General features: G+C 63.7%; 41 protein-coding genes, 6 tRNA genes and 7 pseudogenes (1 of these 54 cut by a window edge). 41 read left to right on the top strand and 13 right to left on the bottom strand.

Annotated elements, in window-relative coordinates; genetic code table 11:
- Positions 1-393 precede the first annotated feature (393 nt).
- Positions 394-1,638 carry a P-loop NTPase family protein gene (locus tag AUC69_RS14060; RefSeq protein ID WP_141700815.1) on the top strand — a complete coding sequence of 415 codons (1,245 nt, stop codon included), beginning with the start codon at positions 394-396 and terminating at the stop codon, positions 1,636-1,638.
- A gap of 5 nt (positions 1,639-1,643) precedes the next feature.
- On the opposite strand, the gene AUC69_RS14055 is transcribed toward AUC69_RS14060, so the two are convergent.
- Both AUC69_RS14055 and AUC69_RS17565 read right to left on the bottom strand, forming a co-directional pair.
- A complete protein-coding gene (locus AUC69_RS14055) occupies positions 1,644-2,567 on the bottom strand; it encodes a GNAT family N-acetyltransferase (RefSeq protein WP_069442705.1) in 924 nt (307 codons plus the stop codon).
- 44 nt (positions 2,568-2,611) lie between these two features.
- Positions 2,612-2,866, bottom strand: a complete 255-nt coding sequence (locus AUC69_RS17565; protein WP_069442704.1) for a hypothetical protein — start codon at positions 2,864-2,866, stop codon at positions 2,612-2,614.
- A 190-nt stretch (positions 2,867-3,056) separates the two neighbouring features.
- Here AUC69_RS17565 and AUC69_RS14045 point away from each other — a divergent pair, with 190 nt between their 5' ends.
- Positions 3,057-4,118, top strand: coding sequence for a polysaccharide deacetylase family protein (locus tag AUC69_RS14045; protein ID WP_069442703.1), 1,062 nt, complete (start codon positions 3,057-3,059; stop codon positions 4,116-4,118).
- A gap of 17 nt (positions 4,119-4,135) precedes the next feature.
- Here the strand turns inward: AUC69_RS14045 and AUC69_RS14040 are convergent, their stop codons facing one another.
- A complete protein-coding gene (locus AUC69_RS14040) occupies positions 4,136-4,339 on the bottom strand; it encodes a DUF2842 domain-containing protein (RefSeq protein ID WP_069442702.1) in 204 nt (67 codons plus the stop codon).
- A gap of 94 nt (positions 4,340-4,433) precedes the next feature.
- Between AUC69_RS14040 and AUC69_RS19830 the strand changes: the two are divergent.
- Positions 4,434-5,405: pseudogene (locus AUC69_RS19830) on the top strand (COX15/CtaA family protein); the annotation flags it as partial.
- Positions 5,406-5,522: 117 nt separating this feature from the next.
- Here the strand turns inward: AUC69_RS19830 and AUC69_RS14025 are convergent.
- The 4 genes and pseudogenes from AUC69_RS14025 to AUC69_RS14010 all read right to left on the bottom strand — a co-directional run.
- Positions 5,523-6,799, bottom strand: a pseudogene (locus AUC69_RS14025) (O-acetylhomoserine aminocarboxypropyltransferase); the annotation flags it as partial.
- A gap of 75 nt (positions 6,800-6,874) precedes the next feature.
- Positions 6,875-7,285, bottom strand: coding sequence for a hypothetical protein (locus tag AUC69_RS14020; RefSeq protein ID WP_069442699.1), 411 nt, complete (start codon positions 7,283-7,285; stop codon positions 6,875-6,877).
- Entirely contained in the window at positions 7,282-7,818 is a 537-nt protein-coding gene (locus AUC69_RS14015; protein ID WP_069442698.1) for a CoA-binding protein, read from the bottom strand. The genes AUC69_RS14020 and AUC69_RS14015 overlap by 4 nt, the downstream gene beginning before the upstream one ends.
- A gap of 38 nt (positions 7,819-7,856) precedes the next feature.
- Positions 7,857-8,673: pseudogene (locus tag AUC69_RS14010) on the bottom strand (enoyl-CoA hydratase).
- A gap of 211 nt (positions 8,674-8,884) precedes the next feature.
- Between AUC69_RS14010 and rplM the strand changes: the two are divergent.
- The 3 genes from rplM to argC all read left to right on the top strand — a co-directional run bounded on the left by rplM (position 8,885) and on the right by argC (position 11,015).
- A complete protein-coding gene (rplM, locus tag AUC69_RS14005; protein ID WP_069442697.1) occupies positions 8,885-9,349 on the top strand; it encodes a 50S ribosomal protein L13 in 465 nt (154 codons plus the stop codon).
- A gap of 5 nt (positions 9,350-9,354) precedes the next feature.
- Positions 9,355-9,837 (top strand): 30S ribosomal protein S9, encoded by a 483-nt coding sequence (gene rpsI / locus AUC69_RS14000; RefSeq protein WP_069442696.1) that lies wholly within the window; start codon positions 9,355-9,357, stop codon positions 9,835-9,837.
- A gap of 128 nt (positions 9,838-9,965) precedes the next feature.
- Positions 9,966-11,015, top strand: a complete 1,050-nt coding sequence (gene argC / locus AUC69_RS13995; protein ID WP_069442695.1) for an N-acetyl-gamma-glutamyl-phosphate reductase — start codon at positions 9,966-9,968, stop codon at positions 11,013-11,015.
- Here the strand turns inward: argC and AUC69_RS13990 are convergent.
- Positions 11,016-12,670, bottom strand: a pseudogene (locus AUC69_RS13990) (PHA/PHB synthase family protein).
- A gap of 363 nt (positions 12,671-13,033) precedes the next feature.
- Between AUC69_RS13990 and AUC69_RS13985 the strand changes: the two are divergent.
- The 6 genes from AUC69_RS13985 (at position 13,034) to AUC69_RS13960 (ending at position 18,975) form a co-directional block, all read left to right on the top strand.
- Positions 13,034-13,240 carry a hypothetical protein gene (locus AUC69_RS13985; protein ID WP_069442694.1) on the top strand — a complete coding sequence of 69 codons (207 nt, stop codon included), beginning with the start codon at positions 13,034-13,036 and terminating at the stop codon, positions 13,238-13,240.
- Positions 13,241-13,352: 112 nt separating this feature from the next.
- Positions 13,353-14,585: an LL-diaminopimelate aminotransferase gene (locus AUC69_RS13980; RefSeq protein WP_069442693.1), complete on the top strand. Its 1,233-nt coding sequence runs from the start codon at positions 13,353-13,355 to the stop codon at positions 14,583-14,585.
- 9 nt (positions 14,586-14,594) lie between these two features.
- Positions 14,595-15,896, top strand: coding sequence for a homoserine dehydrogenase (locus AUC69_RS13975; protein WP_069442692.1), 1,302 nt, complete (start codon positions 14,595-14,597; stop codon positions 15,894-15,896).
- A gap of 61 nt (positions 15,897-15,957) precedes the next feature.
- Positions 15,958-16,947, top strand: a complete 990-nt coding sequence (glpX, locus tag AUC69_RS13970; protein ID WP_069442691.1) for a class II fructose-bisphosphatase — start codon at positions 15,958-15,960, stop codon at positions 16,945-16,947.
- Between the two features lie 112 nt (positions 16,948-17,059).
- Positions 17,060-18,844, top strand: a complete 1,785-nt coding sequence (gene recJ / locus AUC69_RS13965) for a single-stranded-DNA-specific exonuclease RecJ (RefSeq protein ID WP_069442712.1) — start codon at positions 17,060-17,062, stop codon at positions 18,842-18,844.
- A 56-nt stretch (positions 18,845-18,900) separates the two neighbouring features.
- Positions 18,901-18,975: transfer RNA gene (locus AUC69_RS13960), tRNA-Glu, on the top strand.
- Positions 18,976-19,019: 44 nt separating this feature from the next.
- On the opposite strand, the gene AUC69_RS13955 is transcribed toward AUC69_RS13960, so the two are convergent.
- A complete protein-coding gene (locus AUC69_RS13955; RefSeq protein WP_069442690.1) occupies positions 19,020-19,439 on the bottom strand; it encodes a VOC family protein in 420 nt (139 codons plus the stop codon).
- Between the two features lie 463 nt (positions 19,440-19,902).
- On the opposite strand from AUC69_RS13955, the pseudogene AUC69_RS13950 reads away from it, so the two are divergent.
- The 8 genes and pseudogenes from AUC69_RS13950 (at position 19,903) to AUC69_RS16625 (ending at position 23,735) form a co-directional block, all read left to right on the top strand.
- Positions 19,903-20,474: pseudogene (locus AUC69_RS13950) on the top strand (cold-shock protein).
- Between the two features lie 20 nt (positions 20,475-20,494).
- On the top strand, positions 20,495-20,956 hold the full coding sequence (locus AUC69_RS13945) for a DUF192 domain-containing protein (protein WP_244500272.1): 462 nt from the start codon (positions 20,495-20,497) through the stop codon (positions 20,954-20,956).
- 121 nt (positions 20,957-21,077) lie between these two features.
- A tRNA-Pro gene (locus AUC69_RS13940) sits at positions 21,078-21,154 on the top strand.
- A 32-nt stretch (positions 21,155-21,186) separates the two neighbouring features.
- Positions 21,187-21,492 (top strand): ETC complex I subunit, encoded by a 306-nt coding sequence (locus AUC69_RS13935; RefSeq protein ID WP_069442689.1) that lies wholly within the window; start codon positions 21,187-21,189, stop codon positions 21,490-21,492.
- Positions 21,493-21,530: 38 nt separating this feature from the next.
- Positions 21,531-21,606, top strand: a tRNA-Arg gene (locus AUC69_RS13930).
- 41 nt (positions 21,607-21,647) lie between these two features.
- Positions 21,648-22,541, top strand: a complete 894-nt coding sequence (locus AUC69_RS13925) for an SMP-30/gluconolactonase/LRE family protein (RefSeq protein ID WP_069442688.1) — start codon at positions 21,648-21,650, stop codon at positions 22,539-22,541.
- A 143-nt stretch (positions 22,542-22,684) separates the two neighbouring features.
- Entirely contained in the window at positions 22,685-23,176 is a 492-nt protein-coding gene (locus tag AUC69_RS16630) for a hypothetical protein (RefSeq protein WP_158008127.1), read from the top strand.
- On the top strand, positions 23,082-23,735 hold the full coding sequence (locus AUC69_RS16625; protein WP_158008126.1) for a sodium:calcium antiporter: 654 nt from the start codon (positions 23,082-23,084) through the stop codon (positions 23,733-23,735). The genes AUC69_RS16630 and AUC69_RS16625 overlap by 95 nt, the downstream gene beginning before the upstream one ends.
- 4 nt (positions 23,736-23,739) lie before the next feature.
- Here the strand turns inward: AUC69_RS16625 and AUC69_RS13915 are convergent, their stop codons facing one another.
- The 4 genes from AUC69_RS13915 to AUC69_RS13900 are packed head-to-tail and all read right to left on the bottom strand — an operon-like array spanning position 23,740 to position 27,680.
- Positions 23,740-24,528, bottom strand: coding sequence for an SDR family NAD(P)-dependent oxidoreductase (locus AUC69_RS13915; protein ID WP_069442687.1), 789 nt, complete (start codon positions 24,526-24,528; stop codon positions 23,740-23,742).
- A 27-nt stretch (positions 24,529-24,555) separates the two neighbouring features.
- Positions 24,556-25,728 (bottom strand): cystathionine beta-lyase, encoded by a 1,173-nt coding sequence (gene metC / locus AUC69_RS13910; protein ID WP_069442686.1) that lies wholly within the window; start codon positions 25,726-25,728, stop codon positions 24,556-24,558.
- A 39-nt stretch (positions 25,729-25,767) separates the two neighbouring features.
- Positions 25,768-26,619: a 3-mercaptopyruvate sulfurtransferase gene (sseA, locus tag AUC69_RS13905; protein WP_069442710.1), complete on the bottom strand. Its 852-nt coding sequence runs from the start codon at positions 26,617-26,619 to the stop codon at positions 25,768-25,770.
- A 26-nt stretch (positions 26,620-26,645) separates the two neighbouring features.
- The gene (locus tag AUC69_RS13900; RefSeq protein ID WP_069442685.1) at positions 26,646-27,680 is read right to left on the bottom strand and encodes a cysteine synthase A; all 1,035 of its coding nucleotides are present in this window, start codon (positions 27,678-27,680) and stop codon (positions 26,646-26,648) included.
- Positions 27,681-27,926: 246 nt separating this feature from the next.
- Here AUC69_RS13900 and AUC69_RS13895 point away from each other — a divergent pair.
- The 21 genes and pseudogenes from AUC69_RS13895 to nuoG all read left to right on the top strand — a co-directional run.
- A tRNA-Leu gene (locus AUC69_RS13895) sits at positions 27,927-28,011 on the top strand.
- An 86-nt stretch (positions 28,012-28,097) separates the two neighbouring features.
- On the top strand, positions 28,098-29,402 hold the full coding sequence (tig, locus tag AUC69_RS13890; protein WP_069442684.1) for a trigger factor: 1,305 nt from the start codon (positions 28,098-28,100) through the stop codon (positions 29,400-29,402).
- Between the two features lie 15 nt (positions 29,403-29,417).
- Positions 29,418-29,543 (top strand): hypothetical protein, encoded by a 126-nt coding sequence (locus AUC69_RS19450; protein WP_342018608.1) that lies wholly within the window; start codon positions 29,418-29,420, stop codon positions 29,541-29,543.
- A gap of 133 nt (positions 29,544-29,676) precedes the next feature.
- Positions 29,677-30,356 (top strand): annotated as a pseudogene (locus AUC69_RS13885) (ATP-dependent Clp protease proteolytic subunit).
- Positions 30,357-30,626: 270 nt separating this feature from the next.
- Positions 30,627-31,892: an ATP-dependent Clp protease ATP-binding subunit ClpX gene (gene clpX / locus AUC69_RS13880; protein WP_069442682.1), complete on the top strand. Its 1,266-nt coding sequence runs from the start codon at positions 30,627-30,629 to the stop codon at positions 31,890-31,892.
- Positions 31,893-32,307: 415 nt separating this feature from the next.
- Positions 32,308-32,868, top strand: coding sequence for an LON peptidase substrate-binding domain-containing protein (locus AUC69_RS18760; RefSeq protein WP_244500271.1), 561 nt, complete (start codon positions 32,308-32,310; stop codon positions 32,866-32,868).
- Positions 32,838-33,407, top strand: a complete 570-nt coding sequence (locus AUC69_RS18755; protein ID WP_244500270.1) for an AAA family ATPase — start codon at positions 32,838-32,840, stop codon at positions 33,405-33,407. The genes AUC69_RS18760 and AUC69_RS18755 overlap by 31 nt, the downstream gene beginning before the upstream one ends.
- Positions 33,380-34,585 (top strand): annotated as a pseudogene (locus tag AUC69_RS18750) (S16 family serine protease). Before AUC69_RS18755 ends, AUC69_RS18750 begins: the two are co-directional and overlap by 28 nt.
- Positions 34,586-34,783: 198 nt before the next feature.
- Positions 34,784-35,059, top strand: a complete 276-nt coding sequence (locus AUC69_RS13870; protein ID WP_069442681.1) for an HU family DNA-binding protein — start codon at positions 34,784-34,786, stop codon at positions 35,057-35,059.
- Between the two features lie 122 nt (positions 35,060-35,181).
- Positions 35,182-35,257 (top strand) — tRNA-Val (locus AUC69_RS13865).
- 22 nt (positions 35,258-35,279) lie between these two features.
- Positions 35,280-35,996 carry a tetratricopeptide repeat protein gene (locus AUC69_RS13860; RefSeq protein WP_141700812.1) on the top strand — a complete coding sequence of 239 codons (717 nt, stop codon included), beginning with the start codon at positions 35,280-35,282 and terminating at the stop codon, positions 35,994-35,996.
- Positions 35,997-36,089: 93 nt separating this feature from the next.
- A tRNA-Asp gene (locus AUC69_RS13855) sits at positions 36,090-36,166 on the top strand.
- 38 nt (positions 36,167-36,204) lie between these two features.
- Positions 36,205-36,570 carry an NADH-quinone oxidoreductase subunit A gene (locus AUC69_RS13850; protein WP_069442679.1) on the top strand — a complete coding sequence of 122 codons (366 nt, stop codon included), beginning with the start codon at positions 36,205-36,207 and terminating at the stop codon, positions 36,568-36,570.
- Positions 36,561-37,121: a NuoB/complex I 20 kDa subunit family protein gene (locus tag AUC69_RS13845; RefSeq protein ID WP_069442678.1), complete on the top strand. Its 561-nt coding sequence runs from the start codon at positions 36,561-36,563 to the stop codon at positions 37,119-37,121. Before AUC69_RS13850 ends, AUC69_RS13845 begins: the two co-directional genes overlap by 10 nt.
- A 37-nt stretch (positions 37,122-37,158) precedes the next feature.
- Positions 37,159-37,773 (top strand): NADH-quinone oxidoreductase subunit C, encoded by a 615-nt coding sequence (locus AUC69_RS13840; RefSeq protein WP_069442677.1) that lies wholly within the window; start codon positions 37,159-37,161, stop codon positions 37,771-37,773.
- Positions 37,770-38,201, top strand: coding sequence for a thioesterase family protein (locus tag AUC69_RS13835; RefSeq protein ID WP_069442676.1), 432 nt, complete (start codon positions 37,770-37,772; stop codon positions 38,199-38,201). The genes AUC69_RS13840 and AUC69_RS13835 overlap by 4 nt, the downstream gene beginning before the upstream one ends.
- The gene (locus tag AUC69_RS13830) at positions 38,201-39,427 is read left to right on the top strand and encodes an NADH-quinone oxidoreductase subunit D (RefSeq protein ID WP_069442675.1); all 1,227 of its coding nucleotides are present in this window, start codon (positions 38,201-38,203) and stop codon (positions 39,425-39,427) included. The genes AUC69_RS13835 and AUC69_RS13830 overlap by 1 nt, the downstream gene beginning before the upstream one ends.
- 123 nt (positions 39,428-39,550) lie before the next feature.
- Positions 39,551-40,303, top strand: a complete 753-nt coding sequence (nuoE, locus tag AUC69_RS13825; RefSeq protein WP_069442674.1) for an NADH-quinone oxidoreductase subunit NuoE — start codon at positions 39,551-39,553, stop codon at positions 40,301-40,303.
- Complete coding sequence (gene nuoF / locus AUC69_RS13820) at positions 40,303-41,601, top strand: NADH-quinone oxidoreductase subunit NuoF (protein WP_069442673.1); 1,299 nt, start codon at positions 40,303-40,305, stop codon at positions 41,599-41,601. Before nuoE ends, nuoF begins: the two co-directional genes overlap by 1 nt.
- Before the next feature lie 9 nt (positions 41,602-41,610).
- The gene (locus tag AUC69_RS13815; RefSeq protein ID WP_141700811.1) at positions 41,611-42,090 is read left to right on the top strand and encodes a hypothetical protein; all 480 of its coding nucleotides are present in this window, start codon (positions 41,611-41,613) and stop codon (positions 42,088-42,090) included.
- Positions 42,083-42,716, top strand: the 5' end (the start) of a protein-coding gene (gene nuoG, locus AUC69_RS13810) for an NADH-quinone oxidoreductase subunit NuoG (protein WP_069442671.1). Its footprint extends 1,469 nt past the window's final position; the window shows 634 of its 2,103 coding nt (coding positions 1-634); it begins with the start codon at positions 42,083-42,085; its stop codon lies beyond the right edge, outside the window. Before AUC69_RS13815 ends, nuoG begins: the two co-directional genes overlap by 8 nt.

Here is a 42,716-nt window from a genome sequence, read left to right as displayed (position 1 = left end):
GCGCTCCTCGCACTCGCAACCATCCTCGCCCGCGAACTCATCTCCGGGACGCCCCACGCCCGAGCGCGGCAACCTCGTATGAAGCGCCGCCGCCCCGAGACGGTGGAACCGTCGACGGCAGAGCCGGCTGAGCCCGTTCTTCGGCCGACAGCACACTCGGTGGACCCTGCCACGAGACCCCCACGGGCCGCGCCCCGCCAACCGGCTCCAGCCGCGCCGGTTCCGGCCGAAAGAAAATTGCCGGTGGTGATTCCGGCGGCGGCTCAAGCCGAACGCCCCGCGCCTTTGCCAAAAGCAGAGCCGCGCGCTGAAGCCGTAGCGGCTCCAGCCGAAAACACCGCTCAGAGCAGGCTTCACAACAAGACTGACATCTCCGCCGACGATAGCGCCGCCGTGCCCACCCGGCCGACCGTGTGGCGCGCCAAGGAGCCGCCCAAGAGGCCGAGCTGGCTTCGAGTCAGCCCGACCAGGCGTCCCCGGACCGAGACCGAAGCGCCCACGGCTTCCGCAGAGACGGATCGTCAGGCGGCGCCGCTTCTTAAGGAGCCGCTCGCAGATGAGGGTGGCCCACCCGCCAGCACTGCCACGGATGAGGCACCCGAGGCCCTGCCCAAGACAGCAGCCGCGCCTAAGACAGCGCCAGCATCCAAGACAGCGAGTTCGCCGAAGCCGGAGTCCGTCCAAAAGACCGAGCAGGCCCCGGAGACCGTCGCCAAACCGGCCGCCACCGGGCTTCTCGACCGCCTACAGCGAGAGTTTGCCGATAACGGAGAAACCTCGGCCCCGGCCAAGAAGAAGCCACGCCGCGGCTCGGGTTTTCTCGACCGCTTCCGCCGAGCCGATGCCAAGACGGCGGGAGACGGCAGAGCAACCGCCACGTCAACGATAAGGGGTGCCGACATGGCCGCACTGAGCCCGAACGACCTTCGCCACTATCTGACGCAGCGGATTGCGTCACCCGGCATCGAGGAGGCGGCCGAGAGCCCCGCCGCACCGAAGACTGCCAGAAGCGATGCCGGGCCGGTGCTCACCTCGCTCGATGCGGTCCTCGACCGTGTGCTGGCCTCGGCCACGGGCGGTCTGCCGCGTGCGCTGCTTGTCGCCGGCGTCTCGCCGAATGCCGACGCCACCCAGGCAGCGATCGGACTGGCGCGTGCCCTTGTCGATCGTAACGAACAGGTGGTGCTGGTGGATCTGGCGAAAGGCGCCTCAGCCGTGTCGGGGCCTTTGGGCATGCCGCGGGTGCCGGGCTTCGCCGACCTCGCCGCCGGCCGCGCGAGCTTCGCCGATGTCATTCGCATCGACGAGGATACGCCCTTGCAGGTGATCCCCGCCGGCAATCCCACGGCAATGAGCGGGGCCACCGAGCCTGACCGTTTCATGCGTGTGTTCGAGGCGCTCACTCAAGCCTATGGCTGCGTCGTCCTGCATGGCGACCTGCGCGCGGTGCAGGCGCTGATGCCAGCCCTCAAATTCGAGCTGCCGGCGATGGTCGCCGTATTACCGCGCGGCGGCAGCGTCGAGGACGAAGACGAAGCTTTGCGCACCTTCCAGTCGCTGGGATGCCCGGTCGTCGCCTATGAAGGCAACGGCAAGCAGCGCCGCATGGGGCTGTTCAACCGGATCGCCGCCGTCTGACGCGACTAAGCCTCGCGGCGGAACAGGCGCTTGCGCGTCTCCTGCGCCATCGACCACAGCCGTTCATTGGATTTGATGGCGCCCTTGAGCCTGGCGGCGCCGGACGCCGGTAGCGTCACAAGCATCCCATGCGGCTTGAAGGCGATGAAGCTGTCGAACAGCGGCTGGACGACGTTGCACCATTCGTCCTTGTGACGGGCCTGGCCTACGCCCATGTCGAAGAAGGCGAGGCCGTCATGCGAGGCTTCTTCGATCTGATGCCGCAGGAGGAGCGCGCCGGGCGATTGACGCTGCGCATCGCCTTCGGTGAGTGAGGACAGCACAACACCCATCCGGTCATGGCAGACGGCGCCGCTGAATGTCGCCAGCACGTCCCCATCGAGCGATACGTAGCCGAGTTTCAGCCGGCTTGGACTGCTGTCCTCGAGCAGGGCGAGCTCCCGATAGAAGGCGCGCGCATGGACGTCGAAGATGTCGGTGACGCCCATGGCGGCAAATTGCTTCGCCTTCTGATCGAAGAACGTCTCGAGCAAGGAGAGTTTCTCCTCGCGGGTCTCGGCCCAACCGTAACGAAGCGTTCCGAGCTGTTGGAGTCTGCGTTCCTTTCGCTCCAGGGTGGCGCGCGATCGCCTGCTGAACCGGCTCTCATACAACGCCGTGAAGTCACCGAGCCGGATCGCATAGCCGCTATTGGGCGCCTGCTGATGCGACAGCTTGGCGAAAGGATTGGCCGTGCCGGACCATGTCACGGGCTGTGCCTCGAGGCATGCCGCGGCGGCGCCGGCTTGGCGGGCGGCCTCCCGCAAGATGAGCGAGATGTCACTCGCCGTCAGCCCTTGCGCGGCGTCCGGCGTGAATAGACCCATATTGTAGTTGGCGTGGTCTTGCCCGAGCCAATTCAGGACGGGGAGTCCGAACTTTCGCCCCATCTCGAACGCCCAAAGGAAGAGGGGCGAACCATCGGGGCCGGTGCCTACCACGATGACGGGCTCGCGGTGCTCGGGTCCAGCACATGCTGGGTCCAGGCATGCGCCCAGTCATAAGTCTGCGCCGCCGTGCAAGGTGTATGGGCCTGCATGGTCTCCCACAAGCCCTGAAGGCTCGGCAGGTCGCCCGTGATCCGAATGGAGATCGCGCCGAGGCTGGTGCTCACGGAGACCGGACCGGTTTGGACGATCTTGCGTCCCGCGATCTCGGTCTCAGGACGAAACAAGGCCGTGGAACTCATGCGTCGAAACCATCCTTCACCCGAGGCCATGCCGGCGCGTCACAGGGCGTCCCCATGCCGCACGGCAGCTTTGGCCAAATCCCACCCGGCAATCGTTTTGCAAGGAACCGGCGTCACTATGCGCGCTTGGCTCGAGGACCATGGCAGAGCCAGGTTAATGGTTGATGGTAAATCGATAAGGGAGAACGACGTGGCCAAGGTTAAGACCGCCATGATGAAGGCAGCGATGTCGGGCCTCTACCACACGGGCGCCCATCGTTTGCTGGCCCCTTATACGCAAGGGGTCGGGGTGATCTTCACCCTTCACCATGTGCGTCCCGCGCCGGCCGCGCCTAAGGAGTTTGCCCCCAATCGCATTTTGGAGGTGACGCCGGAATTTCTTTCGTCGGTGCTCGATCAGGTGGCGGACGCCGGGCTCGACGTGATCTCGCTCGATGACGCCGTGACGCGGCTGGAATCGGGCGACGAGAAGAGATTTGTCTGCTTCACCTTCGACGACGGCTATCGCGACAACCGCCAATACGCCTATCCGATTTTCAAACAGCGCGGGCTGCCCTTCACGCTCTACGTGCCGACCGACTATCCCGACGGGCACGGCGATCTATGGTGGCAAGCCCTGGAGGAGATCGTCTCGCGAGCCCAGGATGAGATCGTCCTCTGCCGCCAGGGCGAAACATGGCGGCTACCGGCGGCGACCGACGCCGAGAAGAACCGGGCCTTCGAGGAGGTCTATTGGTGGCTGCGCGGTTTGGACGACGTGGTCCAGCGTGAGGTCGTCCGCAAGCTGGCGGACGGATACGGCATCGACTTGAGCGCGGAGTGCCGCGATGAGGTGATGGGCTGGGACGAGATCAGGACCATGGCCGCCGACCCGCTCGTCACCATCGGCGCGCATACGAAGCATCATTACGCCATCGCCAAGCTACCCGAAGCGAAGGCGATGGAGGAGATGGTCGGCAGCGCCGACCGCATCGCCGAGGAGCTTGGCACGCGCCCGGTCCATTTCGCCTTCCCCTATGGCGATCCCGGCAGCGCCGGCCCGCGCGATTTCAAGCTCGCGGAAGAGGCCGGCTTCAAGACGGCGGTGACGACGCGCAAAGGGATGCTCTTCGCCGATCACCGGCAGCATCTGACGGCGCTGCCGCGGGTGTCTCTGAACGGCGACTATCAGTCGCTCACCTATACGGCGCTCTATCTGTCCGGCGCCCCGTTCGCCCTGTGGAACGGCTTCCAGCACGTGAACGCCGCCTGACCGCGATCTGATAGGGATCAGTCGGGCCGCTGCATCCACTTGATGAGGAGGCCGGCGGGCAGCACCCATAGCAGTCCGGCGACCAGGAAAAAGGTGAACTGTGCCCAGGCCGGCGCCACGGAAATACGGCCGGCGCCGATCGCGGATGCCAGCCAGACATAGAGGACGATGAAGACTAGCAGCACCACGGTGCCGATGAGCTTGCGGGATCGCGCGCGCATCTAGCGGACCCTCCCGCCTAGGACGTCATGCTGCGGCAACGGGGCAGGGCGGGCGCGATTGAGTTGCGGCCGCAAGGCCGCTATCAAGCGGCCCATGAGCGAAGTCGCGGCCCAGGGCATGAACACAGGCGCGCAGGCCTCCGCGATGCCGGCACGGCATGTCCGGGGCTTGCGCATCTGGCTTGGCGTCATCGCCGTCCTCATCGTCGCCATGGTCCTCGTGGGTGGCGCCACCCGGCTCACCGATTCAGGCCTGTCCATCACCGAGTGGCAACCGATCATCGGCGCCATCCCGCCGCTGACCGAGGCCCATTGGCAAGCGGCGTTCGAGGCTTACCAGAAGATCCCGGAATATACCGAGATCAATCGCGGCATGAGCTCGAGGCGTTTAAATCCATCTATTGGTGGGAATGGGCGCATCGCTTCCTCGGGCGCTTCATCGGCCTCGTCTTCCTGCTGCCGTTCATCGCCTTCTGGATCGCCGGTTACATCCCGCGCAAGCTCATGCCCCGGCTCCTTGGCCTATTCGTCCTCGGCGGCCTGCAAGGCGCTCGGCTGGTACATGGTGAAAAGCGGGCTCGTCGATCGCACCGATGTCAGCCAGTACCGGCTCGCCGCCCATTTCGGCGTGGCCGTCCTGATCTTCGGCTACACACTATGGCTTCTGTTCGGCCTCGGCGCTGAGCAGAAGCGCGCGCGATTCGGTGCCGCGTCACTCGTCGCCACCGCCGTGCTCGCTCTCGTCTATCTGCAATTGCTCGCGGGCGCCGTGGTGGCCGGGATCGACGGCGGTCTCGGTTTCAACACTTGGCCGCTGATCAATGGGGCCTTCATCCCGAGCGGGCTCGGCGAGGCCTCTCCCTGGTATCTCAACCTGTTCGAGAACCCGCTCACGGTGCAATTCGACCACCGCATGCTGGGCTACGCGGTCGTCGTAGCGACGATTGCCCAAGCGCTTTGGCTCGCGCTGAAGGGCGCGGGCCAAACGCTAATCGGTAGTTCTCTGATGCTGGCGGTCGCTGCGCTATTGCAAGCGACCCTCGGCGTCTGGACGCTGCTCCTGGCCGTGCCCATCGAGCTCGGTCTCGCCCATCAAGCCGGCGCCATCGCCGTCTTCGCCGCCGCGCTCTTCCATCTGTGGTGCGCGCGCCACGAGCCGCTCACGGTAACAAAGCCTCAGACGGCGGCCAGCGGCCTGATCGAGATCGCGATGATGTCGACATTTCTCCAGTCCGATCGAGAGGCGAACCACATCGGCGCCCGCGCCGGCGCGCTCGCGATGCTCGTCCGAAAGCTGCCGATGCGTGGTCGAGGCGGGATGGATGATCAAGCTGCGCGTGTCGCCGATATTGGCGAGATGGCTGAACAGCTTGACGTTGCTGACGAGCGCGATGCCGGCGTCGTAGCCGCCCTTGAGCCCGAAGGTGAACACACCGCCGGCGCCATCCGGGCAATAGCGCTTGGCAAGCCGGTTATACGGATTTTCGACGAGACCCGCATAATTCACCCAAGCGACCTTGTCGTGCGCCAACAGCCACGTCGCCACCTGAAATGCGTTGTCGCAATGACGCTGCATGCGCAACGGTAGCGTCTCGATGCCGGTGAGGATCAGGAAGGCATTGAACGGCGAGATGGCCGGGCCGAGATCGCGCAAGCCGAGCACGCGGCAAGCGATGGCGAAGGCGAAATTGCCGAACGTCTCGGCCAGCGTGATTCCGTGATAGCTCGGGCAGGGCGCCGACAGCGATGGGTAGTGCCCGCTTGCCATCCAGTCGAATGTGCCGCAATCGACGATGGCCCCGCCGATCGAGTTGCCGTGTCCGCCGAGGAACTTCGTCAGCGAATGCACGATGATGTCGGCGCCATGTTCCGCGGGGCGCGTGAGGTATGGCGTCGCCAGCGTGTTGTCGACGATAAGCGGGACGCCGGCCTCCTTGGCGACCGCCGAGATCGCCGCGATGTCGGTGATGATCCCGCCCGGATTGGCGATCGACTCCACGAAGATCGCGCGGGTCTTCGGCGTGACAGCCGCGCGGAACGACTCCGGGTCGGTGGTGTCGGCCCACTTCACCGTCCAACCGCATTTGGCGAAGCTTTGGCCGAACTGATTGATCGATCCGCCATAGAGCTGGCGGGCGCGATGAACTCATCGCCCGGGTCCAGCAGCGTGTGGAAGACAATCGCTTGCGCCGCGTGACCCGAGGCCACGGCCAGCGCCGCCGTGCCGCCTTCGAGCGCGGCGAGCCGCTCCTCCAGCACCGCCTGGGTCGGGTTCATGATGCGGGTATAGATGTTGCCGAAGGTCTCGAGGTTGAACAGCGCCGCCGCGTGGTCCACGTCGTCGAACACAAAAGACGTCGTCTGATAGATCGGCGTGACTCGCGCGCCGGTGGATGGGTCCGGCTGGGCCCCGGCATGAATGGCAAGCGTATTGAAACCGGGCTTACGCTCCTCGGACATCGGCTTCCTCCCTGGATCCCTTGATTGACGCGCGTCGACTATACCAGACCATGGCGCGGGCATTGCGCGTCGATGCTACTCGCTGTTGTTGATGGTGATGATCTCAAAGCGCGACGGGATGCCTCCGCCCGGATCGCCGAAATCCTCGAGCCAGATGTTATGGCTCCCGCCGCCGACCATGAGCCCCTGATAATTTTTGAAGATGTCCTCGGGGTCTTGGCCCAGAATCGCGGCCTTGAGCTCGGGACCGATGATCGTGTCGTAATGGCTCAAGAACCAATCCTTGGAGCGAATGACGTGCTTTGTCTTGCCGAAATAGCGTACCGGGAAATGCAAATGAGCGACGAACCAATCCTTGTCGTTGGTCCGGACCGCATCCTGGAGCGCAAGAACGATCGCCGTCGCGGGAGGCGGCGCGACCTCTTCGGCCAGGGCGAACGAAACGCCCATGAGCGCAAGGACGGCGGCAATCGCGATTTTTATCATGATCCGATCTCATCAGTGTCTGAGCGCAGCGCGCGCTGTTGTCCACCCTTGGCGCCGAGCAATGGCCGCTTACTCGACAGCACGCCGGAATTGACCCCGGCCCAGGAGATCTCTCCCGAAAGCCTGCCGTATTCGATCTTGGGGCAACGGTTCATCACCACTTTAAGGCCGGCCTGTTCGGCAAGCTGCGCGGCCTCGTCGTTGCGCACGCCGAGTTGCATCCACACCACCTTGGCGCCGATCCGGATCGCCTCGGCGGTGATGGGGAGCGCGGCTTGCGAATTGCGGAAGATGTCGACGATCTCGATAGGCTCGCCGATGTCGCTCAAGCTGGCGAAGACGCGCTGGTCGAGGATCGTCTTGCCCGCTTGTCCGGGATTGACCGGAACCACGCGGTAGCCTTTGCCCAGAAGATATTTCATGGCGAAGTAGCTCGGCCGCGATGCGTTGGGGCTCGCGCCCACCATGGCGATGACCCGGTTCTGCACGAGGATGTCGCGGATATAGGCGTCGCTATAGCTGTCGTGATTCATGGATGAGCAAGTGGGGAAGGGGGTGCGTCAGTGAAAGGTCAGCGCGGCCAGTTGGGCTCCCGCTTGTCCAGAAACGCGCCGATGCCTTCCTCGGCCTCGGCGTCCAGCATGTTCTCCACCATGACCTGGGCGGCGTAGCGGTAGGCGTCCTCAAGCGGCATGTCGAGCTGCTTGTAGAACGCTTCCTTCCCGATCTTGAGGGTGCGCGCCGGCTTGGCGGCGATCTTGCGGCCGAGCTCCACCGCCTCGTTGACGACGCGGTCCGCCTCGACCACCCGATTGACGAGGCCGAGCCGCTGCGCCTCCTCGGCGCCGACCATCTCGCCCAAGAGCAGCATCTCCATGGCGCCTTTGCGCGAGACATTGCGGCTGAGCGCCACCATCGGCGTCGAGCAGAACAGACCGATATTCACCCCGGGCGTGGCGAAGCGGGCATCGACCGCCGCCACGGCGAGATCGCAACTTGCCACGAGCTGGCAGCCGGCTGCCGTAGCGATGCCGTTCACCGCCGCGATCACCGGCTTCGGCGAACGCACGATGGCGAGCATCATGTCGGAGCAGGTGGTCATGGTTTCGGCGAAGAAGGCGCGGCCCCCGTCGCCGTCGTTGCGGCGCGCCGTGAGCTCCTTCAGGTCGTGGCCAGCGGAGAAGGCAGGGCCGGCGCCGGTGACCACGACCGCGCGGACGGCTCGTCCCCGCCTGCCTCGCTCAACGCCGCATGCAGCGCCGTCATGAGCGCCATGGAAAGGCTGTTGCGGGCCTCGGGGCGGTGAGGTCAAGGATCCTGACCGGCCCGCGATCCTCGCGGCTCACGAGGCGGCTCTCGGGTAAGGTTTGCGCTGAGGGGCTTGCCATGCGTCGGAATCCGTTGTCTCGAAGGCTGGATTACGCCTTTACAGCAAAACCATGAGGAAACGCGAGGAGTCCCGGCGATTTTCACGCCGGTAACAAAATACCACATACCTAAAGTACGGATTCGTATAAGACATTTGCATTCCGCTTGACCGCTTCTGAGCGAGTCGTTAGAAGCGCCGATCTTTGACACGACCTTGAGTAATCCCGACCCATGAAAACCTTTTCCGCCACGCCCAAGGACATCGACAAGTCCTGGATCCTCATCGACGCCAACGGCCTTGTGGTCGGCCGGCTCGCCGCCTTGATCGCAACGCGGCTGAGAGGCAAGCACAAGCCGAGCTTCACGCCCCATATGGATGACGGCGACAATATCATCGTCATCAACGCCCAGCAGATCGTGTTCAGCGGCAACAAGCGCGCTGACAAGGTCTACAACTGGCATACGGGCCATCCGGGCGGCATCAAGAGCCGGACCGCGGAGAAGATCCTCGACGGCAAGCACCCCGAGCGTGTGCTGCAGAAGGCGGTCGAGCGCATGGTTCCGCGCGGGCCCCTCGGACGCAAGCAGATGAAGAATTTGAAGATCTACGCCGGCGCGGAGCATCCGCATGAGGCGCAGAACCCGGTGAAGCTCGACGTCGCCGCCCTCAACCCCAAGAACGCAAGGAGCGCGTGACAGCCATGAGCGAGACGATGACGCTTGAAGATCTGGCGCCGCTCAAGGGCGATGCCGCCGAAGCCACCCCGGAGCGGGTCTACGAGAAGAAGGTCGATGCGCAAGGCCGCGCTTACGCCACCGGCAAGCGCAAGGACGCAGTCGCCCGCGTGTGGGTCAAGCAGGGCCCCGGCAAGATCACGGTCAACGGCAAGGATCACGTCGCCTATTTCGCGCGGCCGGTCTTGCGGATGATCCTGAAGCAGCCGCTGGTCACCGCCCAGCGCGAAGGTCAGTTCGACATCGTCTGCACCGTCAGCGGCGGCGGACTGTCCGGCCAGGCCGGCGCCGTGCGCCACGGCATCTCCAAGGCGCTCACGCGCTTCGAGCCGGAGCTCCGCGGCGTGCTGAAGAAGGCAGGCTTCCTGACCCGCGACGCCCGCACCGTCGAGCGCAAGAAGTACGGCAAGGCCAAGGCCCGAAAGAGCTTCCAGTTCTCCAAGCGCTAATCGTCAGCGCTTATCTGGGAAGGTTGCGGCAGAGGCTCTTGCGAGCCTGACTGCCGCGCCGTCTTTCGTATTGTGCCGAATTCCGCTAAGCCCGCATTGATCGCGGGGCTTCTTCGTTAGGTTCGACCATGGCCAGCAACACGCTCATCCGGGCCGCCGTGCTCGGCGCTTCCGGCTATACCGGCGCCGACCTGATCCGGCTCGCCGCCAGACATCCGTCGATCAAGATCGCCGCGTTGATCGCCAAGGGCCATGCGGGACAGCCGCTCGCCCAAGTCTTTCCGCATCTCGTGAGCCTCGATGTGCCCAAACTCGTCACCGCCGACGAGGTGGACTGGAGCGGCATCGACGTGGCCTTCTGCGGTCTGCCGCACGGCACCGCCCATGCGGAGATCAAGAAGTTGCCCGAGCGGGTGAAGGTGGTCGACATGTCGGCCGACTTCCGCTTGCGGGATCTCGGCACTTACGCGGAGTGGTATGGCGGCGAGCACAGCGCGCCGGAGCTTCACGAAAGCGCCGTCTATGGGCTGACCGAGCATTACCGCGATGCGATCGCGAAGGCGCGGATCGTGGCCTGTCCGGGCTGCTATCCCACCGCCGTGTTATTGGCCCTCCTGCCTCTGATGAAGAGCGGGCTCATCTCGAGCGAGGACATCATCATCGATGCCAAGTCGGGCGTGTCCGGCGCCGGGCGCACCCTCAAGCAGAACATCCTGTTCTCCGAGGCTGGCGAGGGCCTGTCCCCCTACGGCATCGGCAGCCATCGGCACGTGCCGGAGATCGAGCAAGAGCTCGGGGCCGTGGCGGAGATGCCGGTGAGGGTGAACTTCACGCCCCATTTGGTCCCCATGACCCGGGGTGAGCTGTGCACGTCTTATGTGCGGCTTGCCGGCAAGGCCGCTGCGGCCGACTTGCGGAAAGCGCTCGCCGACGCTTACGCCACGAGTCCCTTCGTGCGCGTGGTGGAGGAGGGCGTCATTCCGGCAACGCAGCATGTGCGGGGCTCGAACTATTGCCATATCGGCGTGTTCGCCGACCGGCTGCCGGGCCGGGCCATCGTCGTCTCGGCCATCGACAATCTGGTGAAGGGCTCGGCCGGTCAGGCCTTGCAGAACTTCAACCTGATGTACGGCCTCGACGAGACGACGGCGCTCGAGCAGCTTCCGCTCTTTCCGTAGCTACTTGCCGCTCCTCACGTAGGACCCGGGCGCGTCCTCGATCGGCTTGAGGGGGCCGGCCGACGGATCGCGGGCCGGGATCTTCTCGCCGGACTGCGCGGCCAACCACTTCGTCCAGTCAGGCCACCACGACCCCGCCGTCTCGGTGGCGCGCTTGGTCCATTCCTCGAGCGAGGTCGCCGCGCCGCCGTCGGCCCAATATTGATATTTCTTCTTGGCCGGCGGATTGACCACCCCGGCGATATGGCCCGAGCCCGCCATGACATGGCGCACGGGTCCGCCGAAGAGCTTGCTGCCGCGGAAGACCGACAGCGCCGGGGCGATGTGATCCTCGCGGGTGAAGAGCTCGTAGATCGGGATGGTCACCTTCGACAGGTCGAGCTTGACGCCGCCCAGCACCATCTCGCCCTTGCTCAAACGGTTCTCGTGATAGAACTCGCGCAAATAAAAGGCGTGATTGGCCGCAGGCAGCCGCGTGGAATCGGAGTTCCAGAACAGCAGGTCGAACGGGAAGGGCTTCTTGCCCAAGAGGTAGTTGTTGACCACGTAGGGCCAGATCAGGTCGCGCGGCCGCAGCATGTTGAACACCGTCGCCATGCGGGCGCCATCGAGATAGCCCTGCTCCGACATCATCTCCTCAAGCGACTTGAGCTGCGTGTCGTCGATGAAGATGAGCAGGTCGCCCGCCTCGCTGAAATCGACCTGTGCCGTGAGGAAGGTCGCCGAGGCGATCCTGTCATCCCCCTTGGCCGCCATGTAAGCGAGGGTGGAGCCGAGCAGCGTGCCGCCGACGCAATATCCGAGCACGTTGACGTGATGGATGCCGAGCTGGCGGTTGACCGCCTCGACAGCGGCGAGAATGCCCTCGTGCATGTAGTCCTCGAAGGTCTTCTCCGCGTGTTTGGCGTCCGGGTTGACCCAGGAGATCATGAACACGGTGAAGCCCTGATCGACCGCCCATTTGACGAACGACTTCTCGGGCTTGAGATCGAGGATGTAATATTTATTGATCCACGGCGGCGCGATGATGAGCGGGCGCTCATAGACCTGCTCGGTGGTCGGCGCATATTGGATCAGCTGGATGAGGTCGTTCTGGAACACGACCTTGCCGGGCGTGACGGCGAGATCGCGGCCGACCTCGAAGGCGGCGAGATCGGTCTGGCTGATGCGCAGCAGATCCTGCGACTGATCGAGATCGTGCGCCAGCTGGGTCATGCCTTGCACGAGATTCTCGGCATTGGTGGCGAGCGTCGTCCGCACCACCTCCGGATTGGTAAAGGCGAAGTTCGACGGCGACAGCGCCGCCAGCATCTGCTCCAGATAGAACATCGCCTTCTTATGGGTCTTCTCGTCGACCCTTCCGCATTGCGGGTCATGTCCTCGGCCCAGCGCGCGGTGATGAGATAGGCCTGCTTCCAGAAGTCGAAAAACTGCTTCTCCGACCAATCGGGATCCTTGAAGCGGTTGTCCCCGGGCTCGGGCTCCGCGACCGGCTCGACGTCCTCGCCGAAGAAGCGGCGGACGGACCGGCCCCACAGATCCGCATAGCTCTGAAACAGGTCGCCTTGGGCTGCCACCAGCTTGCCGGGATCGCCGACCCAGACCCGGGCGACCTCGCCCAGCGTCTTGGCGGCCTCGCCGACCTCGGACGTCATGCTGTAGGGGCCGTTTCCATTCGTCGTGCTGCGCTCGGCCAGCGTCGAGAAGACCTTCGCTCCCTGGTCGAACAGGCGGACCATGTTGCGGGCAAACTCGTCGAATTGGGTGACTGGGCAGCCGTCGGCAGCGGTTTCCCCGGCGCTCGTATTCCGCTCCTGCATGAATTTGTCCTTATTTTACCCCCACTTGACCACGCTCTTGCCAGCTTGCGGAGGGACTAAGCTACGCCTTGCGGCTTCCGCGCGGTCAACCATTGTGCTATGCAATATAAGCGTCAGGCGATGTCAATCGCCAGGGGAAAGTCCACAAGAGCCAACATCTTACCGATGTTCTTGCGATCAACATGTTGCGTCGTGGCGATGCTGCCTGCCTTATGGCTCGGCGGCTGCGCCGATACGATGACCGCCGGACAGCCGATGAAGCGGTTCACCGATCTGGTGCGCAGCTACGACCGGACCCTGACGACGGCGGAGAAAAAGGCGGCGATCGACGAGCTCCAGCAGGAGAAGGAGCGCCAGCAGAAGCAGCTGGAGCAGGGCGACGGCGATCCGCCAAAAACGAACTAAATCAACGCTGACGGGCGCGGGGCCTCCTGCGATCCGCTTGCCCGGCGGCCCCTTTTCGTGGTTCAACAGCAGACTCCCAGTTCAATGGGCCGATCGGTGGGGATAACCAGCCGTGCACGACGATTTTCATAGGATTAAGCGGCTGCCGCCGTATGTCTTCGAGCAGGTCAACAAGCTCAAGGCCGGTGCGCGCGCGCGCGGGGACGACATCATCGATTTCGGCATGGGCAATCCCGACATGCCGACGCCCCAGCATATCGTCGACAAGCTGGTGGAAACCGTGCGCAACCCGCGCACCAACCGCTACTCCGCCTCTAAGGGCATCGGCGGCTTGCGCCGGGCACAAGCGGCCTATTACGACCGCCGCTTCGGGGTGAAGCTCAATCCCGAGACGCAAGTGGTCGCCACCCTCGGCTCGAAAGAGGGTTTCGCCAACGTGGCCCAAGCCATCACCGCGCCCGGCGACGTGATCCTCGTGCCCAATCCGACTATCCCGATCCATGAGTTCGGCTTCATCATGTCGGGCGGCGTGATCCGCCATCTGCCGGCGAGCACCGACTCCCAATTCATGGTGTCGCTTGACAAGGCGGTGCGCCATTCGGTGCCGAAGCCTTCGGTGCTGGTCCTGAACTACCCGGCCAATCCGACCGCCGTCGTCGCCAGCCGCGACTTCTATCGGGAGGTCGTCGCCTTCGCGAAGCGGAACGACCTCATTGTGCTGTCCGACCTCGCCTATGCGGAAATCTATTTCGAGGGCGAGCCGCCGCCGTCCATTCTCGAGATTCCGGGCGCCATGGACATCGCCGTCGAGTTCACGTCCTTGTCCAAGACCTATTCCATGCCGGGATGGCGCATGGGTTTCGCCGTGGGCAACGAGCGGCTGATCCAAGCCCTCACCAGGGTAAAATCCTATCTCGACTACGGCGCCTTCACGCCCATCCAGGTCGCCGCCACCGCGGCCCTGAACGGCCCGCAAGATTGCATCGACGAAATCCGCGGCGTCTATCGCCGCCGCCGCGATTGCATGGTCGATGCGCTGTCCCGCGCCGGCTGGCCCATCCCGTCGCCGCCCGCGACCATGTTCGCCTGGGCGCCGATCCCCGACATGTTCGCTCATCTCGGCTCGCTCGAATTCTCGAAGCTGCTGCTGGAGAGGGCCGGTGTCGCGGTGTCCCCCGGCGTCGGCTTCGGTGAGTACGGCGAGGGCCACGTCCGCATCGCGCTTGTGGAGAACGAGCAGCGCATCCGCCAGGCCGCGCGCAATATCCGTAAATTCCTCTCCGACTCGGCAAACGCGCTGCATAACGTCATTCCCATTGCCTCCAAGGCGAACCGGACGTTCTGAATTTTTCCGATGGCTGATGGATTGAAGCTTGGACTGGCCGGTATCGGCACTGTCGGCAGCGGCCTGCTGCGGCTCATAGAGGCGCGCCGCAATACGCTTGCCTCGCGCGCCGGCAGACCCGTCGAGGTGGTCGCCGTGTCCGCCCGCAACAAGCGTAAGAAGCGCGACGTTGATCTATCGCGTGTTCGCTTCGTCCAGACCCGGGTCAAGCTGGCCACCGATCCCGAGATCGACGTCTTTGTCGAGTTGATCGGCGGTGAGGCAGGCGTGGCCAAGGAGGCGGTCGAGGCCGCGCTCCGGGCCGGCAAGCATGTGGTCACCGCCAACAAGGCGCTGCTCGCTCATCACGGCGCGAGCTTGCCGGCGCTCGCCGAGAAGCATGGTGCGGCCCTCAACTTCGAGGCCGCGGTCGCCGGCGGCATTCCCGTGGTCAAGGTCATCCGCGAGGGCCTGCAAGGCAACGACATCTCGCGCGTCTACGGCATCCTCAACGGAACCTGCAATTACATCCTGACCCTGATGGAACAGGAAGGCAGAGGGTTCGCCGATGTGCTGAAGGAGGCGCAGGCGCAAGGCTATGCCGAAGCTGATCCGACATTCGATATCGGCGGTTTCGACACCGCCCATAAACTGGCACTGCTGACGAGCCTCGCTTTCGGCACGCGCACCAGCTTCGACGCCGTCTACGTGGAAGGCATCGAGACGATCACGCCCGCCGACATCGAGGCGGCGGACGATCTCGGCTACCGCATCAAGCTGCTCGGCGTAGCGCTGCGCACCGACAGCGGTATCGAGCAGCGCGTGCATCCGACCATGGTCCCGAAGGACACGGCGATCGCCGAGGTCGATGGCGTGTCGAATTGCGTGGCCATCGACGGCGATTTCGTCGGCGACGTCATGCTGATCGGCCCCGGCGCCGGCGGCGGCCCCACGGCATCGGCGGTGATGAGCGACATCATCGACATCGCCCGCGGTCACGTCTTGCCGGCGTTCGGCATCAAGGCGAAGGACCTGAAGCCTTACAAGAAGGCCCAGATGCGCGCCCATGAAGGCGGCTACTACATCCGTCTGTCCGTCCACGACCGGACCGGCGCCTTCGCCGCCATCGCCCAGCGCATGGCCGAGCAGAAGATCTCCATTGAGAGCATCGTCCAACGGCGGCCTCGCAGCAGCGTGGGCGATGCTCGCGCGGCTGTCGTCCTGGTGACCCATCAGACGACGGAAGCCGCCGTCCGCAAGGCGCTGGCGGCCATCGAGCGCGACGGCCATGTGGACGCCAAGCCCCAAATGATCCGCATCGAAAAACTGTGATACAGATTCGGTAAGAGAACGACGCGACGGCGTTCGCGCGATGAGCTGGGGAGGATCGAACGTGTCAGAGGCTACGGCCAGGACCGAGCTCGACCGCGCGCTCGCGTTGGATATCGTCCGCGTTACCGAAGCCACGGCCGTTGCCGCCGCCCGCTGGCGGGGGCGGGGTGACGAGGCCGCCGCCGACGAGGCCGCCGCGGCCGCCATGTATCGCGAGATCGCCCGCCTGCCCATCGAAGGCGTCGTGGTCGTCGGCGAAGGCGACGAGGACGAATCCCCGATCCTTTACAACGGTGAGACCATCGGCGCCGGATCGTCTGAAGGCGTGACGCTCGATCTCGCCGTCGACCCGGTGGAAGGCGCCACGCTCTGCGCCAAGGCTCTGCCCAATGCGTTGTCGGTGTTGGCTGTGGCCGAGCGTGGGAGCTTCTTGAAGGTGCCGGTGATCTACATGGAGAAGATCGCCATCGGCCCGGGCTATCCCGACAACCTCGTCGACCTCGACGCCACTCCGGCCGAGAACCTTGAGGCGCTCGCCAAGGCCAAGGGATGCCAGGTCAGCGAGCTCACCGTATGCATTCTCGACCGGCCGCGGCACGGCAAGCTGATCGAGGAGGTGCGCGCCGCGGGCGCGGCACTTCGCCTGATTAGCGACGGCGACATCGCCGGGGTGGTCCATGTGACGGAGCCGCGCGAGACCGGCATCGATATCTACATGGGGATCGGCGGGGCGCCGGAAGGGGTGCTTGCCGCCGCGACGCTTGCCTGCATCGGCGGTCAGATGCAAGGACGGCTAGTGGCGTTGAATCAGGAGCATCGGGCCCGCGCCCGTGCCGCCGGCATCGCCGATCTCGACCGAAAATACGCCATCACCGACATGGTCTCGGGTGATCTCAGCTTCGCCGCCACCGGCATCACCGACGGCTCGCTCTTGGAAGGCGTGCGCTTCACCAAGGACGCCGTCTTCACCCATTCGGTGGTGATGCGCGCCTCGACCCGGACCGTGCGGTGGATCAGGACGGAGCATCCCGACGTCGGCAAGTTCGACTGACGGGGCGCTCCAAGCGAATCAGTTACACTCGCTGTTCTCTCCTCAGAACGGAAGCGAGTTTGACGGCGTGACCGCGGCATTGAAATACGACGAGAAAGACGCCGCGCCGGCAATGCTTGGGGTGGAATGTTCCGCGCGCGGACGCCGCTGGATCGAGCGTCTCGATCCCGGGCGCACCCTTGCCGCCGCGGCCATTGCCCAGGCCCACGGCCTGCCGGAGCTGCTTGGCCGGGTGCTGGCCGCCCGCGGCGCCGATCTCCACACCATCGACCGCCATCTCGACCCGTCGCTGCGCACATTGCTGCCCGACCCGGCGCGCCTGCAAGACATGGAGCGTGCCGCCGCACGCTTCGCAACGCGATCCGCGCGGCGACCCGTTGCCGTATTCGGCGACTACGACGTGGACGGCGCCGCGTCCGTGGCCCTCATAGAGCGCTTCCTGCGGGCCCACGGGCAGCCTTGTGCCACCTACATCCCCGACCGCCTGAAAGAGGGCTACGGACCCACTCCAGGCGCGCTAACCGGCCTTGTGGAGGAAGGGGCGAGCCTGATCCTTACCGTCGATTGCGGCACGACCTCGGGCGCCGCCGTCGCCGCCGCCAATGCGGCCGGCGCGGACGTCATCATCCTCGACCACCATCAGGCCGACGAGCTGCTGCCCGAGGCCTTCGCCGTCATCAATCCCAACCGCCAGGACGACCTGTCGGGGCAAGGCCATCTGGCTGCCGCCGGCGTCGTGTTTCTATTTCTCGTGGCGACCGCCGCCGTGCTGCGCCTGGAGGGCACCTACCAAGGCGGCGCCGAGCCCGATCTTCTCGGTCTGCTGGACATGGTCGCGCTCGCGACGTCTGCGGTGGTGCCCCTTCACGGTATCAACCGGGCCTTCGTCACCCAGGGGCTCAAAGTGCTCAGGCTCCGGCACAATGCCGGCTTGCGGGCTCTCGCCGACGCCGCGCGTCTCGACGAAGCCCCGACACCCTACAGCCTCGGCTTCATCCTTGGGCCGCGCATCAATGCCGGCGGCAGGGTCGGCGCATCGGGGCTCGGCGCCAAACTGCTCGCTTGCGACGACGAGGTCGAAGCCCGGGCCATCGCCGCCAAGCTCGAGGCGCTCAATACCGAGCGCAAGGCCATTGAGGAGGTGATGCTGGAGGAGGCCTTCGCGCGCGCCGAAGCCGCCATCGAGGCCACGCCGGACCTGCCGCTGATCTTTCTTGGCGCCGAAGGTTGGCACAAGGGACTCATCGGCCTGGTCGCTGGCCGCATCGCCGACCGGTTTCATCGCCCCACCTTCGTCATGGCCTTCGAGGCGGACGGTACCGCGACCGGCTCGGCGCGCTCGCTGCCGTCCGTGGATCTCGGTGCCGCCGTCAGGGCGGCGGTGCAGGAGGGTGTGTTCCTCAAGGGCGGCGGACACGCCATGGCCGCCGGCTTCACCCTGGACCGGGCCAAGCACGACGCGGCGCGCAAGTTTCTGCAGGACCGTTTGGCGCAAGCGGTGGCAGACGCCACCGCGCCGCCGCGAGCCGCTTCGGACGGCGCGCTGTCGGCCCGCGGTGCGACGCTCGATCTGATCAATCTGCTCGACCGCGCCGGCCCCTATGGCTCACGGTACCCGCAGCCGCGCTTCGTCTTCCCGGCCCATCGCGTGACCCGTCTGCGCGCTATCGGCCAAGCCCAAGCCCATCTGCGTTGCACGCTCCTCAGCGCCGACGGCGGGCGCATCGAGGCGTGTGCCTTCCGGGTGGCGGGCACGCCGCTCGGCGACCTCTTCGCCAAAGGCGAGGGGACCACGCTGCACGTGGCCGGGCATTTGCGCCGCTCGGTCTGGCAGGGGCGCGAGAGCGTGGAGTTGATCATCGAGGATGCCGCGGACCCCGGCGGGGACGGCGCCTAACCGCGTTCTTGCGGGCGCGCGCAAAGCTTTCTATATGACGGGGCTCGGCCCGGTACGCCCCCTTCGTCTAATGGTTAGGACGCCAGGTTTTCAACCTGGAAACAGGGGTTCAATTCCCCTAGGGGGTACCAGTCGACCCGAGTGGCCATCGGCCCGCGTTTCGCGGGGCGCCCGGCTACCACTTTCCGGTATTCTCCATCGACGCCCAAGGCTCCTGCTTCGGCTTCGGCCCGCCCTTTTGTAAGAGCTCGATTGAGATGTTGTCCGGCGACCGGATGAAGGCCATGTAGCCATCCCGCGGCGGCCGGTTGATGGTGACGCCGCCCTTCATCAACTTCTCGCAGGTGGCGTAGATGTCCTCCACCTCGAAGGCGAGGTGGCCGAAATTGCGACCCTCGCCATAGACTTCCGGATCCCAGTTGTGTGTGAGTTCGACCTCGGTGTGATCGTCGCCCGGCGCGGCCAGATAGATGAGGGTGAAGCGGCCTTGCTCACTCTCTATGCGGCGGGTCTCTTTAAGACCGAGCTTGTTGCAATAGAAGTCGAGCGACTTGTCGACATCGGAAACGCGCACCATCGTGTGGAGGTACTTCATCGAAGGATCGTCTCCTCGTGCTGTGGTTCGAAACTGGCCCGGACCCTAAAGCGGAGCGCGCGCGTGTGGCAAGGGCTACGGGCAAGGCCGTTCCGCGCCATAAAAACGCAAAATAACGCGCCATTGTTGCACGGCGCACACAGCGTGGCGTAAGGGGCGCAGTGAACGAGAATTTACTCGCTGGCAGAAACGTTTGCGCCGTCGTCATCGAGATTCCGCATGGCGCGGCGGCGCCAACGGCGGCGCGTGTGAACCGCGAGAGTTTCGCTTGCTAATCAGCCGCTTGCGCGCGCGCTTACGCAAGCGTCGCGAACCTCGCCGCGGCTTGTGGAGAAGGGATTGCGCCCAGGAAAATTCCACTAGCCACGTTAGGGGGCAATGCTATGTTCGAAAGAGAGTGTTCCAGTCGATTCGTTAGTGGGGCGTCGTATCGGCTGATGGAAGTTAAGCGGGGGAATGCGGCATGGGGGCGAAAGAACCGCCACATCTAGAGGAACATACCCAACGCGACGAGGATGCCACAGTCGATGTGTTCGAGGTCTCAGGGTCGATCAAGTGGTTCGATGCGTCCAAGGGTTATGGCTTTATTGTACCAGACGAAGATCTTCCCGACGTTCTCCTGCATGTGACTTGTCTTCGGCGCGACGGTCATCAGACCGCCTACGAGGGCGCGCGAGTCGTCTGCGAGGTGCTGCGCCGGCCCAAGGGGCTGCAGGCGTTCCGTATCCTCGAGATGGACGACACCACCGCAATCCATCCCTCGCAGTTGCCGCAGCGGACCCACGTCATCGTGATCCCGGAAAGCGACTGGGAGCGGGCCATGGTGAAGTGGTTCAATCGTCTCCGCGGCTTCGGCTTCCTGCGCGCGGGCCCTCGACGCTCGACATCTTCGTGCACATGGAGACGCTCCGCCGTTGCGGCTTCACCGAGCTCAGGCCGGGACAGTCGCTGCTGGTCCGCTATGGCCGGGGCTCGAAGGGGCTCATGGCGGCCGAACTCAAGCCCGACGGTGCGAACGGGCCGGCCTCTCACTGACACCCCGCGCTTCAGCTTCCGTGACACGCATTGCCGGCGCTTGGCTGACGAGTCTCGCGCTGCTGATGCCGCCAACAGGCGGCATCGCCGCCGGCACGGACACGCTTGTGCTCGAGACCGCTAGCGGCGAGCACCGCTATGATGTGGAAGTGGCAACGACCGACAGCGAGCGCGCGCTGGGTCTCATGTTCCGCCGCTCGCTGCCGGAATCGGCCGGCATGCTCTTCATCTACGACCCACCGCAGCGTGTCGGAATGTGGATGCGCAACACCTTTATCCCGCTCGATATGGTTTTCATTTCCGGAGACGGCCGGGTCCATCGCATCCAGCCCAATACCGAGCCCTTCTCCACCGACCTGATCACTTCCGGCGGCGAGGTCGGCGGGGTCCTGGAGCTGAACGCCGGTCAGGCCGAAAAGATCGGGCTCAAGCGGGGCGACCGCGTGATCTACCCCGGTTTCGGCGATCGAGCGGCGCCCTAGACCCGATGACGCGGCTTTAACGCCTTGGCACTAGCCTGAGGCGGCCAGGGCAATTATGTATGTCTTCGCATGGCTGTTCCGGGTCTGCCCGAATGCCTCAGCCATTGGCCAACGATTGATTCGGGGCATGGCGCAGTCTGGTAGCGCACCTGCTTTGGGAGCAGGGGGTCGCAAGTTCGAATCTTGCTGCCCCGACCATTCGTGTTTCGGCCAAACGGAGAGGGAACGACATGGCGGCCCGGATCTACAAGCCCGCCCAGAATGTAATGCAGCAAGGCAAGGCCGCCTCGCGCGATTGGGTGCTGGAATATCTGCCCGACCAGCCGCGCGTGATTGAGCCCTTGATGGGCTGGACGAGTTCTGGCGACACGAGACGGCAGGTGCGCATGAGCTTCGCCACCAAAGAGGAAGCGATCGCCTTCGCCACCGACAATGGCATCGCCTTCCGCCTCGAGGAGCCGAATGCGACCAAGCTCCGGCCCAAATCCTATGCTGAGAACTTCAAGTTCGGCCGGCCCGACCGCTGGACGCACTGATAGTCATTGTTTCGGCCTATACTGCCGCCAAGAAGAGGGGTCCCGTAGCTCAAGGGATAGAGCATCTGCCTTCTAAGCAGAGGGTTGCAGGTTCGAATCCTGCCGGGATCGCCATCTCGCTCTAGGGAGCCAGCCCGTTTTCAGCAGGGGGACTTATGCGTCTGCTTCTCAGCCTTGTCCTGACCGTGATTCTTGCCGGCACAGCCGCCGCCGAGCCGAAGCTGCTTTGGGAGGCCAAGGGTTTGGCGCAACCGGAGTCCGTCGCCCATGACCCGGTCACCGACGTCTTTTACGTCAGCAACATCAACGGTGCCGTCATGCAGAAGGACGGCAACGGCTTCATCACGCGGATCAAGCCGGACGGCACCATCCTGGAGCGCAGTTGGGTCAAGGGGCTGAACGCACCGACGGGCCTCGCACTGCGCGACCGCACGCTCTACGTGGCCGACGTGGATGAGTTGGTGGAGATCAACGCCGCCTCAGGAAACGTTACCAAGCGTCACAAGGCGAAAGGCGCGATCTTTCTCAACGATGTCGCCATCGCCGAGGATGGCACCGTCTACGCCTCCGACACCCCCATGAACACGATCTGGCGCCTCAAAGACGGGACGTTCGAGCCCTGGCTCGCCAATGACGACTTGAACGGGCCCAATGGGCTGCTCGTGCAGGGAGACAAGCTCATCGTCGCCTCGTTCGGCAGAATGCCAGGCGAAGGACAAAAGCAGGAGCTTGCCGGACTGCTCGCCGTGAACCTGGAAGACCAGACAATCGAGCCGATGGGCAAGGGGGAGCCGGTGGGCAATCTCGATGGTCTCGAGCCGCTGGATGCCGGCGTCTACCTCGTCACCGATTGGGCCGGCGGCGCGCTCTATCGGATCGACTCCAAGGGCAAGGCGGATCTGTTGATCGACCTCAATCAGGGCAGCGCCGATCTGACCTTCTTCCCGCCGACGAAGACGGTCCTAATCCCGATGATGCTGGACAACACGCTCGCGGCCTACCGCTTGAGCGAACCACCACCCCAGACGCAGAAGAAGAAGGCTAAATAGAAGAGCCCAGTTGGCTGCGGCGCTCTACGTCATTGGCGAGAGGCTGACAGCCACCATATATGCCGGGGCTCAACCGGCTTCGCAGACCAACTCCAAAATAACCGTGGCGCTGCGTATCCACTGGATAGGACAGGATTGCTCATTTGATCTCGGCCCTCGCGCAACTGCCCATCGCCGTCAACCTCACCGTCTTCGTCCTGGCAGCGTCGGGCGTATGGTTCGCCGGTAGCCGTCTGGCCATTTATGCCGACGCCATCGCCGATCGGAAGCGTATCGGCCAGGCCTTCATGGGTCTCGTGTTTGTCGCGGCCGCAACGTCGCTACCCGAGATGGTGACGACGCTTTACGGCGCGCTCGCCGGCGAAGCCGAACTCGTGCTCGGCAACATGTTCGGCGGCATCACCATGCAGACGGCGATCCTCGCGCTGGCCGACCTGTCCTTCGCCGCCGTCGCCTTGACGTCCTATCCGCGCGGCCCGCCTCGCGCTCGAAGCGACCCTGCTCATAGCCCTCCTGGCCTTGCTCATCGGACTTCACGCGGTGGGCGAGTTCTCGCTGCCCTTCGGCGTCGGGCTCGGCACGCTGTTTCTCGGCATCGCCTATGTGGGCATCGTCTTCATGCTGCGGGAATATGACCGGAACGCGCCTTGGGTCCCCATCGAGGTGCCCGAGACGGAGGAGCCGTTGATCGGCGACGTGGTGCCGAGAGAGCTCGATCGGAAAGCCTTCCCATCCCTCGTCTGGGGCTTCGCCATGCTGAGCGGCGTAATCCTCATTTGCGCGTTGGGACTGACCGCAAGTGCCGCGGCCATCGCCGAGCAGACCGGGCTGGGCTCAAGCTTCATCGGCGTGACACTTCTGGCAAGCGCCACCTCGCTGCCGGAGGTGAGCACGACCTTCGCCGCCGTGCGGATCGGCGCCCACAGCATGGCGATCTCGAATATCTTCGGCAGCAATCTGCTGATGGTCGCGCTCGTGCTGCCGGCGGATCTCGCCTATAGCGGCGCCCCGATCCTCGGCGCCATCGATCAAGCGACCGCCTTCGCGCTCGTATCGGGCGTGCTCGTCACCTCGATCTATCTCGCCGGACTCTTGATCCGCTCACGCCGCACCATTTTCGGCATGGGCATCGACTCGGCACTCGTGCTCGTCGTCTACGCGATGACGCTCGCGGTGTTCTATCACTTCAGCTGAGATCTTAGAGGATGCTGCGGACCACGCCGCCGTCGACACGCAGCGACGCGCCGGTGATCGCCGAGGAGCCTTCGCCGCACAAGAACACCACAAGGTTGGCGACTTCCTCGGTCTCGGCAAAGCGGCCGATCAACGACGAGGGCCGCATGGTCTTGACGAAGTCCTTCTCGAACGTGGCCTGGTCGACGCCCTGATCGGCGGCGAGCTTCTCCACGAACTCGACGACGCCCTCGGAGCGGGTCGGACCGGGGAGCACGGCGTTGGCCGTCACGCCGGTGCCCGCCACGCTCTCGGCGATACCGCGGGACAAGGCGAGCTGCGCCGTCTTGGTCACGCCGTAATGGACCATCTCCTGCGGCGTCTGCACGCCGGACTCGCTCGAGATGAAGATGATGCGTCCCCACTTGCGCGCGACCATGTCCGGCAGAAGCGCCCGGCTGAGCCGCACCCCGCTCATGACATTGACATCGAAGATTTCCTGCCAATCCGCATCCGTGATCTCGACGAAAGGCACGGGGGTGAAGATGCCGACATTGTTGACGAGGATGTCGACCTTGCCGGCCTCTTCGGCGAGGGAGGCGGTGCCCTCGGCCGTGCCGAGATCGGCGGCGTTGCCGACGGCGCGCAGGCCGTCTTGGGCAAGAGCGTGAACCGCCTTGGCCACGCGCTCTTCGCTACGGCCGTTGACGATGACCTCCGCGCCTTCCCGCGCCAGACCCTCGGCGATGGCGAAGCCGATACCGCCCGTCGATCCAGTGACAAGCGCGCGCTTGCCGTCGAGCCTCAGATCCATGAATGCCTCGTTTGCGTGTCGTGAAAGCTAAGCGCTTCTGAGCCTGGCGAAGCCCGCATCGAGATCTGCCTTCAGATCCTCGACATCTTCCAGGCCGATGTGAAGACGCAAGCCCGGACCTTTCGCCTGCCAGTTTGTCGCGGATCTATAACTGCTTGGGTTAAAGGGCAAAATTAGGCTCTCATATCCTCCCCAGGAATAGCCCATGCCGAACAACTCGAGGCCGTCGAGCATCGCGGCAACGCCCTCGTGGCTGCACGGCCTCAAGACGATGGAGAACAGACCCGACGCGCCGGTGAAATCGCGCGCCCACAGCGCATGACCGGGATCGCCCGGCAGTGCCGGATGCAGCACGCGCTCAACCTCCGGCCGCGCCGCGAGCCATTCGGCCATGGCGAGTCCGGACTTGTGGTGGCGTTCGAGCCGGACGCTCAACGACCGCAGACCCCGCAAGCCGAGATAGACGTCTTCAGGCCCAGGGCACAGTCCTAGTTCGTCATGGCGCGCCGCGACAGCCTTCGACGTCGCTTGCCTCGTGGTGATGGCACCGAGCATGGCGTCCGCATGGCCGACGATATATTTGGTGGCGGCCTGGACCGCCACGTCGGCGCCGTGCTCGAACGGCTTGAAGTAGAGCGGCGTCGCCCAGGTGTTGTCCGTAATGACAACGGCGTCGCGCGCGTGCGCGGCTTCCGCAATAGCAGGAATATCCTGCACCTCCGACGTCTGCGACCCGGGAGACTCGGTAAACACGACCCGAGTCTTGTCGGTCATGAGCGTGGCGATCTTCCCGCCGATGAGGGGATCGTAATAGGTGGTGCTGACGCCGAGCCGCTTCAGCACGTTGTCGCAGAATCGCCGTGTCGGGCGATACACGCTATCGGACACGAGGATGTGGTCGCCGGCCGCGACGAAGGCGAGCAGCGCCACCGAGATCGCCGAAAGTCCCGACGGGGTGAGCAGGGTGGTATGGCCCCCTTCCAACTCGGCGAGCATGGACTGGAGCGCCTGGACGGTCGGTGTCCCAAGGCGGCCGTAACTGAAATCCTGCGCGTCGGCCTCGAGACAGGCCAAGGTGGGATAGAGCACCGTCGAGCCGCGATAGATCGGCGTGTTGACGAAGCCATGATAGCGCGCCGGATCACGCCCTGCGTGGACGAGGCGCGTATCTGGCTTCTGGGTCTTTGAGGATTTGCTCATGCGAGCCTTTGGCCGGGGCGAGGGGGCTCGCCCAAGGCTCTAGCTGGTCTCGATGGGAAGGCTCTCATTGGCGCCCCATTCCGCCCATGAGCCATCGTAGACCGACGTGCGGCGATGACCGGCCTCGGACAGCGCCAGCGCAAGCACGCAAGCGGTGATGCCTGAGCCGCAGCTCGTGACCACCGGCTTGTGTGGATCGACACCGGCTGCCTCGAAGACCTTGTTCAACTCGTCGGGTGACTTCAGCGTGCCGTCGGCATTGAGGAGCTGCCCAAAGGGCACGTTCTGTGATCCGGGAATGTGGCCGGCGCGCAAGCCCTGGCGGGGCTCGGGCGCGTTGCCGGCGAACCGCTCCGGCGAGCGCGCATCGACGATCGCCGCCGAGCGGTCTTGAATCAGTGCTTTCATGTCATCGAGGTCGCGCACGAGATCGAGATTGCGCCGTGCCGTGAAATGCCTCGTCGTGCGGGGCGCCGGCTCGCCGGTCATGAGCGGACGCCCTTCGGCCTTCCATTTTGGCAAGCCGCCATTCAGGACGCTGACATCGTCGGCGCCCATGACGCGAAACATCCACCACACCCGCGGAGCGCTGAACATGCCGTGGCGGTCATAGACCACGACCCGCTGCCCGTCGCCGATGCCCATTGCCCGCATGCGCGAGGAGAATTTCTCCGGCGGCGGGAGCATATGGGGCAGGGCGCTCTTGCTATCGACGATCTCGTCGATGTCGAAGAAGATCGCGCCGGGAATATGCTCGGCGAGATATTCCGCGCGCGCGTCCTTGCCTTCGCCCGGCATGTACCAGGTGGCGTCGATGATCACAAAATCAGGTGCGTCGAGCTCGCGCTCGAGCTCGTCGGTCTCAATCAGCCATGTCTTTGGCGTCGACAAAGTCACTTCTCCAATTCTTATCTAAGCTAGACGAACACGCTCGGCGCCGCAGCTTCGGCGTGGTCGAGCCATGCGGGCACGGGCAGCCCTTTTTCGCGCAAGAATTCCGGGTTGAACAGCCTGCTTTGATAGCGCGTGCCGTAATCGCAGAGCACCGTGACGATGGTATGGCCGGGTCCCAGCTCCTTGGCCAGACGGATCGCGCCTGCGACATTGATGCCGCTCGACCCGCCCAGGCAGAGACCTTCCTCGCTCAGGAGGTCGAAGACCACCGGCAGCGCCTCCGCGTCAGGGATCTGATAGGCCTCATCGATCTGAGCCCCTTCCAGATTGGCGGTGATACGGCCCTGGCCGATCCCTTCGGTGATCGAGCTGCCCTCGGCCTTCAGTTCGCCGTGCTTGTAGAAATTGTACAACGCCGCGCCCATGGGATCGGCGAGGCCGATGACAATGTCGGGGTTGTGCTCTTTCAGACCCATGGAGACGCCGGCCAGCGTGCCGCCGGTGCCGACCGCGCAAATGAAGCCGTCGACCTTGCCGTCGAGGTCGCGCCAAATCTCCTGCGCCGTCGTCTCGATATGGCCCTGGCGGTTCGCGACATTGTCGAACTGGTTGGCCCAGATCGCCCCGTTCGGTTCCGTGCGCGCCAATTCCTCCGCCAGCCGGCCGGAATATTTCACGTAGTTGTTGGCATTCTTATAGGGAACCGCGGGGACCTCGATCAGCTCGGCCCCGGCGAGACGCAGCATCTGCTTCTTCTCGTCGGATTGGGTCTCGGGGATCACGATGACCGTTTTCAGGCCGAGCGCGTTGCCGACCAACGTCAGGCCGATGCCGGTGTTGCCGGCCGTCCCTTCCACCACCGTACCCCCCGGATTGAGGCTTCCGGCGTTGAGCGCGTCGCGGATGATGAACAGCGCCGCGCGGTCCTTGACCGACTGGCCGGGGTTCATGAACTCGGCCTTGCCGAGGATCGTGCAGCCGGTCTCTTCGGACGCGCGTTTGAGCTTGATCAGCGGCGTGTTGCCGATCGTTTCGATGATGCCGTTACGGTAGGACAAGGGGGGAACCTTTGGAATCTCTTGTTGTTCGGCAGCCTACTGAGGGCCACCGGCCGCCGCAAGTCGCGGAAATTGCGAGAAACCCGGCGCCTGAGGCATGCCGTTCCATGGCTTCCGGCAAAGCGAGCATGGATTAGGGTTAGCCTTGCCAACATCGTCGCCTCGGGCTAGCAGCCGGAGAATCCGCTGTGTATATAGACCGGCGGACAAGGTGCCGGCGCGGCCACGCGCCGCCGGCCTAACTAAGCGGGCGTGGTGGAACTGGTAGACACGCCAGATTTAGGTTCTGGTGGCTTCGGCCGTGGGGGTTCAACTCCCTCCGCCCGCACCAACCAATTCTCGGGAACCAGCTTCGTTGGATGGTTCGATTGCGACAGGCGCGCCCATGGGCGCCGAACGGTGGTGGATTGAGACGGTATGAACGTCATTGAAACGAATGCAGACGGGTTGCGCCGCGAACTGAAGGTGGTGGTCGGCGCCGATGAGCTGGAGCAGATGCTCTCCTCGCGTCTCGACGACCTCAAGGGTAAGGCGAAGATCAAGGGGTTCCGGCCCGGTCATGTGCCGAAGGAGCATTTACGCAAGGTCTATGGCCGCTCGGTGATGGCCGAGGTCGTGCAGCAGGCCGTCGCCGAGACGAGCCGCGAGGCCTTGTCCCAACGGGAGGAACGTCCGGCCTTCCAGCCGAAGGTGGCGCTGCCCGAGGACGAGGCGAGAATCAATCAGATCTTCGAAGGCACCGGCGATCTGGCCTACACGCTTTCCTTCGAAGTGCTCCCCACTGTGGAGATCATGGATCTGTCCACGCTCTCGCTGGAGCGCCCGGTCACACCGGTGAGCGATGAAGACATCGCCACGTCGATCGACAGGATCCTCGCCACCAACCAGAACTATAAGCCGAAGGACGGCGCCGCCGAGAAGGGCGATCGGGTGACCATCGACTTCGTGGGCAAGCTCGACGGCGAGGCCTTCGAGGGCGGCACCGCCAAGGATGCGCCGATCACGCTCGGCTCCGGCGGCTTCATTCCCGGATTTGAGGATGGCTTGATCGGCGCCAAGACGGGCGAAGAGCGTGTTGTCGAGGCGACCTTCCCGGAGGACTATCCGGAAGCCAAGCTCGCCGGCAAGACCGTGCAGTTCGAGGTCACGGTCAAGGAAGTGGCCGGACCGGAGACACCGGCCCTCGACGACGAGTTCGCCAAGAGCCTCGGCGTGGAATCGGTCGAGCAGCTGCGCGACACCGTCCGGGCCCGGATGGAGCAGGACCGCGCCATGGCCTCGCGGCTCAAGGTGAAGCGCGCGTTGCTTGACGCCCTCAACGAAGGCCACACCTTCGAACTGCCGCCCACCCTCGTCGACAATGAGTTCCAGGCGATCTGGGGCCAAGTGATGAAGGACCTCGAGCATCACAAGAAGACCTTCGAGGACGAAGGCACGACCGAGGAGAAGGCGCGCGAGGAATATCGCGACATCGCCGCGCGGCGTGTTCGCCTCGGACTGCTGCTGTCGGAGATCGGCTCACGCAACGAGATCAACGTGACCGACGAGGAGGTGAACCGGGCGCTACTGGAGCGCATCAGGCAGTTCCCGGGCCAGGAGCGGGAGGTCTACGACTTCTACCGCAACAACCCCGAGATGCTGGCGGAACTCAGGGCGCCGGTCTTCGAAGACAAGGTGGTGGATTACGTCCTCGAGCTGGCCAAGTCGCCGACAAACCGGTGAGCGTGGAGGAGCTCTATGCCGACGAGGGCGACGGCCCCGCCCAACACCACCATGGGCATAGCCATGGTCACGACCATGACCACGATCACGGCCATGGGCACGATCATGACCACGACCACGATCACAAGCACGACTGAGTAGCGGAAGCCAGGTGAGGGGAAGTGGCAATATGGCCTCTTCCGTTTCGGGGCTAGGCCCCATATGTAGTAGACCAACCCTTCAGAATCGCTCGTCGTCCCCGGACCGGCGGCAAGCTCCTAAACGCAGGACATTCATGAACAATCCGGTCGAGACATATATGAGCACGCTGGTGCCGATGGTGGTCGAGCAGACCAACCGCGGCGAGCGCGCTTACGACATCTACTCCCGCCTGCTCAAGGAGCGGATCATCTTCGTCACCGGCCCGATCGAGGACCACGTGGCTTCGTTGATCACGGCGCAGCTGCTGTTCTTGGAGGCGGAGAACCCCAAGAAAGAGATTTCCATGTACATCAACTCGCCCGGCGGCGTGGTGACGTCCGGCATGGCGATCTACGACACCATGCAGTTCGTGCGGCCGCCGGTGGCCACGCTGTGCATCGGCCAAGCCGCGTCCATGGGATCGCTGCTGCTGTGTGCCGGCGAGAAGGGCATGCGCTTCGCACTGCCGAATGCGCGTGTCTTGCTCCATCAGCCCTCCGGCGGTTTCCAGGGACAGGCGAGCGACATCGAGCGGCATGCTGAGGACATCATCAAGATGAAGCGGCGTCTCAACGAGGTCTATGTCCACCATACGGGCCAAGACTACGAGACCATCGACAAGACCCTCGACCGCGACTACTTCCTGACGGCGGAAGAAGCCAAGCTTTCGGCCTGGTGGACGAGGTATCAGCAAGCGGACTCCGCTCGATGAGAAGCTCGAGAAGGCGGCCCCGACGTCTTGAGCCCACGGAACAGCCCCTTAAGCCCCATTAGGGCTAACCGGCGAAATCCTCGCTTGGGCCTTGCCGCATTGGGGTCGGGCATGGTCCCTGCACCGTCCGGGTTGCGGAATGAGATGTCCCCCTTCGGGAACAACGGGATTAATCAATCCTTGATCAGTGACGCCCTAGCATGCTGAGATTGCGTGTCGGGCAGCTTCCCAAGGGGAATCGCTCATACTTGCAAAGCGGGAAAGAGGACCAATAGTGCGCAGGCGGGCGGCCACCGGCGCTGAGCAGAAACCAAGAAAAACTGGATGAGAGAATGAGCAAGGTGAGTGGAGCTGATTCGAAGAACACCCTCTACTGCTCTTTCTGCGGCAAGAGTCAGCACGAGGTTCGCAAGCTTATCGCAGGCCCAACGGTGTTCATCTGTGATGAATGCGTCGAGCTCTGCATGGATATCATTCGCGAGGAGAACAAGAGCTCCCTCGTGAAGTCGCGCGACGGCGTGCCCACGCCCATGGAGATCTGCGCGGTCCTCGACGATTACGTGATCGGCCAGGATTACGCCAAGCGCGTGCTGTCGGTCGCCGTGCACAATCACTACAAGCGGCTCAATCACTCCGGCAAGAATTCCGATGTCGAGCTCGCCAAGTCGAACATCCTTCTGATCGGGCCCACGGGCTGCGGCAAGACGCTGCTCGCCCAAACGCTTGCCCGCATCCTCGACGTGCCCTTCACCATGGCCGACGCCACCACGCTGACCGAGGCGGGTTATGTCGGCGAAGACGTCGAGAACATCATCCTCAAGCTCCTGCAGGCGGCCGACTACAATGTCGAGCGTGCCCAGCGGGGCATCGTCTATATCGACGAGGTCGACAAGATCAGCCGCAAGTCCGACAACCCATCGATCACCCGTGACGTATCGGGCGAGGGTGTGCAGCAGGCGCTGCTCAAGATCATGGAAGGGACTGTTGCCTCCGTGCCCCCGCAAGGCGGCCGCAAGCACCCGCAGCAGGAATTCCTTCAGGTCGACACCACCAACATCCTGTTCGTTTGCGGTGGCGCCTTCGCCGGTCTCGAGAAGATCATCTCCGCCCGCGGCCGGTCGACCTCGATCGGCTTCGGCGCCAATGTGGAAACGGTCGATGAGCGGCGCACCGGCGACGTGCTCCGGGGCATCGAGCCGGAGGATCTGCTCAAATTCGGCCTCATCCCCGAGTTCATCGGTCGGGTGCCCGTGATCGCAACCCTGGACGACCTCGACGAAGTCTCCCTGATGCGCATCCTGAGCGAGCCGAAGAACGCGCTCGTCAGGCAGTATCAGCGCCTGTTCGAGATGGAGGATGTGCAGCTTTCGTTTGCCGACGAAGCGCTCCGCACCATCGCCAAGAAGGCGATCGAGCGCAAAACCGGCGCGCGCGGTCTGCGGTCCATCATGGAGAGCATCTTGCTCGACACCATGTTCGAGCTTCCGAGCATGCGGGGGGTCGAAGAGGTGGTCATCAGCGCCGAAGTGGTGGAAGGCAAGGCACGTCCCTTGCGCATCTACTCCGAGCGGCACGAAGAGGTCGGCACGAGCGCCTGACCGCTGACCGCCATTCCCCGCTTGAAGGGACAGGCGAATCCCACTCAAATCGGTGGGAATTCGGCGTATGCCTTTTCGGGGAACGGCCACTTGACGGCGGCATGGCCGGTCGCCACCTTCGTGAACTGGCTGGCGGGCCAACATGCCGCAGTGCCCGTCCCGGCTTTTGCCGGGACAATGCATCCAGGCGGACCTTGGGGGAGGGGAACTGAAAGAGTAGCTCGCGGATCGCCGTTCGGTGCCGCTCAGAAGAAAGCGACGGAACTATTATGACTGAAACCAACCCGTCCGAGACCACAGAAAGCGCCCCGGAGCTTTATCCGGTGCTGCCTCTCCGGGACATCGTCGTTTTCCCCTACATGATCGTGCCGCTCTTTGTCGGCGCGAGAAATCGATCGCGGCCCTCGAAGAGGTCATGCGCACGGACAAGCAAATCCTCCTCGTTGCCCAGAAAAATGCATCTGACGACGAGCCGACCGCGGACGGCATCTATGAGCTGGGTACGCTCGCCTCGGTGTTGCAGCTGCTCAAGCTCCCCGACGGCACCGTGAAAGTGCTGGTCGAGGGGACGCGCCGCGCCACCATCACTCGCTATACCGACAACGAGAACTATTTCGAGGCCGAGACTGCGCCGGTCGAGGAGACGCTAGGCTCCGAGGAGGAGATCGAAGCGCTGGCCCGCTCGGTGGTGTCCCAGTTCGAGAGCTATGTGAAACTCAACAAGAAGATTTCGCCCGAGGTGCTCGGCACCGCGAGCCAGATCGAGGACTACTCCAAGCTCGCCGACACCATCGCCTCGCATCTCGCCATCAAGATTGCCGAGAAGCAGCAAATTCTCGAGGTCACCTCGGTGTCCGAGCGCTGGAGCGCGTCTTCACGCTCATGGAGAGTGAGATCTCGGTCCTACAGGTCGAGCGCAAGATCAGGAGCCGCGTCAAGCGTCAGATGGAGAAGACGCAGCGCGAGTACTACTTGAACGAGCAGATGAAGGCGATCCAGAAGGAGCTCGGCGACGGCGACGAGGGCCGCGACGATCTGGCGGAGCTCGAGCACAAGATCGAAAAGACCAAGCTTTCCCGCGAAGCCCGCGAGAAGGCCATGGGCGAGCTCAAGAAGCTGCGCCAGATGAGCCCGATGTCGGCCGAGGCCACCGTCGTGCGCAACTATCTCGACTGGCTGCTGGCGATCCCGTGGGGCGTCAAGGGCCGCGTGAAGCGCGATCTCGACGAGGCCCAGCGGGTGCTCGATCACGATCATTACGGCCTGGAGAAGGTCAAGGACCGCATCGTCGAATATCTCGCAGTGCAGGCCCGGACCAATATGCTGAAAGGCCCGATCCTCTGCCTGGTCGGCCCTCCCGGTGTCGGCAAGACCTCGCTCGGCAAATCCATTGCCAAGTCCACGGGCCGTGAGTTCGTGCGGATGAGTCTCGGCGGCGTGCCGACGAGGCCGAGATCAGGGGACACCGCCGGACCTATATCGGCTCGATGCCTGGCAAGGTCATCCAGTCCATGAAGAAGGCCAAGAAGGTCAATCCGCTCTTCCTGCTCGACGAGATCGACAAGATGGGCGCCGATTTCCGCGGCGATCCGGCCTCGGCGCTCCTTGAAGTGCTCGATCCGGAACAGAACCACACCTTCAACGACCATTACTTGGAGGTCGACTACGACCTTTCCAACGTTATGTTCGTGACGACCGCCAACACGCTCAACATTCCGCCGGCCCTGATGGACCGGATGGAGATCATCCGCATCGCCGGCTACACCGAGGACGAGAAGGTCGAGATCGCCCGGCGTCACCTGATCGCCGTGCAGGTCAAGAACCATGGCCTTGAGCCGGATGAGTTCACGCTCGAGGACGACGCGTTGAAGGAAGTCATCCGCCGCTACACGCGTGAGGCTGGCGTCCGTAGCCTCGAGCGCGAGATTGCCAAACTCGCCCGGAAGTCGGTCAAGGAACTCCTGACCACGAAGAAGAAGTCGGTTCGGATCACTCTCAAGAACCTGCAGGACTATCTCGGCGTGCCGAAATACCGTTATGGCGAGGCCGAGCTGGAAGACCAGGTCGGTGTTGTCACCGGTCTTGCCTGGACCGAGGTCGGCGGTGAGATTCTGACCATCGAGGGCGTGATGATGCCGGGCAAGGGCAAGATGTCCGTGACCGGCAATCTGCGCGATGTCATGAAAGAATCAATCCAGGCCGCGAATGCGTATGTTCGGTCCAGGGCCGTGGATTTCGGCATCGAGCCGCCGCTTTTCGAAAGGCGGGATATCCACGTTCACGTCCCCGAAGGCGCGACGCCAAAGGACGGCCCCTCGGCTGGCGTGGCCATGCCACCGCGATCATCTCTCTGATGACCGGAATTCGTGCGGCGCGAGGTTGCCATGACCGGGGAGATCACCCTGCGTGGCCGGGTTCTGCCCATTGGCGGCCTCAAGGAGAAGCTGCTTGCAGCCCTCCGTGCCGGCATCAAGACGGTGATTATTCCTGAGGAAAATGCCAAGGATCTTACGGAGATACCGGACTCACTTAAGAATTCACTCGAAATTCTGCCGGTGTCCCGCGTGGAAGAGGTTTTGAAACTCGCCTTCACCCGTCCGCCCCAGCCGATCGTTTGGGAGGAAGAAGGTGAGGGGGCGGCGCAAGTCGTCCCGGCGAAGGACAAACCGGCGACGGGTCTCACCGCCCACTGATCGGCCTTTGAGTGCGTCTCTGCCGTCGATTTGCCTCAATCGCGTAGTCCGGCCTTATGCACCGAGTCGGGCATATTTGTTGATTTTCCTCGTTTTTTGCGCCAGTCATACACCACTTGTTTGTGAATCATCGCGTACCCAAAGCGGCCTCGAGGGTGCAAGCCCTGCGATTGGGGCCAAGCGAAAGGATGGAGACCCGTGAACAAAGCTGAGCTGGTCGCCCATGTGGCGAAGGAATCCGAACTGTCGAAGGACTCGGCTGAGAAGGCCGTGGACGCGACGTTCAAAAACATCGAGAAGGCCCTGAGCGGTGGTGACACCGTGCGCATCGTCGGCTTTGGCAACTTCCAGGTCGCGCAGCGCAAGGCCTCCGTTGGACGCAACCCGCGCACCGGTGCCGAGGTTCAGATCCCCGCGTCGAAGGTGCCGAAATTCCGCGCTGGCAAGGCTCTCAAAGAGGCCTGCAACTCCTAAGCCCGGACGCGTTATCGATCTTCTGGGCGAGGCCTTGCTAAGGTGAGGCTTCGCCCTTTTATTTGGAAAAATTCCCTATAGGCACCGGCCGCAGCGCGGTCATAGGCTTCCCCTTCATAGAAGGGCGGTTAGCTCAGTTGGTAGAGCGCCACGTTTACACCGTGGATGTCGGCAGTTCGAGACTGTCACCGCCCACCATTCTCGTCAGGGGAGGTGTCTCATGCGGTACGCAACTGCCGGTGTCGCGATCTGCTTTATTCTGTCTTTGTCTGGAGTGAACGGCGCCGTCGCCGCTCCACTGAACTTGAACGAGATTGTGACGGACGAGACGCCCGAGTCGCTCTGCGACCGCCTCGCGCCCAACCCCTTCGCCGGCTTCGGTCCCGACGAGTGGGGCCAACCCTTCCGCACCGTCGACTACTATCGCGCCGTCCCAGCTTGCACCGAAGCGCTTGCGAACCACCCTGGCGAGCCCCGCTTCGCGCTCGGCGCGGCCATGGCCTATATCGCCGGCAAGAAGATCGAAAGCGCCAAGCCTCTTCTCGACAAGCTCATCACCCAGGGCAATACGTCGGCGATGCTCGTACTTGCGTATGTTTCGCCCGAGCCCGAGGCCGCCGACCTCATGCACCAGGCGTCGGATGCCGGGAACGCCAACGGGATGATGCTCTACGGCATGGCTCTCATGACCGGCAAAGGCGTGGCCAAGAACCCCTTGGACGGCGTGCGCATGGTCCGCAGGGCCGCCGATGCGGGCTCGACCCGCGCCATGCTGCTCATGGCCAATTTCTACAATGAGGGCGCCTATGGCGTCGGTCTCAACCCGGCCGAAGCCAAGGTTCTGATTGCGAAAGCCGCGCAGTTGGGTGATCCCGCAGCCAAGAATATCCTGGCAAGCCTCGCACAGGAGGGCGAAAGCGGCACCACGCCGCAATAGCAAGGCAAAGGTCTTTGGGACCTTGTCTTGACTTGGGGAATCTCAGGCCGTACATGCTGAAGCTCGCCTCCGGCCGTGGTCTACGGCCCGGTAGGGGGTGTAGCTCAGTTGGTTAGAGCGCCGGCCTGTCACGCCGGAGGCCGCGGGTTCGAGTCCCGTCACTCCCGCCATTTTGGCCCCCGCACCCGAAGAAGGCTGAAGAAAAGCCATGGGCCAGCTTCTCCAAGATTACCTGCCGCTCGTCATTTTCATCGGCATCGCCTTTGTCATCAGCACGATCCTTCTGGTCGTGCCTTTCGTCATCGCCGTGCGCAATCCGGATCCCGAGAAGGTCTCGGCCTATGAATGCGGCTTCGACGCCTTCGATGACGCACGCATGAAATTCGACGTGCGCTTCTATCTCGTGTCGCTTCTGTTCATTATCTTCGACCTTGAGATCGCATTCCTATTCCCTTGGGCCGTTGCCTTCGAGGAGGTCGGCGCGCTCGGCTTTTGGTCGATGATCGTGTTCTTGGGAGTTCTCACCATCGGCTTTGTCTATGAGTGGCGGAAAGGCGCGCTCGAATGGGATTGATGCCTGAGCCTCTCTTCGAGACCGAAGGCAAGCCCGGCGGCTTGATCACGACTCCGGGCGCGACCAGCTTCGGCGTCTTCTCCGACGAGCTCGCGGACAAGGGCTTCCTGCTCACCACGGCCGACGACCTGATCAACTGGGCGCGCACCGGATCGCTCATGTGGATGACCTTCGGGCTCGCCTGCTGCGCCGTCGAGATGATGCAGTCGTCAATGCCGCGCTACGACCTCGAGCGGTTCGGTTTCGCGCCGCGTGGCAGCCCGCGACAGTCTGACGTGATGATCGTCGCGGGGACCCTATGCAACAAGATGGCGCCGGCATTGCGCAAGGTCTACGACCAAATGCCGGAGCCGCGCTATGTCATCTCCATGGGCTCTTGCGCCAATGGCGGTGGCTATTATCACTACTCCTATTCGGTCGTTCGCGGATGTGACCGCATCGTGCCGGTGGATATCTACGTTCCGGGTTGCCCGCCGACAGCCGAAGCGCTGGTCTACGGCGTGCTGCTCCTGCAGAAGAAGATCAGGCGGACCGGCACGATCGAACGCTGACGCGCCGCTCTGATCCTGGAGCCTTGATGGACGAAGCCTGAACAAGCTGGGCGCATACCTTGCCGGGAAACTCGGACCGAAGCAGACAGGCTTCCAGGTCGCGCTCGGCGAACTCACCATCGAGGTGAAGCGCGACAGCATCCCCGAGGTTATCGCTTTCCTGCGCGACGACGCGCGCTGCCGCTTCGGCTGTCTCATCGATATTTGCGGCGCCGATTATCCCGAACGCGACGAGCGCTTCGACGTCGTCTATCACCTGCTAAGTCCGTGGCTGAACCAGCGTATCCGCGTGCGCGCCACCGCCCGCGCCGAGACGCCGGTGCCGAGCATTGTCGAGCTGTTCCCCGCAGCCAATTGGTTCGAACGCGAGGCCTACGATCTCTACGGCATTCTGTTCGAAGGCCACCCCGACCTCCGCCGCCTGCTCACCGATTACGGCTTTCAGGGCCATCCCTTGCGCAAGGATTTCCCGCTCACGGGCTTTGTCGAGCTCCGATACGACGATGAACTGAAGCGGGTCGTGTATGAGCCGGTGAAACTGATGCAGGAATATCGCAGCTTCGACTTCTTGAGCCCGTGGGAGGGCATGGATACCGCCATTCCAGGCGACGAGAAGGCAGGCGAGGCGCCGGACCGGAAGGGGGAGCCGTGAAGCCCACCCTCAAAGCCGGCCTCAAGCACAGCTTCTCTTACACGGTGCCCGTGACCAAGACGGTGCCGTATCTCTACGAGGAATCGCCCCAACTGGCCGCCATGCCCGAGGTCTTCGCCACCGGCTTCATGGTCGCACTCATGGAGTGGACCTGCGTACAGTTGCTGGAGTCACATCTGGACGAAGGCGAGGGCAGTCTCGGCGTCCATATCGACGTGTCGCACAAGGCCGCCACCCCGCCGGGCTTCACCGTAACCGTGGATGTCGAGTGCACCGAGGTCCGGGGGCCGCGAGCGAGCTTCAAGGTCAGCGCCCATGACGGCATCGAGGAGATCAGCGCCGGTACCCATGAGCGCTTCATTGTCGGTTGGAGCAGATTCGAGCGCGGCGTAGCCGCCAAGCTGTCGAAGGCTGGAGTGGACGCCTGATGGCCGAGATCGAGACCAAAGCGCCGGAACTGGACAGCGGCAAGCGTGAGGGCGACGACCGCACCTTCACCATCAATTTTGGACCGCAGCATCCCGCCGCGCACGGCGTGCTGCGCTTAGTGCTCGAGCTGGACGGTGAGGTGGTCGAGCGCGTCGATCCCCATATCGGACTGCTTCATCGCGGCACCGAGAAGCTGATCGAGTACAAGACCTATCTTCAGGCGCTGCCCTATTTCGATCGGCTCGACTATGTCGCGCCGATGAATCAGGAGCATGCATACTCGCTGGCCGTGGAGAAGCTCGTGGGCGTCGCCGTGCCAAAGCGTGCGCAGCTCATCCGCGTCCTCTACTCCGAGATCGGCCGGCTGCTGTCCCATCTCCTCAACGTCACCACGCAGGCCATGGATGTCGGCGCGCTCACCCCGCCGCTCTGGGGCTTCGAGGAGCGCGAGAAGCTCATGGTGTTCTACGAGCGGGCAAGCGGCAGCCGCATGCATGCCGCCTATATGCGTCCCGGCGGGGTGCATCAGGACCTGCCGCCCGAGCTGGTCGACGACATCTACGCCTTTTGCGATCCGTTCCTGAAGTCTTGCGACGACATCGAAGGGCTTCTGACCGACAACCGCATTTTCAAGCAGCGCAATGTGGATATCGGCGTCGTCAGCCAGGAGGACGGCTGGGCCCATGGGTTCTCCGGCGCAATGATCCGCAGCACGGGTGCCGCTTGGGATTTGCGCAAGTCCCAGCCTTACGAGTGCTACGACGAGCTCGAGTTTGATATTCCCATCGGCAAGAACGGGGATTGCTACGACCGCTATCTCATCCGCATGGAGGAGATGCGCCAATCGGTCCGTCTCATGAAGCAATGCTGCGAGCGCCTTACCACCACGCCGGGTCCCGTCACCGTTGACAACCATAAGATGGTGCCGCCGCGCCGGGCGCAGATGAAGGGCTCCATGGAAGCCCTGATCCACCACTTCAAGCTGTACACCGAGGGCTATCACGTACCGAAGGGCGAGCCTTATGCGGCGGTCGAGGCGCCGAAGGGCGAATTCGGCGTCTATCTCGTCTCCGACGGCACCAATCGGCCCTATCGCTGCAAGATCCGGGCGCCCAGCTTCGTCCATCTCGCGGCGCTCGAATTCCTGTGCCGCGGTCACATGCTGGCGGATGTGTCGGCGGTGATCGGATCGATCGATATTGTCTTTGGAGAGTGTGACCGTTGACCCATTGTGCAGTTGCGAAATGGGGCGTCGTAAGCGAGACTCACCAAGGCCTTACACAAGTCAGTTAGGAGCGACTCGCGGGAACCAGGGCAACACGTCCCGCGAGACCACAAGAAGATAGAGATGAGCGTCCGACGCCTCGCCGCTGAGCAGCCTGAAGGCTTTGCCTTCACGCCCGAAAATCTTGAATGGGCCAAAGCCCAGATCAAGCAGTATCCGGAAGGCCGCCAGGCTTCCGCCGTGCTCTCGCTACTGTGGCGGGCGCAGGAGCAGATGGGCGGCTGGATCCCCGAGCCGGCGCTGCGCTACGTCGCCGACATGCTCAACATGGCCTATATCCGCGTCTACGAGATCGTGACCTTCTATACGATGTTCAATCTCGCGCCGGTGGGCCGCCATTACGTGCAGGTGTGCGGCACCACGCCATGCATGTTGCGAGGCGCCGAGGACATCAAGGATGTCTGCCGAAAAGCTATCGGCCCGAAGGACACCGTCAGCGAGGACGGGCTGTTCTCGTGGACCGAGGTGGAGTGTCTCGGCGCTTGCGTCAACGCGCCCATGGCTCAGATCAACAAGTATTATTACGAGGATCTGACCCCGGAGAATTTCGAGTCCATCCTCAAGCGGCTGCGCGCTGGTGAGGACGTGGAACCAGGCCCCCAAAACGGGCGGCAGACCTCGGCGCCCCTCGGTGGCCCCAACACGCTCACCGACCCCGCGCTTTACACGAACGACTCGTCGGGCGCCGAACCTGGCTCCGCCGGCGCCGTGCTCATCGACGCCAGCGCCAAACGCCCCGGAGCCGCCGCCAATGTCCGCGAAGCCGGCGTTCCGAAGCCGCCGCTCGACAAGAGTAGAAAGCCGAAGGCCCGCTGATGCTCCAGGATAAGGACCGCATCTACAAGAACCTCTACGGCCTCCATAGTTGGCGGCTCAAGGCGGCCCGCGCCCGCGGCGCCTGGGACGGCACCAAGGAGATGATCGCCCGTGGACACGACGCCATCATCGACGAGGTGAAGGCGTCCGGCTTGCGCGGCCGCGGCGGGGCCGGTTTCCCCACCGGCCTCAAATGGTCGTTCATGCCGAAGAACGACGCCCGGCCGAGCTATCTCGCCGTCAACGCCGACGAATCCGAGCCGGGCACGTGCAAGGATCGGGACATCATGCGGCACGATCCGCATCTCCTCATCGAGGGGGCACTGCTCGCCGCCTTCGCCATGCGCGCGCATACCGCCTATATTTACATTCGCGGCGAGTTCATCGCCGAGCGCGAGATCCTGCAAGCGGCCGTCGACGAAGCCTATGAGGCCAAGCTGATCGGCAAGAACAACGTCAACGGTTGGGATTTCGATCTCTATGTCCATCACGGCGCCGGAGCCTATATCTGCGGCGAGGAAACGGCTTTACTCGAGAGCCTCGAAGGCAAGAAGGGCCAGCCGCGCCTGAAGCCGCCGTTCCCGGCGAATGTCGGGCTCTACGGCGCGCCTACGACCGTCAACAATGTCGAGACCATTTCGTCGGTGCCCGACATCTTGCGCCGCGGCGCCACCTGGTATGCCTCGCTCGGCCGCCCCAACAACACCGGCACGAAGCTCTACTGCATCTCCGGGCACGTGAATAAGCCCTGCACCGTCGAGGAAGAGATGGGCGTCCCCTTGCGCGAGCTGATCGATCATTATGCCGGCGGCGTGCGCGGCGGCTGGGACAATCTGCTGGCCGTCATTCCGGGCGGCTCATCAGTGCCATGTATCCCAGCCAGCGAATGCGACGACCTGCCCATGGACTTCGACAGCCTGAAGGCGGTGAACACCGCGCTCGGCACCGGCGGGGTCATCGTCATGGACAAGTCCACCGACATCATCCGCGCCATCTCGCGGCTCTCCTATTTCTACAAGCATGAATCCTGCGGCCAGTGCACGCCGTGCCGCGAGGGCACCGGCTGGATGTGGCGCGTCCTGGAGCGTATGGCCAACGGCGAGGCGGAGAAGGCCGAGATCGACATGCTGCTCAATGTCAGCCACCAGGTCGAGGGGCACACCATTTGCGCGCTCGGCGACGCGGCGGCCTGGCCGGTTCAAGGGCTAATCCGGCATTTTCGCCATGTGATCGAAGAGCGCATCGATGCCAAGGCGACAAAGCCGATCTCACCCTCTGTCCCCGTGGCGGCGGAGTAGGGGCCGTGCATGACCTGGCTTTGGCAGAATGCAAACACACTCGCGACGATAGCCATGGGTGTCGCCGCGGTTGCGGCATTGATCTATGCGCACTTGCAGATCTCCGAAGGGCGCAAGGCGGAGCACCGAGCAAATGGCAATGAATTATGGAGAGAGACGCTCAGGCTCGCCTTCGACAATCCCAAGCTGGCCGACCCGACCCTCGCGCTGGCGGACTTCAACTACGACGAAATGACAATCGACGGCAGCAAGGAGACGTTCCAAAAATACGAACTGTTCGTGGACACCATACTCAACGCCAGCGAGGAGATCCTGCAAGTCTTGCCGACCAAGGAATGGGATTCAGCCGTGCGTCTCCAGCTCAAGCAGCACCGCGCGTATTTGTTGTCCACGCATTTTCAGACTTCGGGCTACCTCGAGCAATACACGCCGCGCTTTCGCGCTTTCATGCATGACGCCCTGAAAGAGACACCGAAACACCATGCCTAAGTTGATCATCAACGATCAGGAGCATGACGTACCGGACGGTATTACGCTGATCCAGGCATGCGAGTTTGCCGGCGTCGAGATTCCGCGCTTCTGCTACCACGAGCGCCTGTCTATTGCCGGCAACTGCCGCATGTGCCTGGTCGAGGTCGTCGCATGCCCGAAGCCGGTCGCGTCCTGCGCCATGTCCGTAAATGACCTGCGGCCGGGTAGGGACGGTGCGCCGCCGACCGTCTTGACCAACTCCGAGACAGTGCGAAAGGCGCAGGAGGGCACGCTCGAGTTCCTGCTGATCAATCATCCGCTGGACTGTCCCATCTGCGACCAAGGCGGCGAATGCGATCTGCAAGATCAGACCATGGCCTACGGTTTCGACGCCGGCCGCTTCCAGGACAACAAGCGCGCGGTCGAGGACAAATATCTCGGGCCGTTGATCAAGACCTATATGACGCGCTGCATCCACTGCACGCGCTGTGTGCGCTTCATGACCGAGGTCGCCGGTGTGGACGAGCTCGGCGCTATCGGCCGCGGCGAGGACATGGAGATCACCACCTATCTCGAGCACGGCATGCGCTCGAACCTTTCGGGCAACGTCGTGGATCTCTGTCCCGTAGGTGCGCTGACGTCCA

This window comes from Methyloceanibacter superfactus, from assembly GCF_001723305.1.
In the GTDB taxonomy this organism is placed as follows: domain Bacteria; phylum Pseudomonadota; class Alphaproteobacteria; order Rhizobiales; family Methyloligellaceae; genus Methyloceanibacter; species Methyloceanibacter superfactus.
Note: the sequence above shows the minus strand (reverse complement) of the source record. Positions and strands in the feature narration are given on the sequence as shown.

Coding starts and splice junctions, on each gene's coding strand:
- metC (WP_069442686.1), bottom strand. CDS start 25,728: ATGAGCAAATCCTCAAAGACCCAGAAGCCAGATACGCGCCTCGTCCAC.
- AUC69_RS18755 (WP_244500270.1), top strand. CDS start 32,838: ATGGAGAAGACGCAGCGCGAGTACTACTTGAACGAGCAGATGAAGGCG.
- rpsI (WP_069442696.1), top strand. CDS start 9,355: ATGAGCGAGACGATGACGCTTGAAGATCTGGCGCCGCTCAAGGGCGAT.
- AUC69_RS13975 (WP_069442692.1), top strand. CDS start 14,595: ATGGCTGATGGATTGAAGCTTGGACTGGCCGGTATCGGCACTGTCGGC.
- AUC69_RS13925 (WP_069442688.1), top strand. CDS start 21,648: ATGCGTCTGCTTCTCAGCCTTGTCCTGACCGTGATTCTTGCCGGCACA.
- AUC69_RS17565 (WP_069442704.1), bottom strand. CDS start 2,866: ATGAGTTCCACGGCCTTGTTTCGTCCTGAGACCGAGATCGCGGGACGC.
- AUC69_RS18760 (WP_244500271.1), top strand. CDS start 32,308: ATGCGCACGGACAAGCAAATCCTCCTCGTTGCCCAGAAAAATGCATCT.
- nuoE (WP_069442674.1), top strand. CDS start 39,551: ATGAGCGTCCGACGCCTCGCCGCTGAGCAGCCTGAAGGCTTTGCCTTC.
- AUC69_RS13985 (WP_069442694.1), top strand. CDS start 13,034: ATGCTGCCTGCCTTATGGCTCGGCGGCTGCGCCGATACGATGACCGCC.
- nuoF (WP_069442673.1), top strand. CDS start 40,303: ATGCTCCAGGATAAGGACCGCATCTACAAGAACCTCTACGGCCTCCAT.
- rplM (WP_069442697.1), top strand. CDS start 8,885: ATGAAAACCTTTTCCGCCACGCCCAAGGACATCGACAAGTCCTGGATC.
- AUC69_RS13915 (WP_069442687.1), bottom strand. CDS start 24,528: ATGGATCTGAGGCTCGACGGCAAGCGCGCGCTTGTCACTGGATCGACG.
- AUC69_RS13955 (WP_069442690.1), bottom strand. CDS start 19,439: ATGAAGTACCTCCACACGATGGTGCGCGTTTCCGATGTCGACAAGTCG.
- AUC69_RS13815 (WP_141700811.1), top strand. CDS start 41,611: ATGACCTGGCTTTGGCAGAATGCAAACACACTCGCGACGATAGCCATG.
- argC (WP_069442695.1), top strand. CDS start 9,966: ATGGCCAGCAACACGCTCATCCGGGCCGCCGTGCTCGGCGCTTCCGGC.
- AUC69_RS14055 (WP_069442705.1), bottom strand. CDS start 2,567: ATGGGGCGAAAGTTCGGACTCCCCGTCCTGAATTGGCTCGGGCAAGAC.
- AUC69_RS13935 (WP_069442689.1), top strand. CDS start 21,187: ATGGCGGCCCGGATCTACAAGCCCGCCCAGAATGTAATGCAGCAAGGC.
- AUC69_RS14020 (WP_069442699.1), bottom strand. CDS start 7,285: ATGATAAAAATCGCGATTGCCGCCGTCCTTGCGCTCATGGGCGTTTCG.
- AUC69_RS13860 (WP_141700812.1), top strand. CDS start 35,280: ATGCGGTACGCAACTGCCGGTGTCGCGATCTGCTTTATTCTGTCTTTG.
- AUC69_RS14040 (WP_069442702.1), bottom strand. CDS start 4,339: ATGCGCGCGCGATCCCGCAAGCTCATCGGCACCGTGGTGCTGCTAGTC.
- AUC69_RS13850 (WP_069442679.1), top strand. CDS start 36,205: ATGGGCCAGCTTCTCCAAGATTACCTGCCGCTCGTCATTTTCATCGGC.
- recJ (WP_069442712.1), top strand. CDS start 17,060: ATGCTTGGGGTGGAATGTTCCGCGCGCGGACGCCGCTGGATCGAGCGT.
- AUC69_RS19450 (WP_342018608.1), top strand. CDS start 29,418: ATGCCGACGAGGGCGACGGCCCCGCCCAACACCACCATGGGCATAGCC.
- clpX (WP_069442682.1), top strand. CDS start 30,627: ATGAGCAAGGTGAGTGGAGCTGATTCGAAGAACACCCTCTACTGCTCT.
- AUC69_RS14015 (WP_069442698.1), bottom strand. CDS start 7,818: ATGAATCACGACAGCTATAGCGACGCCTATATCCGCGACATCCTCGTG.
- AUC69_RS13845 (WP_069442678.1), top strand. CDS start 36,561: ATGGGATTGATGCCTGAGCCTCTCTTCGAGACCGAAGGCAAGCCCGGC.
- tig (WP_069442684.1), top strand. CDS start 28,098: ATGAACGTCATTGAAACGAATGCAGACGGGTTGCGCCGCGAACTGAAG.
- AUC69_RS13830 (WP_069442675.1), top strand. CDS start 38,201: ATGGCCGAGATCGAGACCAAAGCGCCGGAACTGGACAGCGGCAAGCGT.